53 protein-coding genes and 1 pseudogene (2 of these 54 only partly in view) are annotated in these 56,327 nt (G+C 68.9%); 31 read left to right on the top strand and 23 right to left on the bottom strand.

The window, feature by feature from the left end; all coding sequences use genetic code 11:
• From AB0C38_RS03065 to AB0C38_RS03050, 4 genes are all read right to left on the bottom strand, one after another.
• Window positions 1–377 carry the start of a bifunctional metallophosphatase/5'-nucleotidase gene (locus AB0C38_RS03065; protein WP_360665573.1) on the bottom strand. Its footprint begins 1,315 nt before the window's first position, so 377 of the gene's 1,692 nt are visible here — the first part of the coding sequence; it begins with the start codon at window positions 375–377; the stop codon falls past the left edge of the window.
• 113 nt (window positions 378–490) lie between these two features.
• A complete protein-coding gene (locus AB0C38_RS03060; RefSeq protein WP_360665570.1) occupies window positions 491–1,270 on the bottom strand; it encodes an alpha/beta fold hydrolase in 780 nt (259 codons plus the stop codon).
• A gap of 51 nt (window positions 1,271–1,321) precedes the next feature.
• Complete coding sequence (locus tag AB0C38_RS03055) at window positions 1,322–2,401, bottom strand: Gfo/Idh/MocA family oxidoreductase (RefSeq protein ID WP_360665567.1); 1,080 nt, start codon at window positions 2,399–2,401, stop codon at window positions 1,322–1,324.
• A 52-nt stretch (window positions 2,402–2,453) separates the two neighbouring features.
• Window positions 2,454–2,927 carry a GNAT family N-acetyltransferase gene (locus AB0C38_RS03050; protein WP_360665564.1) on the bottom strand — a complete coding sequence of 158 codons (474 nt, stop codon included), beginning with the start codon at window positions 2,925–2,927 and terminating at the stop codon, window positions 2,454–2,456.
• A gap of 290 nt (window positions 2,928–3,217) precedes the next feature.
• Between AB0C38_RS03050 and AB0C38_RS03045 the strand changes: the two genes are divergently transcribed.
• The gene (locus AB0C38_RS03045) at window positions 3,218–3,853 is read left to right on the top strand and encodes a VanZ family protein (protein ID WP_360665561.1); all 636 of its coding nucleotides are present in this window, start codon (window positions 3,218–3,220) and stop codon (window positions 3,851–3,853) included.
• On the opposite strand, the gene AB0C38_RS03040 is transcribed toward AB0C38_RS03045, so the two are convergent.
• Complete coding sequence (locus AB0C38_RS03040) at window positions 3,794–3,970, bottom strand: hypothetical protein (protein ID WP_360665558.1); 177 nt, start codon at window positions 3,968–3,970, stop codon at window positions 3,794–3,796. The two genes, AB0C38_RS03045 and AB0C38_RS03040, sit on opposite strands and share 60 nt — an antisense overlap.
• A 106-nt stretch (window positions 3,971–4,076) precedes the next feature.
• On the opposite strand from AB0C38_RS03040, the gene mug reads away from it, so the two are divergent.
• The 5 genes from mug (at window position 4,077) to AB0C38_RS03015 (ending at window position 8,538) form a co-directional block, all read left to right on the top strand.
• On the top strand, window positions 4,077–4,637 hold the full coding sequence (gene mug / locus AB0C38_RS03035) for a G/U mismatch-specific DNA glycosylase (protein ID WP_360665555.1): 561 nt from the start codon (window positions 4,077–4,079) through the stop codon (window positions 4,635–4,637).
• A gap of 285 nt (window positions 4,638–4,922) precedes the next feature.
• Entirely contained in the window at window positions 4,923–5,708 is a 786-nt protein-coding gene (locus AB0C38_RS03030) for a response regulator transcription factor (RefSeq protein ID WP_360665553.1), read from the top strand.
• Between the two features lie 139 nt (window positions 5,709–5,847).
• Entirely contained in the window at window positions 5,848–7,683 is a 1,836-nt protein-coding gene (locus AB0C38_RS03025; protein ID WP_360665551.1) for an acyl-CoA dehydrogenase, read from the top strand.
• Window positions 7,684–7,817: 134 nt separating this feature from the next.
• On the top strand, window positions 7,818–8,093 hold the full coding sequence (locus tag AB0C38_RS03020; RefSeq protein ID WP_360665548.1) for a GlsB/YeaQ/YmgE family stress response membrane protein: 276 nt from the start codon (window positions 7,818–7,820) through the stop codon (window positions 8,091–8,093).
• 151 nt (window positions 8,094–8,244) lie between these two features.
• Entirely contained in the window at window positions 8,245–8,538 is a 294-nt protein-coding gene (locus AB0C38_RS03015) for a GlsB/YeaQ/YmgE family stress response membrane protein (RefSeq protein ID WP_360665546.1), read from the top strand.
• Here AB0C38_RS03015 and AB0C38_RS03010 read toward each other — a convergent pair.
• A complete protein-coding gene (locus AB0C38_RS03010; RefSeq protein WP_360665543.1) occupies window positions 8,528–9,907 on the bottom strand; it encodes an MFS transporter in 1,380 nt (459 codons plus the stop codon). The two genes, AB0C38_RS03015 and AB0C38_RS03010, sit on opposite strands and share 11 nt — an antisense overlap.
• A gap of 111 nt (window positions 9,908–10,018) precedes the next feature.
• Between AB0C38_RS03010 and AB0C38_RS03005 the strand changes: the two genes are divergently transcribed.
• Both AB0C38_RS03005 and AB0C38_RS03000 read left to right on the top strand, forming a co-directional pair.
• Complete coding sequence (locus AB0C38_RS03005; RefSeq protein WP_360665539.1) at window positions 10,019–10,858, top strand: helix-turn-helix transcriptional regulator; 840 nt, start codon at window positions 10,019–10,021, stop codon at window positions 10,856–10,858.
• Window positions 10,855–11,562 carry a leucine-rich repeat domain-containing protein gene (locus tag AB0C38_RS03000; protein ID WP_360665537.1) on the top strand — a complete coding sequence of 236 codons (708 nt, stop codon included), beginning with the start codon at window positions 10,855–10,857 and terminating at the stop codon, window positions 11,560–11,562. Before AB0C38_RS03005 ends, AB0C38_RS03000 begins: the two co-directional genes overlap by 4 nt.
• 4 nt (window positions 11,563–11,566) lie before the next feature.
• Here AB0C38_RS03000 and AB0C38_RS02995 read toward each other — a convergent pair whose 3' ends face one another.
• The 3 genes from AB0C38_RS02995 to AB0C38_RS02985 form a co-directional block, all read right to left on the bottom strand.
• Window positions 11,567–13,234, bottom strand: coding sequence for a VanW family protein (locus AB0C38_RS02995; protein ID WP_360665535.1), 1,668 nt, complete (start codon window positions 13,232–13,234; stop codon window positions 11,567–11,569).
• Between the two features lie 495 nt (window positions 13,235–13,729).
• A complete protein-coding gene (locus tag AB0C38_RS02990) occupies window positions 13,730–14,062 on the bottom strand; it encodes a co-chaperone GroES (RefSeq protein ID WP_360665532.1) in 333 nt (110 codons plus the stop codon).
• Window position 14,063: 1 nt separating this feature from the next.
• Window positions 14,064–15,875 carry an NHL domain-containing thioredoxin family protein gene (locus AB0C38_RS02985; protein WP_360667457.1) on the bottom strand — a complete coding sequence of 604 codons (1,812 nt, stop codon included), beginning with the start codon at window positions 15,873–15,875 and terminating at the stop codon, window positions 14,064–14,066.
• Window positions 15,876–16,039: 164 nt separating this feature from the next.
• On the opposite strand from AB0C38_RS02985, the gene AB0C38_RS02980 reads away from it, so the two are divergent.
• Window positions 16,040–16,615 carry a hypothetical protein gene (locus AB0C38_RS02980; RefSeq protein WP_360665529.1) on the top strand — a complete coding sequence of 192 codons (576 nt, stop codon included), beginning with the start codon at window positions 16,040–16,042 and terminating at the stop codon, window positions 16,613–16,615.
• Here the strand turns inward: AB0C38_RS02980 and AB0C38_RS02975 are convergent.
• The 5 genes from AB0C38_RS02975 to AB0C38_RS02955 all read right to left on the bottom strand — a co-directional run bounded on the left by AB0C38_RS02975 (window position 16,605) and on the right by AB0C38_RS02955 (window position 22,181).
• Window positions 16,605–17,075 carry an SRPBCC family protein gene (locus AB0C38_RS02975; protein WP_360665526.1) on the bottom strand — a complete coding sequence of 157 codons (471 nt, stop codon included), beginning with the start codon at window positions 17,073–17,075 and terminating at the stop codon, window positions 16,605–16,607. The genes AB0C38_RS02980 and AB0C38_RS02975 overlap by 11 nt on opposite strands.
• A 124-nt stretch (window positions 17,076–17,199) precedes the next feature.
• Window positions 17,200–19,515 (bottom strand): oxidoreductase, encoded by a 2,316-nt coding sequence (locus AB0C38_RS02970; protein WP_360665523.1) that lies wholly within the window; start codon window positions 19,513–19,515, stop codon window positions 17,200–17,202.
• Window positions 19,516–19,713: 198 nt separating this feature from the next.
• Complete coding sequence (locus tag AB0C38_RS02965) at window positions 19,714–20,472, bottom strand: amino acid ABC transporter ATP-binding protein (RefSeq protein ID WP_360665520.1); 759 nt, start codon at window positions 20,470–20,472, stop codon at window positions 19,714–19,716.
• Window positions 20,469–21,275, bottom strand: coding sequence for an amino acid ABC transporter permease (locus AB0C38_RS02960; RefSeq protein ID WP_360665517.1), 807 nt, complete (start codon window positions 21,273–21,275; stop codon window positions 20,469–20,471). The genes AB0C38_RS02965 and AB0C38_RS02960 overlap by 4 nt, the downstream gene beginning before the upstream one ends.
• Window positions 21,276–21,356: 81 nt before the next feature.
• The gene (locus AB0C38_RS02955; RefSeq protein ID WP_360665514.1) at window positions 21,357–22,181 is read right to left on the bottom strand and encodes a transporter substrate-binding domain-containing protein; all 825 of its coding nucleotides are present in this window, start codon (window positions 22,179–22,181) and stop codon (window positions 21,357–21,359) included.
• Between the two features lie 148 nt (window positions 22,182–22,329).
• Here AB0C38_RS02955 and AB0C38_RS02950 point away from each other — a divergent pair, with 148 nt between their 5' ends.
• From AB0C38_RS02950 to AB0C38_RS02940, 3 genes are read left to right on the top strand one after another with little or no spacing between them, the layout of a single operon-like run.
• On the top strand, window positions 22,330–23,985 hold the full coding sequence (locus AB0C38_RS02950; RefSeq protein WP_360667455.1) for a circularly permuted type 2 ATP-grasp protein: 1,656 nt from the start codon (window positions 22,330–22,332) through the stop codon (window positions 23,983–23,985).
• A gap of 10 nt (window positions 23,986–23,995) precedes the next feature.
• A complete protein-coding gene (locus tag AB0C38_RS02945; RefSeq protein ID WP_360665511.1) occupies window positions 23,996–24,943 on the top strand; it encodes an alpha-E domain-containing protein in 948 nt (315 codons plus the stop codon).
• Window positions 24,940–25,782 (top strand): transglutaminase family protein, encoded by an 843-nt coding sequence (locus AB0C38_RS02940; RefSeq protein WP_360665507.1) that lies wholly within the window; start codon window positions 24,940–24,942, stop codon window positions 25,780–25,782. Before AB0C38_RS02945 ends, AB0C38_RS02940 begins: the two co-directional genes overlap by 4 nt.
• A gap of 89 nt (window positions 25,783–25,871) precedes the next feature.
• Here AB0C38_RS02940 and AB0C38_RS02935 read toward each other — a convergent pair whose 3' ends face one another.
• Window positions 25,872–27,293 carry a M20/M25/M40 family metallo-hydrolase gene (locus AB0C38_RS02935; protein WP_360665504.1) on the bottom strand — a complete coding sequence of 474 codons (1,422 nt, stop codon included), beginning with the start codon at window positions 27,291–27,293 and terminating at the stop codon, window positions 25,872–25,874.
• A 435-nt stretch (window positions 27,294–27,728) separates the two neighbouring features.
• Between AB0C38_RS02935 and pdhA the strand changes: the two genes are divergently transcribed.
• The 5 genes from pdhA (at window position 27,729) to AB0C38_RS02910 (ending at window position 33,937) form a co-directional block, all read left to right on the top strand.
• Window positions 27,729–28,934: a pyruvate dehydrogenase (acetyl-transferring) E1 component subunit alpha gene (gene pdhA / locus AB0C38_RS02930; protein ID WP_360665501.1), complete on the top strand. Its 1,206-nt coding sequence runs from the start codon at window positions 27,729–27,731 to the stop codon at window positions 28,932–28,934.
• Complete coding sequence (locus tag AB0C38_RS02925; RefSeq protein ID WP_360665499.1) at window positions 28,934–29,926, top strand: alpha-ketoacid dehydrogenase subunit beta; 993 nt, start codon at window positions 28,934–28,936, stop codon at window positions 29,924–29,926. The genes pdhA and AB0C38_RS02925 overlap by 1 nt, the downstream gene beginning before the upstream one ends.
• 16 nt (window positions 29,927–29,942) lie before the next feature.
• Complete coding sequence (locus AB0C38_RS02920; RefSeq protein ID WP_360665496.1) at window positions 29,943–31,256, top strand: dihydrolipoamide acetyltransferase family protein; 1,314 nt, start codon at window positions 29,943–29,945, stop codon at window positions 31,254–31,256.
• A 123-nt stretch (window positions 31,257–31,379) separates the two neighbouring features.
• On the top strand, window positions 31,380–31,970 hold the full coding sequence (locus AB0C38_RS02915; protein ID WP_360665493.1) for a TetR family transcriptional regulator: 591 nt from the start codon (window positions 31,380–31,382) through the stop codon (window positions 31,968–31,970).
• A 20-nt stretch (window positions 31,971–31,990) separates the two neighbouring features.
• On the top strand, window positions 31,991–33,937 hold the full coding sequence (locus AB0C38_RS02910; protein WP_360667452.1) for an ABC transporter ATP-binding protein: 1,947 nt from the start codon (window positions 31,991–31,993) through the stop codon (window positions 33,935–33,937).
• Here AB0C38_RS02910 and AB0C38_RS02905 read toward each other — a convergent pair.
• Window positions 33,934–35,232: a hypothetical protein gene (locus AB0C38_RS02905; protein ID WP_360665490.1), complete on the bottom strand. Its 1,299-nt coding sequence runs from the start codon at window positions 35,230–35,232 to the stop codon at window positions 33,934–33,936. The two genes, AB0C38_RS02910 and AB0C38_RS02905, sit on opposite strands and share 4 nt — an antisense overlap.
• 68 nt (window positions 35,233–35,300) lie before the next feature.
• On the opposite strand from AB0C38_RS02905, the gene AB0C38_RS02900 reads away from it, so the two are divergent.
• The 3 genes and pseudogenes from AB0C38_RS02900 (at window position 35,301) to AB0C38_RS02890 (ending at window position 37,353) form a co-directional block, all read left to right on the top strand.
• A complete protein-coding gene (locus AB0C38_RS02900) occupies window positions 35,301–35,768 on the top strand; it encodes an FxsA family protein (protein WP_360665487.1) in 468 nt (155 codons plus the stop codon).
• 119 nt (window positions 35,769–35,887) lie between these two features.
• Window positions 35,888–36,887, top strand: a pseudogene (locus AB0C38_RS02895) (IS481 family transposase).
• A gap of 82 nt (window positions 36,888–36,969) precedes the next feature.
• Entirely contained in the window at window positions 36,970–37,353 is a 384-nt protein-coding gene (locus AB0C38_RS02890; protein ID WP_360667449.1) for a very short patch repair endonuclease, read from the top strand.
• On the opposite strand, the gene AB0C38_RS02885 is transcribed toward AB0C38_RS02890, so the two are convergent.
• Window positions 37,350–38,444, bottom strand: a complete 1,095-nt coding sequence (locus AB0C38_RS02885; RefSeq protein WP_360665484.1) for a DNA cytosine methyltransferase — start codon at window positions 38,442–38,444, stop codon at window positions 37,350–37,352. The two genes, AB0C38_RS02890 and AB0C38_RS02885, sit on opposite strands and share 4 nt — an antisense overlap.
• A gap of 295 nt (window positions 38,445–38,739) precedes the next feature.
• Between AB0C38_RS02885 and AB0C38_RS02880 the strand changes: the two genes are divergently transcribed.
• Genes AB0C38_RS02880 through AB0C38_RS02860 form a run of 5 tightly spaced genes read left to right on the top strand, consistent with a single transcriptional unit; the run spans window position 38,740 to window position 45,929 of the window.
• Window positions 38,740–41,322: a Z1 domain-containing protein gene (locus AB0C38_RS02880; RefSeq protein ID WP_360665481.1), complete on the top strand. Its 2,583-nt coding sequence runs from the start codon at window positions 38,740–38,742 to the stop codon at window positions 41,320–41,322.
• Window positions 41,322–42,323: a PD-(D/E)XK motif protein gene (locus AB0C38_RS02875; RefSeq protein WP_360665478.1), complete on the top strand. Its 1,002-nt coding sequence runs from the start codon at window positions 41,322–41,324 to the stop codon at window positions 42,321–42,323. Before AB0C38_RS02880 ends, AB0C38_RS02875 begins: the two co-directional genes overlap by 1 nt.
• Window positions 42,320–44,245, top strand: coding sequence for a hypothetical protein (locus AB0C38_RS02870; RefSeq protein WP_360665475.1), 1,926 nt, complete (start codon window positions 42,320–42,322; stop codon window positions 44,243–44,245). The genes AB0C38_RS02875 and AB0C38_RS02870 overlap by 4 nt, the downstream gene beginning before the upstream one ends.
• Window positions 44,242–45,138, top strand: coding sequence for a hypothetical protein (locus AB0C38_RS02865; RefSeq protein WP_360665472.1), 897 nt, complete (start codon window positions 44,242–44,244; stop codon window positions 45,136–45,138). Before AB0C38_RS02870 ends, AB0C38_RS02865 begins: the two co-directional genes overlap by 4 nt.
• Window positions 45,138–45,929: a DUF6339 family protein gene (locus AB0C38_RS02860; protein WP_360665469.1), complete on the top strand. Its 792-nt coding sequence runs from the start codon at window positions 45,138–45,140 to the stop codon at window positions 45,927–45,929. Before AB0C38_RS02865 ends, AB0C38_RS02860 begins: the two co-directional genes overlap by 1 nt.
• Window positions 45,930–45,940: 11 nt before the next feature.
• On the opposite strand, the gene AB0C38_RS02855 is transcribed toward AB0C38_RS02860, so the two are convergent.
• Together AB0C38_RS02855 and AB0C38_RS02850 are read right to left on the bottom strand one after the other, a co-directional pair.
• Window positions 45,941–46,552, bottom strand: a complete 612-nt coding sequence (locus tag AB0C38_RS02855; protein ID WP_360665466.1) for an alkyl sulfatase C-terminal domain-containing protein — start codon at window positions 46,550–46,552, stop codon at window positions 45,941–45,943.
• Window positions 46,553–46,561: 9 nt separating this feature from the next.
• Complete coding sequence (locus tag AB0C38_RS02850; protein ID WP_360665463.1) at window positions 46,562–47,224, bottom strand: SCP2 sterol-binding domain-containing protein; 663 nt, start codon at window positions 47,222–47,224, stop codon at window positions 46,562–46,564.
• Between the two features lie 126 nt (window positions 47,225–47,350).
• Here AB0C38_RS02850 and AB0C38_RS02845 point away from each other — a divergent pair, with 126 nt between their 5' ends.
• Window positions 47,351–48,007 (top strand): TetR/AcrR family transcriptional regulator, encoded by a 657-nt coding sequence (locus AB0C38_RS02845; protein WP_285477575.1) that lies wholly within the window; start codon window positions 47,351–47,353, stop codon window positions 48,005–48,007.
• Here AB0C38_RS02845 and AB0C38_RS02840 read toward each other — a convergent pair.
• Together AB0C38_RS02840 and AB0C38_RS02835 are read right to left on the bottom strand one after the other, a co-directional pair.
• Complete coding sequence (locus AB0C38_RS02840; RefSeq protein ID WP_360665459.1) at window positions 47,999–48,841, bottom strand: MaoC/PaaZ C-terminal domain-containing protein; 843 nt, start codon at window positions 48,839–48,841, stop codon at window positions 47,999–48,001. The two genes, AB0C38_RS02845 and AB0C38_RS02840, sit on opposite strands and share 9 nt — an antisense overlap.
• 1 nt (window position 48,842) lies before the next feature.
• Window positions 48,843–50,177 (bottom strand): 3-oxoacyl-ACP reductase, encoded by a 1,335-nt coding sequence (locus AB0C38_RS02835; RefSeq protein ID WP_360665456.1) that lies wholly within the window; start codon window positions 50,175–50,177, stop codon window positions 48,843–48,845.
• A 93-nt stretch (window positions 50,178–50,270) separates the two neighbouring features.
• On the opposite strand from AB0C38_RS02835, the gene AB0C38_RS02830 reads away from it, so the two are divergent.
• A complete protein-coding gene (locus tag AB0C38_RS02830) occupies window positions 50,271–51,560 on the top strand; it encodes an acetyl-CoA C-acetyltransferase (RefSeq protein WP_360665453.1) in 1,290 nt (429 codons plus the stop codon).
• A gap of 51 nt (window positions 51,561–51,611) precedes the next feature.
• Here AB0C38_RS02830 and AB0C38_RS02825 read toward each other — a convergent pair whose 3' ends face one another.
• On the bottom strand, window positions 51,612–52,154 hold the full coding sequence (locus tag AB0C38_RS02825) for a DoxX family protein (protein WP_360665450.1): 543 nt from the start codon (window positions 52,152–52,154) through the stop codon (window positions 51,612–51,614).
• Window positions 52,155–52,331: 177 nt separating this feature from the next.
• Here AB0C38_RS02825 and AB0C38_RS02820 point away from each other — a divergent pair, with 177 nt between their 5' ends.
• The 4 genes from AB0C38_RS02820 to AB0C38_RS02805 all read left to right on the top strand — a co-directional run bounded on the left by AB0C38_RS02820 (window position 52,332) and on the right by AB0C38_RS02805 (window position 55,969).
• The gene (locus tag AB0C38_RS02820) at window positions 52,332–53,066 is read left to right on the top strand and encodes a MerR family transcriptional regulator (protein WP_360665447.1); all 735 of its coding nucleotides are present in this window, start codon (window positions 52,332–52,334) and stop codon (window positions 53,064–53,066) included.
• 153 nt (window positions 53,067–53,219) lie between these two features.
• Window positions 53,220–54,410, top strand: a complete 1,191-nt coding sequence (locus AB0C38_RS02815; protein ID WP_360665444.1) for an ATP-binding protein — start codon at window positions 53,220–53,222, stop codon at window positions 54,408–54,410.
• A gap of 261 nt (window positions 54,411–54,671) precedes the next feature.
• On the top strand, window positions 54,672–54,821 hold the full coding sequence (locus AB0C38_RS02810) for a hypothetical protein (RefSeq protein ID WP_196425803.1): 150 nt from the start codon (window positions 54,672–54,674) through the stop codon (window positions 54,819–54,821).
• Window positions 54,822–55,054: 233 nt separating this feature from the next.
• A complete protein-coding gene (locus AB0C38_RS02805) occupies window positions 55,055–55,969 on the top strand; it encodes a bifunctional helix-turn-helix transcriptional regulator/GNAT family N-acetyltransferase (RefSeq protein WP_360665441.1) in 915 nt (304 codons plus the stop codon).
• On the opposite strand, the gene AB0C38_RS02800 is transcribed toward AB0C38_RS02805, so the two are convergent.
• Window positions 55,966–56,327: the 3' portion of a peroxidase-related enzyme gene (locus tag AB0C38_RS02800; RefSeq protein ID WP_360665439.1), read on the bottom strand. It continues 214 nt past the right edge of the window; the window shows 362 of its 576 coding nt (coding positions 215–576); its start codon lies off the right edge, out of view; it ends in the stop codon at window positions 55,966–55,968. The genes AB0C38_RS02805 and AB0C38_RS02800 overlap by 4 nt on opposite strands.

Below are 56,327 nucleotides of genomic sequence, written 5' to 3'. Positions count from 1 at the left end.
ACGGACGCGTCGACACCGATCTGGTTCAGGAAGTCGATGGTCGGCTCGTCGTGGAACAGCGCGGAGATCACCGGCGACGCACCGACGTTGTCCCCGGCCGACAGCACGAGCGAGTTGCGCACCTGCGAGCGAAGCTGCTTCACGTGCGTCGCCAGGTAAGCGGCGCCACCGGCGTCCACAGTGGTCCCGTCGGACTGCGTCACCCGGCCGCTGGAGCCGGACGGCGGCTCCAGGTTCCCGTGGAAGTCGTTGAACGTGATGATCCGGACGTCGGTGGTGGGGTCCGGGCGCTGGCCCGCGGACGCGGGTGCGGTGGTCACCGCCGTCGTCGCCAGCGCGGCCGCGGCGAGCACCACGAGCCGGGTTGAAAGCCTCATGCGTGTTTCCTCCGATTCGCGCCCAAGTCCCCTTACGGGCGCACGGCGGAGGATTCTGCCTCGCTGGGCAGTCGGCTACCAGGGTCAAAAGACGGACGTAAAGCGAATGTCACCTAACGGCTTCCGTCGAGCAGCACGCGCGCGACGAGTTCGGGGTCGTCGTTCATCGGCACGTGCCCGCAGCCGGGCAGCAACCGGAACGTCCCGTCGGGAGCGACCTTCCGCAGGTCGGCGACGCGCGGGCGGGCGAGGATCCGGTCGTACTGGGCCCACGCGATGGTCACCGGGACGCCGGTGACCGGGCCGGTGAAGCGGAAGTCGCCGCGGGACTGCGCGGCGGTCGGCTCGAAACCCGGCGCGGTCGCGAGCGCGTGGGCGTCCTCGACGACGGCGTCCGGGGTCAGCAGCCCCGGCTTCCCGACGATCATCCCGGTCAGCGCCTTACGCCCGGCGGGAGTCGCGGCGATGCGGCGCACGACGTGCGGCGGCGTGCGCTGGGCGAGCGCGCGGTGGGCCTTGAGCGTGGCGATCGCGTACATCTTCTGCGTCCGGTTCCACAGCCCGGCCGGCGACAACGCCGTGACGCTGCGAACGAGCCCGGCCTGGCCGAGCGCGAGCGACAGCAGGCCGCCGAGCGAGTTGCCCGCGACGTGCGGCCGGTCGAGGCCCAGCTCGGTGAAGAGCTCCTTGAACATGACCAGCGCGGGTTCGACGCCGTACCCGCCGGACGGCTCGGGCGACTCGCCGAAGCCGGGCAGGTCGACGGCGATGACGTCTCGATGCGGCGTGAGCAGCGGAACCACCGGCGCCCACGCCTGACGGCGGTGGCCGATGCCGTGGATCAGCACCAGCGGTTCGCCGTGGCCTTCGCGGTCATAGACAACGTCGTCCATTACCCGAGAGTAAGTCCGGGCCGGAAGAAAATCTACAACCGCCGGTAACAGTTACTCTGCGTCCGGGTGAACCCGCGTCCCGCTGTCCGCCGACCGCTGGACGGCGCCCAGCACGCGGTGCACGCGCAACGCGTGCGCGAAGTCCGGCAGGTCGCCCTTCAGGTGCCGCGCGTAGGCGTGCGCGACGTTGTACGACGGCTCGGCACTGCGCCCGGCCAGCTGCGGCAGCTCGTACCGGGTCGGCACGGTCAGCTTCTCCAGCACGCCGGTCCGGCTGCCGCGCAGCGTCACCTTCGCGATCCAGAACAGCGGATCCGCGGCAGTGAGGACCAGAGTGCCCTCGGTGCCGTTGATCTCCCAGTGGAAGTCCGTGGCGGGCGACGACCCGCCGCGCAGGTGCAGCGACGCGACCGCGCCACCGTTCAGCACGCCGCTGACGGCGATCTGGTCCGGCGCCGTCATCGCGACGGACTCGCCGGTGACCTCGTCGCGCACCCGCGACCGGACGGTCGCCACCGTCGCCGACAGCTCGGAGAACCGGCCGAGCACCATGTCGAACGCATCGACGGTGTGTGCGAACGGGATCGTCAGCATGGTCGCCCCGCCGTCGGGGTGCAGTTGGTAGCCGCGCCCGGCCCGGACCGACGGACCCCAGTTGCCGCCCGAGCCGATCAACGACGTCGAGAGCACGCGGCCGACGTAACCGTCCTTGATGAGGTCACGCAGGTAGCGCAACGCGGGCGCGGACCGCCCCTGCAGGCCGACGGCCGTCTTGGCGTCCTTCGCGGCTTCGGCCAGCGCCTCCGTGTCGGCCAGGCTCGCGCCGAGCGGCCATTCGCTGAGCACTTGCTTGCCCGCGGCCAGCGCGGGCCCGATCAGCGCCCGGTGCTCGCTCGCCTTCACCGCGACGACGACCAGGTCGACCTCCGGGTGCCGCGCCAGCTCCCCGGCATCGCCGAAGGTCAGCGGCACGCCGTACTTCTCCCCGGCCACCCGCGCCGACTCGGCGCTGCTGCCGCTCAGCGCGCGGAGTTCGTAGCCTTCCACCGCGGCCAGCGCGGGCACGTGCGCGGTGGCGGCCCAGCCGCCGTTCGCGCTGAGCCCGACGATGCCGACCCGGACCGGTGCCATGAGCGTTCCTTTCGTTGCCCTGCACAAGACTTCGACGTGCCGAGCGTCGTGGTCATTCCCGGGTCAGCGCAAGCCGCATCCGGTTACGTCTCCCTTTGCCGCTGATGACTTCGAACTCGCCGGTGAGGACGAAGCCGAGCCGCTCGTAGACGCGTCGCGCGCGGTCGTTTCCCTCGAAGACGTGCAGACCGATCGCTTCCGCGCCGGCTTCCCCGGCCGCTTCGCGGACGGCGGCCATGAGGTCCGCGGCCACTCCGCGACCGCGCGCCTGTGGCGCAACCCACATCGAGAAGACCAGCCATTCCGGACTGTCCGGCCAGCCGCAGACGAGCGCGACAGCGTCTTCGCCGTCGAACGCGGCGAACCAGGCGCGGTCACGGAGCCAGGCGCGCCAGTCCTCATCGGGCTTGGCGCGTTCGACCGCGACGAGCGAACCGAAGTTCTCGGGCGTTTCCGCCAGCGCGCGGAGCCGGATTTCGCGCAGCACGGGGGCGTCGTCGGGAGTCAGCCGTCGCACGTGGACCATTCGGGCAGGCTCGCACGCACGGAGGGTTCGGTAACACCGAATAATGCGCGCGCGATGAGGCGATCGATCCGGCAACTGGGGGAAGTATGGGCATCGAGGTCGTACTCGTGGTGCTGGCCGTCGTCGTGCTGCTGATCGGCGGCACGGTGTTCAGCGCGTGGCGGGCCGAGCGCTCGGAGGAACGCGAAGACGACTGACCGATCGGCCGAGAGCCGCTTCGGCCGAGTGGCCGAGGGGGTCCGGCTCTTCGACCGAAGCGACCCCGGGTCATGATCCATAACGTCGATGGCATGACGAACGCACAGGTCACCGCCCTGCAGTACGGGTTCATCGGCTTCCTCGCGCTGTGGACCGTGGTCCTGGTGCCGCAGCTGATCACGCAGCTGGCCCGGCACGGCGGCCTGCGCCTGCGCGGCATCGTCACCACCGGCGCGGTGCTGCTGTACGGCTGCATGACCCTCGCGGTCGTCTTCCTGCCGCTGCCCGGACCCGGCACGCGCCGGCTGAGCCAGACGGTGCAGCTGCACCCGTTCCAGTGGATCACCGACATCCACACGGAGCTGCTTAAGCACGGCGAGCCGCTGTCGCAGTGGTTCATGACGCAGACGTTCCAGCAGGCCTGCATGAACGTGCTGCTGTTCGTCCCGCTGGGAGTGTTCGCCCGGATCCTGTGGCGCCGCGGCCTGACCGGCACCGTCCTGATCGGCTTCGCGGCGTCCCTGCTGATCGAGATCACGCAGGTCACGGCGAACTTCGGGACGGCGCCGTACGTCTACCGCATCTTCGACGTGGACGACCTCATGAACAACACGTTCGGCGCGGGAATCGGCTGGGTGTTCGGGGCGCTGCTGCTGGCGGTCCTGCGTTCACCGGTCGGCGCGCAGCCGGCCCGGCGCGAGCGGGTCCACTTCGCCGAGACGCGCTAACCGGGCTTTCCGCTGCAGGGCGGCCCGCTTGGCGGACCGGCGATCCTCGAGCACGACGACGAGGACGGCGACGGCCAGAACCAGCGCGACGAGCCCGAGGACGATCGCAAGCTGCACGAAATCCTCCTCGATACGGCGCTGTGCGGGAGATCACAACAGGTTACGCAGGTCCGTGGTGAATTCGCTACCCCCGGCGACGAGTCGCCGGCCGGACACTGGACGGGTGCGCACCCGACCCACGAAGGACCAGCTGGCCGCCGCGCAGGACACGACCATCCCGGACGTCCTCGCGCCCGGCCTCGACGTCCTCTTCTGCGGCATCAACCCCGGCCTCTACTCCGGCGCCCTCGGGCAGCACTTCGCCCGCCCGGGCAACCGCTTCTGGCCCGCGCTCCACAACGGCGGGTTCACCCCGCGCCTCTTCCGGCCCGAAGAGCAGGACCAGCTGCTCGACCTGAAGCTCGGCATCACGAACGTCGTCGCCAGGACCACCGCCCGTGCCGACGAGCTCACCGGCGACGAGCTGCGCGAAGGCGGGAAGCTGCTCGCCGCGAAGGTCCTCGAGTACCGGCCGCGGTGGCTCGCCGTCGTCGGGATCACCGCGTACCGGACCGCCTTCGGCTTCCCGAAGGCGCGCGTCGGCCGGCAGGAGCACCGGATCGGGGACACCCACGTGTGGGCGCTGCCGAACCCGAGCGGGCTCAACGCGCACTGGACGCCGGCCGGGCTCGCCGCGGAGTTCGCGGAGCTGCGGACCGCATCCCGGGGTCGTCGAAATCGTTGAATACGGAGCGGGCAACCCTCAGTAGCACCAACCGCCCCATCAGGTCCTTTCCAGCCCGGTCGAGCCGACTTCTCCCGACGGATTTCTACTCAAAGTTTGCTGTGACCGACGGATTGGGCCATGAGGGGGAGTTGGCGTCATGAGCTGCGCAATCGCGACTCGTACCAAGCAGGAGGAGTCACTTTTGGCCGGTCCCGGCAGGGGGAACCGGACGGTGCCGGACGCGTGAACCGAGGGGTCGCGTCAGGCGTCCCAAGAGCGACGGCGCAGAGACGGAGGCCCACGATGCACGGCATCGAGCCCACCCGCAGGCCCATCGGGCCGACCGGACCCGGCGGGCGAAGTCTCGGCGTGGCGGTCGTCGACCCCGTCCCGATCTTCCGCGACGGCCTGGCCGCGCTCGTCCACCGCAGCCAGGGGCTGCACTGGGCGGGCCAGGCGGCCAGCCACCACGCCGCGCTGCAGCTGTGCGAGCAGGTCAAACCGGACGTCGTCGTGCTCGACTCGGCACTCGACCCGAACTGCCACCTGACGAAGCTGCTCAACGCCGGCGACCCCGCGCTGATCCTGGTCACGCTCATCCGTGACACGAATCGCACGCAGCAGTACCTGGCGGCCGCGATCGGCGCGGGCGCGCACGCGATCGTGCCGCGGTCGATCGACTCACGACGGCTCGCCGAAGCGATCCGGCGCGCCCACACCGAGCGCCGGTACATCGACCCGGCGCTGGCCGCGCTCACCGCCCGGCCGAAGCGGTCGACCGTGCCGAAGGGCGACCTCGCCCACGACAGCCCGCCGGCGCCGCGCGTCGGGATGCCGCTGTCCCGGCGCGAGTACCAGGTGCTCCAGCTGGTCGCCGAAGGCCTGGAGAACTCCGCGATCGCGAAGCTGCTGTTCCTGTCCGTCGAGACGGTCCGGACCCACGTCAAGAGCATCCTGCGCAAGCTGTCCGCGCGGGACCGGACGCACGCCGTGACGATCGCCTTCCGGGGCGGGATACTGGTTGCCCGGGCGGAGGACGGCCACGTGCCGGTGACTGCCGACACAACGGCCCTTCCGGGGCAGCGCTGACCCCTGAAGAGGCCCGGATTTCCGTACTCGGAAGTGCGGATCTGCTTGCTCCAGTTACCCGCAGGTAATATCCTGAAGTTACCGGCGAGTAAGGCGACTGTGTGCCCGGCCGGGGAGCCGAACACATTGGAGTGACGACATGGGCCACTACAAGAGCAACGTCCGAGACCTGGAGTTCAACCTCTTCGAGGTCCTCGGCGTCCAGGAGCGCCTGGGCAAGGGTGTGCTCGCCGAGTCCGACGAGGAGACCGCCCGCGGTGTGCTGTCCGAGCTGAACAAGCTCGCGACCGGCCCGCTCGCCGAGTCCTTCGCCGACGCCGACCGCAACCCGCCCGTGTACGACCCGAAGACCTTCAGCGTCAAGATCCCCGAGTCGTTCAAGAAGAGCTACAAGCAGCTCCTTGACGGCGAGTGGTGGCGGCTCGGCCTCACCAACGACCTCGGCGGCTTCGGCCTGCCCCCGACCGTCCAGTGGGCCGCGTCGGAGCTCATCCTCGGCGCCAACGCCCCGCTGTTCATGTACCTCGCGGGCCCCAACTTCGCGATGATCGTGAACAAGAACGGCACCGAAGAGCAGAAGCACTGGGCTCAGCTGATGATCGACCGCGCCTGGGGCGCGACGATGGTGCTGACCGAGCCGGACGCCGGCTCCGACGTCGGCGCGGGCCGCACCAAGGCCGTCAAGCAGGAGGACGGCTCCTGGCACATCGACGGCGTGAAGCGGTTCATCACCTCCGCCGAGCACGACATGAGCGAAAACATCATGCACCTCGTGCTGGCCCGCCCCGAGGGTCCCGGCATCGAGACCAAGCCGGGCACCAAGGGCCTGTCGCTGTTCCTCGTGCCGAAGTTCCACTTCGACACCAAGACCGGCGAGCCGGGCGAGCGCAACGGCGCCTACGTCACCAACGTCGAGCACAAGATGGGCATCAAGGCCTCGACGACGTGCGAGCTGACCTTCGGCCAGCACGGCACCCCGGCCAAGGGCTGGCTGCTCGGCGAGGTGCACGACGGCATCGCGCAGATGTTCCAGGTCATCGAGTACGCCCGGATGATGGTCGGCACCAAGGCCATCGCGACGCTGTCGACGGGCTACCTCAACGCGCTCGAGTACGCCAAGGAGCGCGTCCAGGGCGCCGACCTGCCGAACATGCTGAACAAGGCCGCGCCGCGCGTCACCATCACGCACCACCCGGACGTCCGCCGCTCGCTGATGCTCCAGAAGGCGTACGCCGAGGGCCTCCGCGCGGTGTACCTGTACACGGCGTCGTTCCAGGACCAGCTGTGGACCGGCGAGGGTGACCAGAAGGTCGCGCACGGCGTCAACGACCTGCTGCTGCCGATCGTCAAGGGCGTCGGCTCCGAGCGCGCCACCGAGCAGCTCGTGCAGTCGCTGCAGACGCTGGGCGGTTCCGGCTTCCTGCAGGACTACCCGATCGAGCAGTACATCCGCGACGCCAAGATCGACTCGTTGTACGAAGGCACCACGGCGATCCAGTCGCTGGACTTCTTCTTCCGCAAGATCGTCCGCGACAAGGGTGCGTCCCTGGCCTTCGTCGCCGGCGAGATCACGAAGTTCATCGAGTCCGAGGCGGGCAACGGCCGGCTCAAGAACGAGCGCGGGCTGCTCAAGCAGGCCCTCGAAGACACCCAGGGCATGCTGGGCTCGCTGATCGGCTATCTGACGACGTCGCAGGAAGACCCGCAGAACATCAACAAGGTCGGCCAGCACACGGTCCGCCTGCTGATGTCGGTCGGCGACCTGCTCATCGGCTGGCAGCTGCTCAAGCACGCCGAGGTCGCCATCGCGAAGCTCGACGCGGGCGCGTCCGCCAAGGACGTCCCGTTCTACGAGGGCAAGATCGCCGTGGCCTCGTTCTTCTCGAAGCAGGTGCTGCCGGAGCTGACCTCCCGCCGCGCGATCGTCGAGGCCGCCGACAACGCGCTCATGGAGCTCGACGAAGCCGCCTTCTGATGGTCACGAAAAGGGCTCTCCTCACGTGAGGGGGGCCCTTTTCGCGTTTCGGGGCCACGCGGTGCGGGCATTCCGCTCACCGAGTCCGACGGACCCGAGTGGCCGGGTTCGCGGATCCTTGAGAGGAGCAAGTGATGACTGTTGCCGGCATCGTCAGCGCACTCATCGTCGGGCTGATCATCGGTGTTCTGGGCCGGCTGGTCGCACCCGGCAAGCAGGGCATCCCGATCTGGCTGACCATCGTGATCGGCATCATCGCCGCCTTCATCGGCACGGCCATCGCGCGGGGCATCGGGTACGCGGACACAGACGGCATCGACTGGCTGGAGATCCTCACCCAGGTCGTCCTCGCCGCGATCGGCGTCAGTTTGGCAGCGGGGCTCTACGGCCGCCGCGGCGTGACGAGGTAGCAGCTTTTAGAGACCCGGCCCGGGCCGGTCCGCTGTCGGGGGCGGACCGGGCCGGGTCTTTTCGTGTCTCACTCCATCGGGGGTCTGCGCGGGCGGTTCGCCGGGATCGGTGCCACCGTGGCGCTTATTGCGCTATCCGGAGGAGGCAGCTGTGCTCGGCGGACTTTGGGGCATCATCTCGACCATCATCGTGGGCCTGATCCTGGGCGTGCTCGGCCGGCTGTTCGCGCCGGGCGACCAGAAGATCCCGATCTGGCTGACCATCGTCGTGGGCATCGTGGCCGCGTTCATCGGCAACTGGCTCGCCGGGGTGTTCGGCGTCAAGGACACGAACGGCATCGACTGGATCCGGCACGTGTTCCAGATCGTCGCCGCCGTCGTCGGGGTCATCGCGGCTTCGGCGATCTACGCGAGGATCAAGGGCGGCAGCCGCACTAACGCCTGACGGCCAGGCCTGCGCCGGCGAGCAGCAGCACGGCGGCGCAGGTCATGGTCGTGGTGATCGCGGTCGCGGACGACGTCACGGCGAGAGTCAGGAACAGGCTGCCGAACGTGGCCACGCCGACGACCTGGCCCAGCTGCAGCGTGGTGGTCAGCAGACCGCTGACGTCCGCCGCGCGCTCGAGCGGGACGTGCGTCAGCGCGTTCACCATCAGGGAGCCGAACGCGGGCCCCATCGACAGCCCGAACAGCACCAGGGCCACGGAGAACAGCGCGCCGCCGTCCTGGCCCAGCCCGAGCAGCGCGTAGGCGATCGCGGATCCCACGTAACCGCACGGGGTCAGCCAGGCGTGCACCCGCCGCGGCAGCCGGTTCCAGAAGAACCCGCACAGGCCGAAGACGACGCCGCCCGGAGCCATCGCCAAGCCCGCGGCCATCGCCGTCTTGCCGAGGCCCGACTGCAGGTGCAGCGACACGCAGAAGAGGAAGCCGCCGTAGGACGCGACGCCCAACGCGAGCGTGGCCAGACCCGGCGCGACACCACGGATCTTGAGCACCGCGAGGTCGACGAGCGGGTCGCGCACGCGGCGTTCCACGACCACGAACAGCACAGCCAGCAGAATGCCCACGGCGATCGAGCCGTACGTCCAGGCCGGCCAGCCGGTTTCGTGCCCGAGCACCAGCGGCAGCACGACGAGCACCACGGCCGGCACGGCGATCGCGAGACCGGCGAGGTCGAGGCGCCGGCCGGCCTTCGCGGCACCACCGGGCACCAGTTTGATCGCGAGCAGGGCCACCAGCACGCCGATCGGCACGTTCACCAGGAAGACCGGCCGCCAGCCCGCCCCGAACAGGTCGGCGCCGACGAGCACCCCGCCGACGACCTGGCCCGCGACGAACGCGACCGAGATGACCGCGGTGTACGCGCTGAGCGCCTTCGCCCGCGCGGGCCCGGTGAACTGCGCCTGGATCACGCTGATGACCTGCGGCATCATCAACGCCGCCCCGGCGCCCTGCGCGATCCGCGCGGCGATGAGGATCTTTTCGTCCGGTGACAAGCCGCAGAGCAGCGAGAAGACCGTGAAGGCGATGGTGCCGGTGACGAACAGCCGTCGCCGTCCGAACAGCTCGCCGAGCCGGGCGCCGGTGATCAGCAGCATCGCGTAGCCCACGGTGTAGCCCGAAACGACGAGCTGCAGCGCGGCACCGGACGCGTGCAGGTCGGTGCGGATGTCGGTCATGGCGACGTTCACGACGGTGACGTCGAGCAGCGCCATGAACTGGCCGAGCAGCAGGACGGCCAGCATGAACCACGGCCGCCGGTCCGGCCGGGCTTCCCGGTCCGTGGCCGGGGCAGGGGTGGTCAGTGTCATGCTCCTGACCCTGCTTTTCCTGGTGGTCCGGCGGAGAGAGCCTGCCGGTGCTGGTGCTGGGAGTACCTCCTTCGGCCAAAACTGTCGTACCCCTCCGGCACCATGTCCCGTATGACCCAGACGCAGGTCCGCACGAACCGCCGAGAGGAACTCGGCGGGTTCCTCAAGGCGTGCCGGGCGCGGATCGGCCCGGCGGAGGTCGGGCTCGCGCCCGGCCCACGCCGTCGTCTCAGCGGGTTGCGCCGCGAGGAGGTGGCGCTGCTCGCCGGCGTCGGCGTCACCTGGTACACGTGGCTGGAGCAGGGGCGGCCGATCAACGCGAGCGCGCAGGTGCTCGACGCCGTGGCGCGCACGCTGCGGATGGACCACCCCGAGCGGGAGCACCTGTACCGGCTGGCGGAGCTGACGCCGTCACGGCTGCCTTCGTCGGTCGAAGCGGTGCCGGAAGCGGTGCGCGAGGTGCTGCGCGCGCTGGATCCGTTGCCCGCCTCGGTGGTCAACGGCCGGTTCGACGTGCTGGCGTCGAACGCGGCGCAGGAGGACCTGTTCTGGGAGTGGCACAGCCTGCCGTGCCTGCACAAGAACCTGCTGTGGTGCTGCGTGACCGAGCCGGCCGCGCGGGCGTTCCTACTGAACTACGACGAGGAGGTGCCGCACATGGTCGCGCGGATGCGGGCCGAGTACGGCAGGCACCTCGGTGACCCGTGCTGGGAAGAGGACATCCGGCGCCTGTCCGCGCTGAGTCCCGAGTTCGTCGAGCTGTGGGAACGCCACGAGGTGGCCGAACCGCGGGCGCGGCTGCGCCGGCTGGAGCACCCGCAGGCCGGGCGGCTGAACTTCCGGCTGACCGAGCTGGCGGTGTCGGAGGTGCCGGGCCTGCGGATCCAGGTGTCCACTCCGGACGACGCGGCCACCTGGGCGTTGCTGCCTTCGACGCGGCGGTCGTCATGACGGCACTCGACCTGAGCAGCCAGGGGCTGACGTCGTTTCCCTCGCTTCCACCCAGCGTGACCCGGCTCGATCTCTACTCGAACTCGCTCGCGTCGGTGCCTGCCTCGTTGTGGGAGCACACCGGGCTGGAGGTGCTCAACCTCGCGACGAACCGGCTTTCTTCACTGCCCCCGGGGATCTCGGCGCTGCAGTCGGTGCACACGCTCGACCTGGCGCACAACCGGTTCGAGTCGCTGCCGGAGGAGCTGGGTGAGCTGGCCGGGCTCACGGAGTACCTGTACCTCAGCGACAACCGGCTGACGGCGTTCCCTTCGGCGTGGTGCCGGTTGGGCCGGTTGCGGTACCTGGGCTGCACGGACAACCTGATTTCTTCGCTGCCTCCGGACCTCTCCGGGTTCTCTTCGCTGCGCGAACTCCGGTTGTACCGCAACGGGTTGACCGCGCTACCGGAGTCGATCGGGTCGCTCGGCGCGTTGCGGGAGCTGCACCTGCGGGGGAACCGGTTGACTTCGCTGCCCGAGTCGATCGGGTCGCTGGGTGAGCTGCGTCAGCTCGACCTGCGGGAGAACCTGCTGGTCTCCCTGCCGCCGTCGATCGCTCGGCTGTCCAAACTGGACAAGCTGGATCTGCGGTGGAACAAGCACTTCCGGGAGCCGGCGTGGCTGCGCGACTTCGAGGAGGCGGGGTGCATGGTCCTTCGCTGACAACTCAACAGAGGATGGTCGGGCGCGGACCGTAGGTCGCGGTGTGCGACGTCCGGCGGACTTCGGCGCCGCTCGCGAGGTCGTAGAGCACGCGCGTGTCGGTGACGCTGAAGCCAGGCGTCCCGATCGACGGCTGGCACGGGCTGGTCCCCCCGAACTGGACCGGCGGCGGGTCTCCGGGGGTCTGCGCACCGGTCTGGCTGTCGACGCGGTAGTGGCGGGTGCCCCAGATCCGGACCGTCACGGAGTCGCCGGAAACGATGGCTTGGACGGCGATCCCGGTCGGCGAGTCGTTGGTCAGCTTGAGCTCGACGGGGCTGCCGTCGGCGTTGACGGCCTTGGCGTCGCGACCGGCGGGGTAGCGGTCGAGGTAGTGGTCGTGCTCGAGGTGGCCGCCGTCGGTCAGGCCGGCGAGGTAGCCCGCGTTGTACAACGTGGACGCGAGCTGCGAGACGCCGCCGCCGATGACGCTCGCGCCGGTGCCGTCTTCGTCGGCCGGGGCGGGCACGTAGCCGTTGTCGGCGGTGCGCGGGCCGGAGCGGGCGCCGAGGCTGAACGTCTCGCCGGGCTTGATGATCGTGCCGGACACGCGGTCGGCGAGCGTCCGATTGTTCGTCGCGGCCGGGCCGGTCAGGCCGCCGGTGGTGAACTCGCCGACGACTTCCTTGATGCCGAGCGCGCTGGCGGCGTCGGTGGTCACGCCGGGCTTCGTCGCGCTGTAGACGACGGGGAGGTCCCGGCCGTCGGTCTTCTTGAGCACGTCGATGAGCGGCAGGAAGGTCTTCTCCCAGTTGACCTTCCGGGCGTCCTCGGACGGATCGACGGATGGTTGGTCGCCGGTGAAGACGATTTGGGCGTCCTTGCCGTCGGTCTCGGTGCTGGCAAGCCCGTCCTTGAGCGCGGCCTGCAGCTTGCCCTGGTCGATGCGGACCTCGACGGCCCCACCCTCGACAGCGGCGAACTGAAACGACGACGCGATCGTCGCGGGCGTGAGCGGAACGTCCTTGCCCTGCCCGTGCACGACGACGGGCTTCGCAACGGCGGGCACGACGATCTGCTGGTAGGCGGCCTGAACGCCGGCCGCGGTCGCCTTGACGGGCGTGATCGCCATGCCGAGCTTGACGCCACCGGGGTCGAGCCAGTGGTCGGTGACGGTCCGCACGGCGCCGCCGAGATCGGTCAGCTGCTGGCCCTGCCGCGGCAGGATCGGGTAGGCCGTGACTCCACCGTCCCCGACCGCCATGAACCCGACCGCGCCTTCGGTGGCGGGGTGGTCCAGCCTGCCCTCGGCGAGCTCGCGCACGGCCTGGCTGATCTGATCCGGATCGGTCCGCGTCGCGACACCGACCTCGCGGCTGCTGAAGAAGGACATGATCCGCGTGATCGGACTCAGCGGCTGATGCCCGGCGAGCCCGAGGGTGTTCGGCCAGTCGAGCCCGAGCCCGGACCGCGAGGGCACGAGCTCGGCCTGGACATCACCCCCGTGAATGACAACGGGCCGGGTGAGCCGAGGCTCGAGTTCCTGCCGCAGCTTGGCTTCCGCCTCGGCATGGGTCATCCCCCCGACCTCGACGCCGGCAACGGTCACCCCGCGCGGAACATCGCCGGCGCTGGCGACGAGGTCGATGGCGTAGAGGATGACGAAGAGCCCCAGCGCGATCCCAACGGACATCATGGTCCGGGCAAGGCCTTTGCGAAGCTTCCGCGCGGGACTTTCGGGGGCGGGCGGTGGAGTGGGGGTCTCGAGGAGTTCGCCGAGAAGATCATCGGCGAAGAGATCGGTGGTAACGGCGGGAGGATCCGCGGCCCCGGCCAGCGGTTCATCCGGCTCGGCTGTAGGTGGCAGCTCCGCGGCTGGGGTCTCGGCGACCGGCACCGCAGCTGTTTCGGCCGCGGCGGGCAGATCCGCGGGCGCTGCTTCGAGTTCTGCGCCCGATTCGGCGGGTTCGGCGGCGGGCGGCTCCGCCGCTGCCACTTCGACCGCGGGAGGAGTCTCCGCGGCCGCGGGCTCAGTCGCACTTTCGGCCACGACCGGCGATTCCGCGGGCGTGACCCCAGCGGTCGACTCCACCACGACCTCAACCGCGGCAGGCGACTCCGCGGTCACAGGCTCGAGCTCCCGCACCTCGGCGGGCTCCCGCGCCTTGTCTTCTGCCACGCCCCCGCCCTACAGGTAGAGGCCCGTTCCGTGTTCGGTTCGCTCGGTCGCTACCGCGTGGATGTCGCGCTCGCGCATCACCAGGTGCCCCGCGCCCCGGATTTCGACCTCGAACTGGTCGTCCGGGTTGAAGAGCACGCGGTCGCCGATCTTGACGTTGCGCACGCTGTTCCCGACGCCCAGCACGTCACCCCACGCGAGCCGGCGCGCGACCTGCGCCGTCGCCGGGATCACGATGCCGCCGCTGCTGCGGCGCTCGCCCTCTTCCGGGGACAGCCGCACGAGCACGCGGTCGTGCAGCATCTGGATCTCGAGTTTCGCCCCGTCAGACACGCCTCGCATGCTACTCGGCGGGCTCACCCGCCATGACCAGGCTCAGCTCCCGCGCCCCGTCCGCCTGCAGCCGCACCGGGACGCCCCAGTCCTGCCGGGTGATCCGGCACGCCGGGTGCTCGCCGCCGTCATCGCAGCTCGCGGCCTGCGCGACGATCTGCAGCACACCTTCGGTGACGCCGGCCGCGAGCCGGATCTTGCGTTTCAGATCGGTGCCGGTGCCGACACCGTCGGCCAGCAGTGAAGGCGGCGACGCGCTGATCTCCAGCCGCGTCGACGGGCCGAAACGGTCGTCCAGCTTCTCGCCCGGCGGTGCCGTGAACACCACCGAAAAGTCGATCTCGCCTGGTGCGAGCACTGTCGGCGGCCTGCGTACAGCGTGCGCGCCACCCGCGACGAGCGTCGGTTCGCCCGCGGGCAGCGGGCCGATCCGGTTGCCCGCCGACTCGACGACCAGCAGTTCGCCGTCGTGCAGCAGCAGTCCCTGTGGCTCCGAAAGCCCGGTGGCGATCGTGGTCACTTCGCGTGTGAAGACGTCGAAGCGGCGTACGGCGCCGTTGTAGGTGTCCGCGATCGCGATCTTGTCGCCGGGCAGCACGGCGAGGCCGAGCGGGTGCTGCAGCAGCGCTTTGTCGGCCGGGCCGTCGGTGTGACCGAAGGAGAAGAGGTCGACCCCGATCGCCGTGTGCACGGTGAACGACTCGCCGTCGGGTTCGATCCAGCGCAGCGCCGACGTCTCCGCGTCGGCGAGCCACAGCTTGTCGCCGTCGGCGGCGAGACCTGACGTCTGCGCGAAGAACGCTTCGCCGACGTCGCCGTCTCGGAGGCCTTCGACGGTCGTTCCGGCGAAGCGGCGGATGGTGCCGGAGACCGGGTCGAACACGCTCAGCGTGTGATTGCCCGCCATCGCGACGACGATCCCGCCGACCGGGCCGTACCAGGCGACGTCCCACGGGCTCGTGAGGTCGACCCCGACGCCCTTGCCGGAGTCCGGTCCGGTGCGCCACTGCGCGCCGGTGCCGGCGACCGTGGTCACCTCGCCGGTGATCAGGTCGAGGCCGCGCAGCCGGTGACCGGCGGTATCGGCGACCACGGCGTGGTAACCGGCGCGCTCGGCGACGTCGTAGGGCAGCAGCGCGATACCGGAGGGCTCGGCGAACGTCGCGACGTCGAACGGCCCGTCCTGCCCACCGCGCTCCCCGCTGCCGAAGCGCCGGATGACCGTCTCGCCGTCCGAAGCGAACTCGACGACGGAGTGGTGCCCGGTGTCCGCGACGAGGACGCGCCCCTCGGCCGTCGCGACGGCCTTGCTCGGGAACCGCAGCTCGCTGACCTGCTCCTCGACCGGGACGTACGGGCTGCCGCCGCGACGAAGCGTCCCCTTCGCTTCGTGCTTCTTCACGAGCTCCGCGATGACGCGGCGAAGCGCCTCTGCGTGCCCTTCGCCCGCGGCGACGTGCACGACGTACCCCTCGGGGTCGACGACCGCCAGCGTCGGCCACGCGCGGACCGCGTACTGCGACCACAGCTCCATCTTCGGGTCGTTGACTATCGCGTGGTGCACCTCGTAGCGCCGGACCGCGGCTTCGATCGACGCGCGCTCGCCCTCGTGCAGGAACTTCGGCGAGTGGACGCCGATCGTGACGAGCACGTCCGCGAACTCGGCCTCGAGGGGACGCAGCTCGTCGAGCACGTGGAGGCAGTTGATGCAGCCGCTGGTCCAGAAGTCCAGCAGGACGATGCGCCCGCGCAGCTCGGCGAGGGTGAGCGGGCGTCCGCCGGTGTTCAGCCAGACGTCGCCGCGCAGCTCGGGGGCGCGCACGCGGGCCTGCGGTCGGGGTGAAGTCACGGCAAGAGTGAACTACACGCGCTCACGCTCTGTTCCGGAGTTCAGCCGATGAGAGAACAAACTCACCCCACGGGGGTGCCCGCAAAAACGGCGGAAAAGGACGCGCGGCGGGGTGAGCCGCCGCTTAGGCTCAGGACATGACCCCCGTCCAGCCGGCCGGCGCCCTCACCATCGAGGAGGCACGGCACCTGCAGGAGAACCTCCGGGAACCGGTGCGTCCCGGGCTGACCGGACCCGAGCTCGACGACGTCGAGCGCCGGTTCGGTTTCCGCTTCGCCGCGGACCACCGCACGTTCCTGTCCGCCGGCGTCCCGATCGGCGACCGCTGGCCGGACTGGCGCTGCGGAAATCCGGAGCAGCTGCGCAAACGGCTGGCCTGGCCGGTCGACGGCGTGCTCTACGACGTCGAGCACAACGGCTTCTGGCTGCCGGACTGGGGCACGCGCCCGGTCGGCCCGGAGGACGCGGTCCGCGAAGCCCGCCGGCGCCTGGCCGACGTCCCGCAGCTGGTGCCGGTCTGCGGGCACCGGTACCTGCCGGGCTTCCCGGAAACGGCGGGCTACCCGGTGCTGTCGGTGTACCAGACGGACATCATCGTGTACGGCTCCGACCTGCGGGATTACCTGAACCGCGAGTTCGCGACGGGCGGCATCAGCACGGCCCCACCGGACGGGCCGAGGTACATCCCGTTCTGGTCCCGCTTCATCGACTGACTTCGGCGGCCCGCTTCAGCCGGGCGAGCGTGGCGGCGATGTTCTCGGCGTTGGCCGCATCCCGGTCCCAGACCCCGGTGACGGTCGAGGTAGGCACCTTGAACCAGGCCGGCCGCCGCTCCCACATGCTTTCGACGACGACGCAGCCATCGCCGGCGGGCTCGAAGTCGTACTGCCAGCGCGAGACGGGCAACCCGGCCACCGAGGTCACTTCGAAGCCGAACCGCCGCCCGGGATCGGCGTCGGTGATGGTGGACAGGGTGCGCCAGCGCCGGAAGCCCCGCCGGTTGCGACCCCGGAACTTCGCGCCGACCGCGGGCCCGTCGGAACCGCCGACCCACCGATGCCCGGCGTACTCCTCGGCCACGTCCGCCAGCTTCCCAGGGTCGCTGACCAGGGCGTATACGACTTCGGGAGCGACACCGATCTCGATCCGGCCGGTGGCATTGGGCGCAGTCATGGGACCTCCACGTCGAGGGACATACCGAGGGTATGTCAGAGACCACGGTTAGGTGAAGTCAAGCTTGCTGTATCTGGCGCTATCTCAGACCAGCGCTAGAAAGCCGGATAAGCCCCGAGATCGCTCAGTTCTCCCGCCGCAGCATCCGGCTGACACCCGCCGCCACCGTGGTCGCCAGGATCCAGCCCGAAGCCGTGAACCCGGCCGCCACCCAGTTGTCCGGTCCGTGCATGTACCAGCGGGACTTGTTCCCGAAGTCCACGATCGGCACCAGCAAATCAGCCGTGTAGATCACCGGGTTCCACTGCAGCCCCGTGTCCTGCTGGTTCACCACGCAGCGCGGCCCGTTCGCGATGATCTGGTGCGCCTGGTCAGTCGACTGCCAATGAACGCAGTCGTCCGATCCCAAGCCGAACCACAGGCTTCCCAGCACCAGCAGCGTGAACAGCCAGCCCAGCGCGCGCACTGGGCGGTAGCCGTACCCGACCATCGACCTCTGCAGCCAGCTCCACAGCCGCACGCCCGGCCCGAAGAACTTGAAGCCCTGGGCCAGCGCTTCGTAGCGAAACTGCTGTTTGCGCAACGCCACCGTCGACGCGTGCTCTTCGTTGCCCGCCGCGCGGAGCATGTGGGCCAGCTGGTCGTACGGGCCCGGCCGGTAGCCGCGCATCGCTTTGCTCAGCAGGTCGATGCGGTGGTCCAGGGCCTTGTCGTCGGCCAGCGGGATGCCCTTGCCCAGGGCGTCGTAGCGGAAGTCCTCCAGCTCGATGCCGCCGGACGCGGCCCAGAACGCCTCGTTGTCGGTCAGCGTTCCGCAGTGCGCTCGGCGCAGCACCACCCGGCCGGTCGGGGGGACCGTCGGCGTCAGCGTGAACTCGTCCGCCGCGACGTCGCCCGCGTCGAGCGCCACCAGGAACGGGGACAGCGAACCCAGCTGGGATCCGCGCAGGTCCACGCGCCGGGCGACCTGTGCGCCGTCGAGGTTGACGCCGCCCTCCGCGACGAACGGGCGGCCGTTGTTGTCGCGCAGCGTCAGGTCGCGGCCGATCCGGCCGGTGCGGATGTCGAGCGAAAAGCTGCTGGTCGAGCGCATGCCCGGCTCCGTCAGCCGCGTCCCGGCGAGGTTGATCGAGCCGCCGACCTCGACGCCCTGCAGCCGCAGCGTGCCGTGGATCGTCGCGTCCGTGAGCTGGAAGTTGCCCGCGATCTTCGACCGGCGCGCCGAGAACACGTCCCGGCCCGGGTGGCGGAACATCGAGTTCCAGGCCAGGAAGTTGCCACCCACGGTGACGTCGGCCAGCCGCAGCTGGCCGGCCGGGACGCGCAGGCTCGTCGCCTCGATGTCGCCGCCGATCTCGGTGCCATCGAGGTGCAGCGCTCGGTCGTAGTACGGCTGCGACTTGCCGCGCACCACGCTGATCTCGGCGCCGGCCAGCCGCAGCGAGCCGCCGATCCGGGCGTTGACCATGCGCAACGTGCCGAGCGCCTGCAGGCCGTCCGACAGCTCGACGTTGCCGTCGACGCGCATCCGGTCGGCGACCAGCGCCGGGCGCGGGTCGAGGTACGGGTCGTTGGACTTCCACGCGTCGACGACGATCGGGCCCTGCTGGGACACGGTCAGCTTCGCCTCGCGCAGCACGATGTCGCTGTCCACCGTGGCGCTCGGCAGGTACATGATCCCGGTCGCGGAGAAGCGTTTCCGCTGGCTGGCGGGCCCGTAGTTGTCGACCTCGCAGAGCAGGCTGCCGCCGATGTGCAGGCCGTTGCCGTTGAGCGCGAAGCCGTCCGGGTTGTTCAGCGTGGCGCCCGAAAAGTTGACGTTACCGCCGGTCCGCAGGCCGGGGAGCCGGACTTCGCCGTTCGCGACCATCCGGTAGGCCAGCAGCGCGCCGGCGAGCACCAGCCGGTCGGCGTGGATCGCCTTGCCGTGCGGGTGGGCGATCACCGTGCGGGTCAGCACCAGCGACCCCTCGATCACGGCGTCGGTCAGGTTGACCGCGGCGTTCGGCATCCCCCGTTCGCGGTCGTCGCCGCGCTGGACCGTCGTCTCCTCGATCTCGCGGTCGGCGCCGTCGACCTGCACGACGCTGCGGATCAGCCGGACGTCGTTGCGGCTGCGCATGTTGCGGGCCTTGAGCCCGGGCAGCCAGCACTTGCGGAAGACCAGGCCGAGCAGGTTCGCCTCGCGCACGTCCGGCGGCTGCTCGAACCGGCAGCGCTCGAACCGGAAGAGGTACTTGAGGTCCGCGGCGCGCAGGTCCAGCGTGCCGGTGATGTAGGCGTCCTCGACGTAGACGATCGGTGCGTTCGTGGCCTGCCGGCGCCAGCGCAACAGCCCGCCGTTGCCGGGTTTCAGCAGCTCGGAGGCCTTGACCTCGTAGCGCTTGTCGGGGATCCCGGCGAAGGGGTCGAGCGGCGGCAGGACGCTCTCGGTCGTCATGGCCGGACCCGCCTCCCCGTTCGACGAATCACGGGGCCCGTTGCGTCGGAACCCCGGCATCGCTCCCCCTCAACCCGTGGTCTCCCCTTCAAGGTAGCCGAGGGTGAACGGTATTCGCAGGCGTTTCGCAGGTCGACGGCCGAATTCCCGCCAGACCGGCCGCGCGGTGCGTACCGCGCGGCCGGTTCGGGGACGAGGTCAGCCGTCCGACGACGCGGTCGGGTTGAGCACCCGGTCGAGGAACGACTTCGTGCGGTCGTGCTGCGGGTCGCCGATCACCTGGCTCGGCGGCCCCTGCTCGACGACGACGCCGCCGTCCATGAACAGCACGCTGTCCGCCACTTCGCGGGCGAACTGCATCTCGTGCGTGACGACCAGCATCGTCATGCCCTCTTCGGCGAGCTGGCGCATGACCGCGAGCACGTCGCCGACGAGCTCCGGGTCCAGTGCGGACGTCGGCTCGTCGAACAGCATGACGTCCGGGTTCATCGACAGCGCCCGCGCGATCGCGACGCGCTGCTGCTGCCCGCCGGAAAGCTGCCCGGGCAGCGCGGTCGCCTTCTCGCTCAGGCCGACCTTCTCGAGGTTCTCGCGCGCGATCCGCTCCGCCTCTTCCTTGCCCCGCTTGAGAACCTTCCGCTGGGCGACGGTGAGGTTCTCCAGGACCGACAGGTGCGCGAAGAGGTTGAAGCCCTGGAAGACCATGCCGATCTTGCGCCGGGCCGCGTCGATGTCGACGTCCTCGTGGGTGATCTCGTTGCCGTTCACCACGATCTTGCCCTGCTGCGGTTCCTCCAGGAGGTTCACGCAGCGCAGCAGCGTGGACTTCCCCGAGCCGGACGGCCCGATGATGCAGACCACCTGGCCGCGCTCGACCTGCAGGTCGATGCCCTTGAGCACCTCGAGCGAGCCGAACGCCTTGTGCAGCCCGGAGATTTCGACGATGACGTCGGTCATGTGGCACCTCCGCCGGACACCCCGGCGCCGTATTTCTTTTCCAGCCGCTGCTGCAGGATCGACAGCGGGATGGTGATGACGAGGTAGCAGAGCCCGGCGACGACGATGGGCGTCAGGCCCTTCGCCTCCAGCAGCGCCTGGCGGCTGAACTGCGCCAGTTCCTGCTGCGCCGGCGTGGTCCCGAGCAGGAAGGCCAGCGACGAGTCCTTCGTCAGCATGATCAGCTCGTTGGCCAGCGGCGGCAGCACGATCCGGAACGCCTGCGGGATGACGATCGTGATCATCGCCCGGGTCGGCGACATGCCGAGCGAGCGGGCGGCCTCGACCTGCCCGCGCGGCACGGCCTGGATGCCGGCCCGGATCGTCTCGGCCATGTAGGCCGAGGACACGATGCCCAGCGCGATCATGATGGACACGTTGCGCGGCAGGTGCGTGTCCGGGAAGGCGATCGGGACGCCGACCCCGACCGCGAGGAAGATCAGCAGCGCGGGCAGTCCGCGGAAGAACTCGATGTACCCGCGCGCGAACCACCGGTACGCGCCGACCGAGGACAGCCGCATCAGCGCGAACACGAGGCCCAGCCCCAAGCCCAGCGCGAAACCGAGCGCGGTGAAGATGATGGTGTTCTTGAGCGCGACGGTGACCACGTCGGGGAACTGCTGTGCCGCGACGTCGAGATCGAAGAACGCCCGCCCGATCTGACCCCAGTTGGCCAGGAACGCGAAGACCACCACGATCACGAGCAGCAGGACGTACTGTGCACCCCGGAACGCCGATCGTCGCTGGCGTCGGCCTAGTGCCATTTCACTCCTCAGGCAAGCCCGGAACGGGCATCGGAAACACCGCTGTGGCCGGTGCCGAAGCACCGGCCACAGGCGGGGGTCTTACTGAGTGGGGTTACCTGGCAGCCAGGTCGGGGCCTTGCCGAACCACTTCTGGTAGATCTGCGCGTAGGTGCCGTCCGTGACCGAGGTCTTGAGGGCGTCGTTGACGGCGGTGACCAGGGCGGTGTTGCCCTGCTTGATGCCGATCCCGTAGAACTCGTTCGTCTTGAACTCCTTCACCACCGCGGTGTCCGGGTTCGTCTTGACGAAGTCGTACAGGACGCCGTTGTCGTTGACGCCCGCGTCCACAGTGCCGTTCTTCACGGCCTGCTCTTCCAGGGCGAGGTCGTCGAACGTGACGATCTCGGCACCCTTCGCGTTCTCCTTGGCGTAGTCGGCGCCGGTCGTGGCCGACTGGACGCCGATCTTCTTGCCCGCGACGTTGCTGAAGTCCTTGATCGGGGACCCGGCCTTGACCAGCAGTGCCTGCGTGGCCTCGAAGTAGGGCTCCGAGAAGTCGAACTTCTGCTTGCGCTTGTCGGTGATCGTCATGCCCGCCGCCGCGAGGTCGCACTGGCCGGTGTTCATGGCCTCGCCCGACTCGATGTTCTCGAAGGCGATGTCGACGATGCTCTGCTGGACACTCAGCTTCTTCGCGACCAGGTCCACGAGGTCGACGTCGAAGCCGACGATCTTGTCGCCCTGCTTGACCTGGAACGGCTGGTACGGCAGGTGCGTGCAGGTCGTGAGCTTGCCGGCCGCGATGGTCTGGACACCGCCGGCCGCCGTGCCACCTTCGTCGCCCCCGCACGCGGTCAGGGCGGCGGCCGCCAGGGCGAGCGCCGGGATCAGGGCGAGCGCCTTGAGTTGGGGTCCTCGGGCCACGTCGTCACTCCTCGTAGTTCTCAGTTCGTGAGAGCACGCATATTGCCACTCATCCATACCAAAGCACAGCACTGTCGAGTTACGGCGACGTTTCGTACCGCACCCACCTATGCGGGAGTGTCGCGCACGAAGGGGCACGTGGGTGAGGATGTCGTTCATGAACGCGACCCCGCCCCGGCTGCCCCCGTCCGGTCGACGCGCGAGGAAGGCGACGACCCGCCGGATCACCCGGCCGGGGGCGCGGTTCGACGGGTACCTCTCGCCGGAACGCCCGCACGCCGGCGCGTACGACGAGATGTTCGCCGCCGACGGTACGGTCCGCGGCCCCTACCGCGCGCTCTACGAGTCGATCGCGGCGCTCGATGCGCACGACCTGAACTCGCGGTCGCTCGCGCTGGACCGGGCGATGGTCGACCAGGGCATCACGTTCTCGCTGTCCGGGCAGGAGCGCCCGTTCCCGCTGGACCTGGTGCCGCGGGTGATCCAGGCGACCGAGTGGTCGAAGCTCGAACGCGGCGTCGCGCAGCGGGTCCGCGCGCTCGAAGCGTTCCTCGCCGACATCTACGGCGACCGGCAGATCCTGCGCGACGGCGTGCTGCCGCGGCGGCTGATCACCTCGTGCGAGCACTTCCAGCGGGAGGCGTTCGGCATCAACCCGCCGAACGGTGTGCGCATCCACGTGTCCGGAGTGGACCTGGTGCGCGACGAGGAGGGCACGTTCCGGGTGCTGGAGGACAACCTCCGCAACCCGTCCGGGGTGTCGTACGTGATGGAGAACCGGCGGACGATGGCCCGGGTCTTCCCGGACCTGTTCGCCCAGCACCGCGTCCGGCCGGTCGGGGACTACGCGTCACACCTGCTCCGGGCGCTGCGCGCGGCGGCCGCGGCGAACGTCGCCGACCCGACGGTCGTCGTGCTCACCCCCGGCGTGCACAACTCGGCGTACTTCGAGCACTCGCTGCTGGCCCGGCTGATGGGTGTCGAACTGGTCGAAGGCCGTGACATGTTCTGCCGCGACAACGTCGTCTACCTGCGGACCACCGAGGGCGAACGCCCGGTCGACGTCATCTACCGGCGCATCGACGACGAGTTCCTCGATCCGGTGCACTACCGGCCGGACTCGGTGCTCGGCATCGCCGGCGTCCTCAACGCGGCGCGCGCGGGCAACGTCGTCGTCGCGAACGCGGTCGGCAACGGTGTCGGCGACGACAAGCTCGTCTACACCTACGTGCCCGAAATGGTGAAGTACTACCTGAACGAGAAGCCGCTGCTGCCCAACGTGGACACGTTCCGGTGCTGGCTGCCGGACGAGCACGACCACGTCATGGCGCACCTCGACGAGCTGGTCATCAAGCCGGTCGACGGCTCCGGCGGCTACGGGATCGTCTTCGGGCCCGAGGCGACCCCGGCGGAGCTGGCGACGCTGCGGCGGAAGGTGCGCGCGAACCGGCGCGGCTGGATCGCGCAGCCGGTCGTCCAGCTCTCGACCGTGCCGGCCAAGGTGGAGGACCGGCTCGCGCCGCGGCACGTCGACCTGCGGCCGTTCGCGGTGAACGACGGCAAGGACATCTTCGTCCTGCCCGGCGGCCTGACGCGGGTGGCGCTGCCGGAGGGCAGCCTGGTCGTCAACTCGTCGCAGGGCGGTGGCTCGAAGGACACCTGGGTGCTGGCGTCCCGGGCGTCGACCGTCGAGCGGGAACTGGAACAGCCCGCGCTCGGCACGATGTCCACTGTGGACGGGCTGGTCGCCGAACAGGGCCCCGAACTGACCTCGTCCCAACAGCAGCAGCAACAGCAGAGCTAGGGGGTCGGAGATGCTGGCACGCAACGCGGAGTCGCTGTACTGGATCGGCCGGTACGTCGAACGCGCCGACGACACCTCCCGGATCCTCAACGTCTCGGTCCACCAGCTGCTCGAGGACGCGACGGTCGACCCCGACCACGCGAGCCGTCAGCTCCTGGCCGTCCTGGGCATCGACACCCCCGACGGGGAGTCGCTCGACGTCTGGAAGCTGACCGAGCTGGTGGCGTACGCGAAGGACAACCCGGCGTCGATCGTCGGCTCGATCAACTCGGCGCGCGAGAACACGCGGGGCGCCCGCGAAGTCGTCTCGACCGAGCTGTGGGAATGCCTGAACGCGACGTGGAACGCGGTGCCCGACCGGCAGCGTTACGCGCGGCGCGCCGGGCCGCACGCGTTCCTGTCGTTCGTGGAGGAGCGCGCGGCGATGTTCGCCGGGCTCGCCGACTCGACGATGAGCCGCGACGACGGCTGGCTGTTCATGGTCCTCGGCCGCTCGATCGAACGCGCCGACATGCTGGTCCGGCTGCTGCTGTCGCGGGTCGCGGACCGTGCGTCCTCGCCGGGCTGGATCACGGTGCTGCGCTCGGCCGGCGCGCAAGACACCTACCTGCGGACGTACCGGGGCGCGCTGGACGCCGGCCGCGTCGTGCAGTTCCTGTTGCGGGACACGCTGTTCCCGCGCTCGGTGTTCCACGCGCTGCGGCAGGCGGAGGAGTGCCTGCAGCGGCTCGACCCGGGCGGCGGGGCGCGCAACAACGAGAAGTCCGAGGCCCTGCGTCAGCTCGGCCGGGCCCGCAGCGAGCTGGAGTTCCTCCGCCCGGCGGACCTGCTGGACGACCTGCCGCGGCGGCTCGGGGCGTTGCAGACGACGATCAAGGAGATCGGCGAAGCGGTGTCGTTGCAGTACTTCAGCACGTCGCCGTGGGTGGCGTGGAGCGGTGCGGAGGTTTCGCTGTGACGTGGCAGCTGCGGGTGGCGCACCGGACGGGGTACCGGTACGCGACGCCGGCGACGCAGTCGTACAACGAGGCGCGGCTGACCCCGCGCTCGGACCGGCGCCAGACGACGGTCGCGACGCGCATCGAGACGGCCCCGGCGACCCGCGCGTATCGATATACGGACTACTGGGGCACGGTCGTGACGTCGTTCGACCTGCATGCACCGCACACGGAGTTCACGGTGCTGGCGACGTCGGTGGTCGAGACCGCGGACGAAGCCGAGCCGATCCGCACGGCGTCGTGGAAGGACCTCCGCAGTGACACGGTCGTCGACCACCGCACGGAGTACCTGACCCCGACCGACTACACCCCGCGCGACGTCGCGTTGGCGCGCGAGGCCCGTTCACTGCGGACCGGCCTCGACCCGGCGGAGTCGGTGCTGGCGGTGTGCGAGTGGGTGAACAAGCAGCTGAAGTACCAGCCGGGCACGACCGGCGTCCACTCGACGGCGACGGACGCCTGGCAGGCCCGCGAAGGCGTCTGCCAGGACTTCGCCCACGTGACGCTGGTGATGCTGCGCGCGATCGGCGTCCCGGCCCGGTACGTGTCGGGCTACCTGCACACGAAGCCGGACGCGAAGCTCGGCGAGGTGGTCGAAGGCGAGTCGCACGCCTGGGTCGACGTCTGGACCGGCGGGTGGTGGGCGTACGACCCGACGAACGCGATCCCGGTGGGGCCGCGGCACGTGTGGGTGGCGATGGGGCGGGACTATGCCGATGTGGCGCCGCTGAAGGGGATCTTCACGGGCGGTGGGCAGTCCACTTTGGATGTCTCGGTCCACCTGACCCGCCTGGGCTAGAGCGCCCCAATGTGGCCTTCGGTGCGTCTGACGCACCCAAGGCGGCCTTCGGTGCGTTGAACGCAACCAAGGCCGCCTTGGGGCGTTCGTCAGCCGCGGGCGTGCGCGTCCAGGATGTGCGCGACGGCCTCGGTGACCCGCTGCGCGTAGTCCAGGTGGAGCCACTCGTCCGGCACGTGGATGTTCGAGTCGGCACCGCAGGCGCCGGTGACCAGGAACTGCGCCTCCGGGTACTTGCGCGAGAGCAGGCCCATGAACGGGATCGAGCCGCCCATGCCGGTCGCGCGGTGCGGCTGGCCGAAGACCTCGTCGCTGACCGTCTGCAGTGCCGCCGTCAGCCACGGCGACTCGGTTGGCGCGTTCCAGCCATCCTCCGCCTGCGGGTTGTGGCCGAAGGTGACCTTCGCGCCGTACGGGACGTCGGTGGTCAGGGCCTTCTTCACTGCTTCGAGCCCCTTCTCGGCGTCGGCCGTCGGCGGGAGGCGGAAGCTCAGGGTCAACGTCGTGCTCTCGCGCAGGACGTTGCCGGCGTCGGCGGGCTTCGGGAAGCCGTCGGCGCCGATGATCGACAGCGTCGGGCGCCACGCGTTGTTGAGCATCAGCTCCAGCGCGTCTTCGGTGATCACGCGACCGCCTTCGACCAGCGGGAACGCCGTCGTCAGCGCCTCGGGGAAGTCCTGCGAGACGGCCTTGATCTCCGCCAGCCGGTTCGCCGGGACGTCGACCTTGAGCTCGTCGAGCAGCAGTTCGCCGGTCGCGCTGTCCTCGAGCCGCTCGATCAGCCGCCGCAGCACGCGGAACGAGCTGGCGACGACGCCGCTCGCGATGCCCGAGTGCTGGGCCGAGCCCAGCAGCTGCACCGTGACGTCGAGGTGCAGCATCCCGCGCAGGCTCGTGACCAGCCACAACCGCTCGTAGTCGCTGCCGCCGGCGTCGAGGCAGACCACCAGCGAGACCTCGCCGATCCGGTCGGCCAGGTGCTCGACGTACGCGGGCAGGTCGGGGCTGCCGGACTCCTCACCCGTCTCCAGGAGCACCACGATCCGGGCGTGCTCGCCGCCGGCCGCGTGGACGGCTTCGATCGCCGTCGTCGCCGCGTAGCCGGAGTAGCCGTCGTCGACGGACCCGCGGCCGTACAGCCGGCCGTCGCGGATCACCGGGGTCCACGGGCCGAGGCCCTCGGACCAGCCGCCGACCGGGGGCTGCTTGTCGAGGTGGCCGTACATCAGGACGGTGCCCGTGCCCGCCGCGCCCGGGGTCGCCGGGACGTCGACGAGCAACAGGGGAGTGCGGCCCTCGAGCTGCACGACGTCCAAGGTCGCCCCGGGCAGGTCGCGCGCGGCGATCCACTCGCGGACGTGGTCGACGGCGGCGGCCAGGTGGCCGGTCGTCGCCCACTCGGCGTCGAAGGCCGGGGACAAGGCGGGGATCGCCACCAGCCCGGACAGACTCGGGATGACGTCGTCGGTCCACGCGGACACGACGGATTCACGAACGGATTTCTGCTCCACGAGATCCATCGTGCCACGCAGGTGACAACTGGGGCTTCGCCCCAGGCCGGGGGCTCCGCCACCCGGAACCCCCGAAAAGCTGTGGCCCACCGTGCGGCACATCACAACGTCGTCCCCGGAATGGGTGATCACGCAGGCGCACGGCCGCGTGCGCGTGCGGCCACTCCTGGTGAGCACGCGGACCGGCGCCCTACTCTCGTAGGTCCGATGCTCGGGCTTCCTAACGTTTCGCCTGTTCAGGACCCCTTTCTCAGCAACAAATCAGCAACCGCGTCTGACCAAAGCGTGGACCTTCGTGCCAGGATGACGGCGTGAACCGTCAACGCCGACGGTGACCGAGCGCTTCGGAGACCCGATGCGCTGGTCCCCGCCGGTGCAGTCGCTGTGGTCGCCACAAGCGGCCGCCAGAGGCACCGACACCGAGGAGCAACGCCCATGCCGTCCGAACAGTGGACGCACCCGGAGCCCGGAGACGGGCCGGCCGCCGTCGCGGCCCAGCCTTCCCCCGAGCAGGTGATCGCCGGATTGCGAGCAACCAGCGAAGGTGGCGCTGAGCTGACTCAGCTGCTCACCCCCGAGGGCGAGCGGGTCCCGTCGCCCCAGTTCGACAAGTACGTCGACGACATCGACGACGACGCCCTGCGCCAGCTGTACCGCGACATGGTGCTCGTCCGCCGCGCGGACCGCGAAGCCAACGCGATGCAGCGCCAGGGCCAGCTCGGCATCTGGGTCCCGCTGCTCGGCCAGGAGGCCGCGCAGATCGGCTCGGGCCGCGCCCTGAAGAAGAACGACATGGCGTTCCCCAGCTACCGCGAGCACGGCGTCGCGTACGCGCGCGGGGTCGACATGAAGGACCTGCTCGGCATCTTCCGCTGCACCGACCACAGTGGCTGGGACTACAAGGAGCACGGCTTCCACCCGTACTGCATCGTCATCGGCAACCAGGTGCTCAACGCCGCCGGCTACGCGATGGGCCAGAAGTTCGAGGGCAAGGTCGGGGACGACGACGGCGAAGCCACGATCTGCTACTTCGGTGACGGCGCGACTTCGCAGGGCGACGTCCACGAAGGATTCGTCTGGGCTGCGGTCTACGACGCGCCGCTGGTGTTCTTCTGCCAGAACAACCAGTGGGCCATCTCCGAGCCGACCGAGCGCCAGTCGCGCTTGCCGCTCTACCAGCGCGCCCGCGGGTACGGCTTCCCCGGCATCCGCGTCGACGGCAACGACGTCCTGGCCTGTCTCGCGGTGTCCCGCTGGGCGCTCGACGAGTGCCGCCACGGCAACGGCCCGGTGCTGATCGAGGCGTTCACCTACCGGATGGACGCGCACACGACGACCGACGACCCGTCGCGCTACCGGCTGTCCGACGAACTCGAAGAGTGGAAGCTCAAGGACCCGATCGAGCGCGTCCGGGCGTTCCTGGCCCGCAAGGGCGGCGCCGACCACGACTTCTTCGACCAGGTCCAGGCCGAGGCCGACGCCTTCGCCGCGGACCTGCGCGAGTACACGTTCAACATGCCGGAGCCGCCGCCGGAGCGGATCTTCAGCAACGTCTACGCCGAGGGCAACCCGGTGCTGGACGCGCAGCGCGAAGAGTTCCTGTCCTACCTCGAGGGCTTCGTACCGGCGGGTGAGCACTGATGACCGACCTCCAGAAACTCACCATCGGCAAGGCGCTCAACCTCGGCCTGCGCCGGGCGATGGAAGAGGACCCCAAGGTCCTGATCATGGGCGAGGACGTCGGCAAGCTCGGCGGCGTCTTCCGGATCACCGACGGCCTGCAGAAGGACTTCGGCGAGCAGCGCGTGCTGGACACGCCGCTCGCGGAGTCCGGCATCATCGGCACCGCGGTCGGCCTGGCCGTGCGCGGCTTCCGGCCGGTCTGCGAGATCCAGTTCGAGGGCTTCATCTTCCCGGGCTTCGACCAGATCTCCTCCCAGCTGGCGAAGCTGCACTACCGGACGCAGGGCAAGATCAAGATGCCCGTCGTGATCCGGGTGCCGTTCGGCGGCGGGATCGGCGCGGTCGAGCACCACTCGGAGTCGCCGGAGTCGCTGTTCGCGCACATCCCGGGCCTCAAGGTCGTGTCCATTTCGAACGCCGTCGACGCCTACTGGGGCATCCAGCAGGCGATCAAGTCGGACGACCCGATCCTGTTCTTCGAGCCGAAGCGGCTGTACCACTCGGGTGCGCTGCGCGCGGAGATCGACGTCGCGGGCACGCCTCAGCAGATGTTCTCCTCCCACGTCGTCCGCGAAGGCACGACAGCGACGGTCGTCGCGTACGGGCCTTCGGTGAAGGTCGCGCTCGACGCGGCCGCCGCGGCGGAGGACGAGGGCAAGTCCCTTGAGGTCATCGACCTGCGCACGCTCTCGCCGCTGGACCTCGGCCCGGTGTTCGAGTCGGTGCGCAAGACCGGCCGGCTGATCGCGCTGTCCGAGGCGCCGTCGGAGTCGTCGCTGACGTCGGAGATCGCCGCGCGTGTCCAGCAGGAGTGCTTCTACTCGCTGGAAGCGCCCGTCCTCCGGGTGACCGGGTTCGACACGCCGTACCCGCCCGCCAAGCTCGAGGAGCACTACCTCCCCGACCTGGACCGGGTGCTGCACGCCGTCGACCGCTCACTCGCCTGGTAAGGGGGATTTCCGCGCAATGCCTACGTACAAACAGTTTCCCCTCGCCGACACCGCGGAGGGGCTGACCGAAGCCGACATCCTCTCCTGGCACGTGAAGCCGGGCGACACGGTGACGGTCAACCAGATCGTCGTCGAGATCGAGACCGCGAAGGCCGCCGTCGAGCTGCCGATCCCGTGGGCCGGGGTGGTCACGGAGCTGCACGTCGAGCCGGGGCAGACGGTGGAGGTCGGCACGCCGATCCTCACCATCGACGTCGACCCCGGCGGGGCTGCCGCTCCTGTCGCGGCCGCTGCTCCTCCCGCCGCGGCTCCGGCCGAGGAAGAGGAGATGAAGCCGCTGGTCGGCTACGGCTCCAAGGCCGTCGTCACGCAGCGGCGGGCCCGGAAGGGCGCTGCACCTGCTGCCCCCGCTCCGGCTGCCGCTGTCGTCGCTCCTCCCGCGCCGGCTCCCGCAGCTCCTCGGGGCGGTTACGTGCCACTGGCCAAGCCGCCGGTGCGGAAGCTGGCGAAGGACCTCGGCGTCGACCTGCACGCGCTGACCGGCACCGCTTCGGGTGGCGTGATCACCCGTGAGGACGTCGAGCGGGCGGCCAACGGAACTCCGGTCGTCACGTCCACTGTAGACAGCGGAACGCGCGAGCGGCGCGTGCCGATCAAGGGCGTCCGCAAGATGACCGCGGCGGCGATGGTGCAGAGCGCGTACACCGCTCCGCACGTCACGGAGTTCCTGACCATCGACGTCACGCCGATGATGGAGTTCCGCGAGAAGCTGAAGAAGTCGCGGGAGTTCGCCGGGGTGAAGGTCACGCCGCTCACGTTCGCGGCGAAGGCCGTGTGTCTGGCGGCGAAGCGCACTCCGGACATCAATGCGGTGTGGGACGAGGCGGCGCAGGAGATCGTCTACAAGGACTACGTCCACCTCGGGATCGCGGCGGCGACGCCGCGCGGCCTGATCGTGCCCAAGGTCCGCGACGCCGACTCTCTCTCACTGAAGGAGCTGGCCACCGCTCTGACGGCGCTGACCGATGTCGCCCGCGAGGGCAAGACGTCGCCGGCCGACATGGCGAACGGCACGATCACGATCACGAACGTGGGCGTGTTCGGCGTCGACACGGGCACGCCGATCATCAACCCGGGCGAGTCCGCGATCCTGTGCCTCGGCGCGATCAAGGACCAGCCGTGGGTGGTGGACGGCGAGATCAAGGTCCGCAAGGTGCTGCAGCTGTCGCTGAGCTTCGACCACCGCGTGGTCGACGGCCAGCAGGGCTCGGAGTTCCTGGCCGACGTCGGCGCCCTACTGGCCGACCCGGCCATGGCGATGACGTACTGAGTTTTGCCAGGTGAGGACCGCTTTCGGGCGGTCCTCACTTTTACCCGCTTGACGGAGTGAGTACTCACTCCGCACACTGGTTGCATGACACCAGCACCCGAAACCCGGCGGAGAGCGCCGGGCATGAGCGTCGAAGCCCGGCGCGCCATGATCGTGCACGCGGTGCTGCCGCTTCTGATGGAGCACGGCGCCAACGTCACGACCAGCCAGATCGCCCGCGCCGCCGGCATCGGCGAGGGCACCATCTTCCGCGCGTTCAAGGACAAGGACGAGCTGTTCGACGCCTGCACGGCCGAGGCGCTGCGCCCCGACCACGTGCTCGACTCGATCGCCGAAATCCCCCTCGACCAGCCCCTGGCGGACCGGCTCGTCGAAGCCGCCGACGCGCTCAGCGCGCACCTCGAGCGGATGGGTGCGCTGATGGGCGCCCTGCATGCCTCCGGCCGGCACAAGCACCGCGACCCCGAGCAGCGCCTCAAGGACCGGCGCGGCAGCTGGAAGGGCGGCCGCCGCGAGTCGATGGCCGTCATGCGCGGAGCGATGGTCGAGCTGTTCACGCCCGAGAAGGACCGGCTTCGGCTGCCGCCCGAGCAGCTCGCCGCGCTGTTCCTGGCCCTGCTGTTCGGCGGCCGCCCGATGGCGGCGGACGACGACGCACCCACCACGCGCCAGGTGGTCGACATCTTCCTGCACGGCGCCGTGGAGGCCAAATGATCCCGGGCGGTGGGGGCGGGATGGAGTTCATGATGGCGCGGCGCGGCCGCCGGCGGCACGCCTCGACGGTCCCGGAAAGCGGGCTCACCGGGCCGGTCGAAATCCCCGAGCCCAAGCCGGAAGACCAGCCGAAGGATTGGCGTTCCCGGCTGAAGCGCGCGAAGACGTCGGTTTCGGGCACGGTCCGTGGCCTGCCGAAGGTCGTGCGGCTGACCTGGCAGGCCAGCCCGATCTTGACGATCCTGCTGGCGCTGATCACGCTGCTGTCCGGCCTGCTGCCGACAGTGACCGCGTACATCGCGAAGCTGCTGCTCGACGCCGTCGTCGCGGCGATCCAGGGCAAGGGAACCACCGCCGACATCGTGGACGTCGCTTTGTTCCAGTTCGGCGTGCTCGCCGCGACCGCGATCAGCAGCGCGCTGACGTCGATCGCGCAGTCGCTGCTGCAGGAACGGATGACGCTGACCATCCGCCACCAGGTGATGGCGCACGCCAGTGAGCTGCACCTGGCGTACTTCGAGGGCTCGACGTCCTACGACATGCTGCGCCAGGCCGCGCAGGAGGCGCCGACGCGACCGCTGTCGATGATGAACTCCGCGCTGGGGCTCGTGCGGACGCTGATCACGTTCGGCAGCATGATCGCGCTGCTGGTGGCGGTCAGCCCGCTGCTGGCGCTGGTCGCGTTGCTCGCGCCGATCCCGGCGTTCATCTCGCAGTCGAAGTACGGCTCGCGCGCGTTCTGGCTGACCTTCCTGATGTCGCCGATCAAGCGCCGGATGGACTACCTGTCCTCTTTGGTCACGACGGACACGTACGCCAAGGAGACGAAGCTGTTCGGGCTCGGACCGTACTTCGTCGACCGGTTCCGCCGGCTCGGCGTCGTCTCCTACGAGCGGCAGCGGAAGCTGACGATCAACCGCAACATCAGCTCGACGTCCTGGGGGCTGCTGAGCACGTTCGCGGGCTCGGCGATCGCGCTTTACATCGCACTGCAGGCGGTCGGCGGCCATCTCACCCTCGGTGACCTGGCGCTGTACACGGCCGCGGCGACGTCCGTGCAGACGTCGGTGTCCGGGCTGTTCACGGCGTTTTCGGGGATGTACGAGAACAACCTGTACCTCGACACGCTGTACCGCTTCCTGGACACGAAACCGGAGATCACGGCGCCTTCGTCGCCGCGCGCCCTGCCGTCCACAGTGGAGGGACACATCGAGTTCGACTCGGTGACCTTCGCCTACCCGGGCGCGGACGAGGCGGCGCTCGACAACGTCAGCTTCGAGATCCGCCCGGGCGAGACGGTGGCGGTGGTGGGCCGCAACGGCGCGGGCAAGTCGACGCTGTTCAAGCTGCTCTGCCGGCTCTACGACCCGACGGCCGGCACGATCCGCCTCGACGGCGTCGACATCCGCGAGTACGACCCGGTCGAGCTGCGGACGCGGATCAGCGCGATGTTCCAGGACTACGTGACGTACCAGGGCACGGCGGCGGAGAACATCGGCCTCGGCGACCTGACCCGGCTGGAGGACCGTCCGCACATCGAGGACTCAGCCCGCCGGGCGGGCGCGGACGAGCGCGTCGAGCGCCTCCCGAGCGGCTACGACACCCCGCTCGGACGCTGGTTCGACCAGGGGGTGAGCCTGTCGGGCGGCGAGTGGCAGAAGATCGCGCTGGCCAGGGCGTTCCAACGCGAGGCGCCGCTGTTGATCCTCGACGAGCCGACGTCGGCGCTGGACGCGCGGGCCGAGCACGACCTGTTCTCGCGGCTGCGGGAGCTGTCCGAAGGCCGGACGACGCTGTACATCTCGCACCGGTTCTCGACGGTGCGGCAGGCGGAGCGGATCCTGTTGCTGGACCACGGAAAGGTGGCCGAGTACGGGACGCACGAGGAGCTGATGGCGGCGAAGGCCGGGTACGCGGAGCTGTTCACGCTTCAGGCGCAGGCGTACCTGGACGAGGTGCCGAGCTAGGCCGTCAGGTAGTGGCCGGGCAGCGAGGTGCCACCGCGCAGCTCGTTGTCCGGCCACGGGTGCCTCTGCGGGTGTTCACCGGTGTCGGCGACGGTCACGGTGTCGAGCACACAGTCCGCGAGCTTGACCCCTTGGCCGCCCCGGCCGAGCTCGATCCGGCACCGCTCGAACCGGCATTTCTCGGCGAGCAGCGGCACGAAGGAGAACGGCTGGTCGTCGAGGCCGATCGAGAGGTCGAGCTCGAGGTCCGCGAAGTCGCACCGGTCGAACACCACCCGGCCGAAGGTGAAGTCCAGCGCCGAGAAGTCGACCTGGGGCGCCGCGAACCGGCAGCGGAAGAAGGCCATCGACGAGGACTGCAGGTACCCGTCGGCGAAGTCGACCTTCTCCCCGGCGAACTCGGCACCGACGAATTCGGCCTTGCCGCCGGTGATGGTCATCCCGCCGAAGTTCGTTTCGGCCGCGGAGAACCGGGCGCCGTGGAAGCTGAGCAGCTTCCCGAACTCGACGCCGGCGAACGAAGCGACCCCGCCCACGAACTCGGCGCCGTCGAACAGGACCTCGCCGCTGAACTTGCGCCGCGCGAAATCGGCGTTCTCGAAGGTGACGCCGGTGAAGTCGAAGTCGAGCGCGGACCAGGACAGTTTCCCGCTCTGGCGAGTGCGGTCGCGGATCACGCGCAGGATCGCCTCGCGCACCTCGCCCTCGCCGTCGGCTTCACGGGTGATCCGGAGGTAGCCGCACAGGACGTCGACGCACACCTGCCGCTTGTCAGCCCAGTCGTCGGCGAGCCCGGCCATGGCGTAGACCCCGGCGAGCCGGACGGCCGGGCTGTCATGGGCGAGCTGCTCGGCGGCGCTGCCGAAGCGTTCGTTGAACTTCTGGACGACCTCGCGATCGGCTTTTTCCACTGCGAGGGCGTGCTCGTCTTCGGCCACCCGCTGCTTCCGGTAGGTGACGGCGAGCAGCACGACCCCACCGAACCCGGCGACGACCGAGAGCGCGATCTTGAGCAGGTCGAGCAGCTGAGCGACGTCGAACTGGCTGCTCGACGGGAGCCGCGGCCAGCCGAGGAACCAGAGCAAGCCCCCACCGGTCGCGCCGGCCACGAGCAGGGCGACGACCAGCCAGCCGAGAACGGAGCCGACCATCCCACGCCGGCCGCGCTCCCGCTTCGGCCGCGTCCAGGTGAGCCCGGGGAAGAACGTCCTCCGCTGCCGACGCCCGCGCGACAGGACGACCAATGCCACGACCAGGCACAACGCGATCAGGAGCCAGCGGAGCCAGTCGGACACGAAGGGTGAGACTAGCCGGTGCGTCCCGAGGCCGGGAGCAAATCGGACAGGTCGTTCGTTGAGCGGGTATGGCTGTCGCGTTCCTGCTTTACGTCTTCGCCGAGATCGCCGCGATCTGGGCGGTGGGCTCGGCCGTCGGCGTCCTCGGCACCCTGGGCCTCCTGCTGGCCGGCGCGTTCTTGGGCTCCTGGCTGGCCCGCCGCGAAGGCGCGAAGGCGATGAGGGCGTTCATGGACACGGCCCGCGCGGGACGCCCGGCGGAGAAGGAACTGACCGACGGGATGCTGGTCGGCCTCGGCGGGGTGTTGATCCTGGTGCCGGGGTTCGTCAGTGACGTCCTGGGGCTGTTGTTGATGCTGCCGCCGTCGCGCGCGGTGGCGCGGAAGCTGTGGCTTCGCCGGATGGAGAAGCGGGCGGTGCGGTTCGCCAACCAGCGCCGGGGGCCGGTGATGGTGGTGGACAGTGAGGTCGTGCCTCCGAAGGAACCGAGCCGCGACCAGCCGACGGTGATCGAAGGCCGGATCGTGGAGAACTAGTTGTATTGAGCACGGAGGTTGGGTACGGGGCGACACGTGATCGGATGATCTTGGCGTGAGGGAGGGCCTCCGGGTTCGGTGTGGATTGCGACATCTGCACCGGCGACCTGGAGGCCCTCGTGACCCACGCTAACGCACCCCTGACCCCGACCGGCAGGCTGCGCCTGGCCCGCTGCGTCGTCGAGGACCGGTGGCCGCTGCGACGAGCCGCGGAACGGTTCCAGGTCTCGGTCACCACCGCCGCCCGATGGGCCGGCCGCTACCGCGACCACGGCGAAGCCGGCATGACCGACCACTCGTCCCGGCCGGTCACCAGCCCGAACCGGACCCCCACCCGGACCGAGCGACGGATCATCAAAGTGCGGGTGATCCGCCGGTGGGGATCGGCTCGCATCGCCTACCTGCTCGGCCTGAACCCCTCCACGGTGCATCGGGTCCTGACCCGCTATCGGCTGGCCCGCCTGACCCACCTCGATCGCGCCACCGGCCGACCGGTCCGCCGCTACGAACACGACGCGCCCGGTGACTTGGTGCATGTGGACATCAAGAAGCTGGGCAACATCCCCGACGGCGGCGGCCACAAGATCCACGGCCGCGCGCTCGGCGGACACAACAGCGCCGCCCACCGCGACCCCGCCCGGCCCCGCACAGTCGGTGGCCGCGCGAACCTCGGCTACGGTTATCTGCACAACGCCGTCGACGATCACTCCCGCCTGGCTTACACCGAAATCCTGCCCGACGAGACGAAGGAAGCCGCGGCGGCGTTCTGGGTCCGGGCGCAGGCGTTCTTCACCGATGCCGGGATCACCGTCCTGCGGGTCCTGACCGACAACGGGTCCTGTTACCGCTCCCGGTTGTGGCGCGACACGCTGCGCGACGCGCAGGTCGTGCATAAACGCACTCGGCCTTACCGGCCGCAGACCAATGGGAAAGGTGGAGCGGTTCGACCGGACCCTGCTCGATGAGTGGGCCTACGCCCGGGCTTACCGCACCGAAACCGAACGGCGTGAGGCCCTTCCGGGCTGGTTGCACACCTACAATCACCACCGCGGCCACACCGCACTCGCCGGCAAACCACCCGCCAGCCGCGTCCCCAACCTCACGGGTCAATACAACTAGTCCACGCTCGGCTGGACAGCCCGAACCTTGCCACAATGAGCGCGTGGAGCGCTTGAAGACCACGTCCGCGGTACGCATCCGGATGAGTAAGCAGAAGTCCCGGAACACCGGGATCGAGATGGCCCTGCGCAAGATCCTCCACGGCGCCGGCTTTCGGTACCGAGTACACCGGCAACCGATCAAAGGGGTGCGTCGAGAGGCGGACCTGGTCTTCGGCCCGGCCCGCGTCGCGGTCTTCGTCGACGGGTGTTTCTGGCACGGGTGTCCGGAGCACGCAACATGGCCGAAGAACAACGCGGACTTCTGGCGCGAGAAGATCGAAACCAACCGCCGGCGCGACGCCGACACCGACACTCGACTCGACGACGCCGGATGGCTCGCCCTGCGGATCTGGGAGCACGAGACCGCCGAAACTGCCGCGGACCGGGTGATCACCACAGTCCGAGAACGCCGCGCGACGACCTAGTCGGCACCTTTGGCGAGGCCTTCGACGCCGTTCCGGGTTTCCTGCCAACTCTGTTTGACACACTGGTCCAGCATGGCGTCGTCGAGTTCCATGCCCAGCGCTGCGGCGAGAACGTGCGCGCCCAGCCGCGGCGGGATCGCGTTGCCTATCTGCTGCGCGATGCCTCGACCCGACCAGGGGTAATCGTGCGGGAAGGTCTGGAGCTTGCCTGCCTCGTGGTCAGTGAACCGCTCGGGCAGCCCCTTCCCCCGACCGACGAGACGGTTGCGAGACACCTTGCCGGTCACCGTGAACGCAGGCTGCGTGGAATCCCTCACCCCACGCACCTTCGGATCACCGCCCGTGCCGTAGTTGGACACCACGGTGAACCGCTCCGACCAGCCGAGTGCTTCGCCCATCGTCTTCCAGGGGCGAAGGCACGGATCGCCGTCGCCTCGGGCTTGCCCCTTGCGGTAGCGACGATGAGTCGGAGTGGGCAATTTCGCTTCGCCGCGGAGCCGAGCGATCAAGATCGCCCGCCGACGTGTTTGTGGAACGCCGAAGTCTTCGGTGTGGAGGATTCCGCAGTCGACACTGTAACCCCGGGCCCGGAGGACGCGACCGAATGCCATCCACACCGGGAGAACAGCCGGAACCTGCTCCAGCAGGATCGCCTCGTACGGGACACCTCGGTCAGCCGCGTCGAGGGCCCACCTCAAGGGCTCCAAGACAAGACCGGTTCGTTCGTCCTTCAGCCTCCTGAGAGCGGGAACCACGTCCTCGCCCTCTTCCATGGCCTCGACGAAACCCAGCACCCGATCGAGTGCTTTGCGTCCTTCGCCCTTCCCCGCGACCGTGTACGTCTGGCAAGGCGGCCCTCCGGTGAGGATTCGGGCCTCGGGGTATTCGAGAGGCTTGGAATGGCGAACGTCGCCGTGTTCGGTGCGCAGACCGGCTTTCTTGCGGGTCTCGCAGGCGTCGTCGTCCCACTCGATGCCCTCGACGGACACACCGAGCCAGTGGGCTGCGACGTCGAGACCACCAGGACCGGCGAAGAGGTCCACCATCTCGACCCGCGCAGACGAAGGCGAAGGCGGCTGTCCGTCGGTCATGAGGCGGAAGTCTATAAGCCGGGTACGACGCTCCGAGCGGGTCCCGAATCCGACACGCCGGCGAGTGCCTCACTCGGCACTCAGACCGATGTGACGCGCCCGTGACCACATGGAGTAACAAACGAGGCCAACCGTGCGACGTGATCGATCACGGAGCGAGTTGTGTTTCAGGGGATGCGACAAAGGCTAGAGGTCACCCGTCCGAGGCACCTGACGGCGAGGCCAGGAGGTCTTACCGTGGATCGTCGGCATGACTCGCCCCGTCGATGCGCCCGGACATGCAGTTGGAGGATCGGTGACCGACAAGTTCGACCAGCAGTACGCCGCGTTCCTCGACTTGGTGGACACCGGCACTCCGGAAACCGCCATCAAGAGGATGGAGTTGTTCGGGGCCGAGGACGAACTCCTCCAGCGAATCGCCGAGCGGCACGAGCGCGAGACCATCAGGATCAGAGAACGCGAGGAGCCACGAAGCGTCATCCTCGACAACCGCTACACCTGGTACACCGGGCCCCGACCACGCGACAAGTACTGGCCGGCGCTCGAGGAGCTGCTGCGAAAGTCGGGCTGGTCAGAGAAAAGCCTCGACGACCTCGACGGTGCATCCACCAAGGTCGTCTCCTTGCTGAGTCATCCGCAGGTGCCGAATTTCTCGACGAAGGGCCTCGTCGTCGGATACGTCCAGTCCGGCAAAACCACCAACTTCACGGCAGTGGCCGCGAAGGCGGCGGACCGCGGCTACAAGCTGTTCATCGTACTAGCCGGTATCCACAACGGCCTGCGACGGCAAACCCAGCTCCGCCTTGTCGACCAGCTGGTCAAGCCGAACCCGTCGCGGTGGCTTCAGCTCACCGATCCGGACAAGGACTTCACACCGCCTGCCAACGCCGCCGCCTACCTGGCCAAGAACAACAAGCAGCATGTCCTGTGCGTGATCAAGAAGAACCCTCGGGTCCTCGAGAAGTTCTCGGCGTGGCTCGAGACGGCTTCGGAGTACTTGGTGGACTGCCCGGCACTGATCATCGACGACGAGGCCGACCAGGCGACCGTCGCCACCGACAAAATCAATCCGCTGATCATCGACATCCTCGACCGGCTGCCGAAGTCCGCATACGTGGGATACACGGCGACGCCGTTCGCAAACCTGCTGATCGACCCGTCGGTCAAGGACCTGTATCCCGAGCACTTCATCGTCAATTTGCCCAAGCCGCAGGGGCACTTCGGGACCGAGGTGCTGTTCGGTCGGGACGTCGTCGACGGCGAAGACCCCGAAGACGTGTTCGACGGCTACGACATGATCCGTCAGGTCCCCACTTCCGACGTGGACCTGGTTCGGCCGAGCTCACGCGCCGACGTCGACGGTTTCCACCCGGCGATGACGAACTCCCTCCTCGCTGCGATTCGGTATTTCTGGCTCAGCACGGCCGCGCGGCGCGTTCGGCAAACGGGGAACCCTCACTCGACGATGCTGGTACACACCAGCGTCAACACCTCCGTGCACAACAGCTTCGAACAGCCACTGAGGAAGCTGCGTGACGAGAGCGAAGCATCGCTGCGCAGGGGCGATCCCGAACTCTTGGCCGAACTGCGTGACGTCTGGGAACGCGAGACCGCACGAGTTCCTGCCGAGCTGTTCGGCGAGCAGAAGGTCTCGTTCGAAGAGTTGGCTCCATTGCTCCCAGGAGTGCTGCACGACTGCCGGATCATCATGGACAACTCCGGCAGCAAGGATCGCCTCGACTACGAAAAAGGCCCGGTTGTCGCGATTGCGGTCGGCGGCAACACCCTGTCCCGTGGCCTCACGCTCGAAGGCTTGACCGTGAGCTTCTTTGTGCGTTCGGTGTCCGCCTACGACACGCTCCTGCAGATGGGGCGGTGGTTCGGCTTCCGCAACGGTTATGCCGACCTGCCACGGATCTGGATGACCGACGAGTTGCGCGACTGGTTCCGCCACATCGCGACCGTCGAGAGCGAGATGCGCCGCGACATCGACGTCTACATGATCGAAGACAAGACGCCGATGACGTTCGCGGTCAGACTCCGCACGCACCCGTCCCTTCGCGTAACAGCAGCGGCCAAAATGACCAACGCCGTACCATCCGCGTCGGCTTACGGCGGCCAGCGCGTCCAGACGCGTTACTTCCGCACCGACCATGAGTGGCTCACCACCAACCAGGACGCCGCGCGCACGCTCGTCGGGAACGCCGTGCTCGAAGGTCGACCGGACACGGGGAGGACCGACGGCAACAGGCTGATCCGCGACGTCCCGCACAACCTCGTCACGGACTTCCTACGCGAGTACCGGTTCCACGAGAAGTCACAGGAGTGCGACTCGAAGCTGTTGACCGACTACATCGCGAGGCGCATTGCCAAGTCCGGCGCCTTGCGCGGGTGGAACGTCGCGTTGATCGGCGGTTCGGCCGGCCGGGGCACTCCGAAGATGTTTTCCTTCGCCGACGGGTTCACTGTTCGCATGGTCACTCGTTCGGCGTTGGACGGCGACGACCCGACCTTTGTCGACATCAAAACTCTCATGAGCCGCCGGGACGCGGCGATAGACCTCGACGTGTCGTCGGTCAAGGGCGAACTCGCCGAAGATCTGATCAAGGCTTTGCGACTTGAGCAGAGTCCGGACACCGCACTTCTGACGCTCTACGCGATCGACAAGGACTCGAAGCCCAAGGAGCCGAACCCTGAGAAACCGGGCGTACCGCGTCGACCGTTGAACGCGGCAGACGACGTGATCGGGATCGGTCTCGTCTTCCCTGCGCCTTCGTCCCTCGATTCGACGGTCGAGTGGCAGTACGTGGCGACGAACCTCGCGAAGGTCCGGATCGAAGAAGAAGATCTGAGCGCCCTCGAAATGGTCGACGATTGATGTCTGCCCTACTCCGAAAAGTCATCGACGAACATTGGGCACGTCTCGATGAAGAGCACGTGTCCGGACCTGAGCACGTGCGCACGTCGGACCTCCCGGTGGCGACGCCGGTCGGCCCATTGCTCGCAGCCGTGGACCACGGCGGAAACCGGCATCTGCTGGTGCCGCTGACTGCTCACCAGCACGTCCGGGTCGACCGCGGCGGCGCAGCCTTGACGGTCCGCGAACGTCCACTCGAGAACGACCACGTCTACGAGCGGTACGCCGACCTCGGTTGCCTCCGCAGAGATCTCGACGAGGTCTTCACCGGGCTCGTCGCCGACATCCTGGCCGCAGTCGAAGAGGGTCCCGATCGGCCACTGAAGGCGCTTTACACGGTCCTGAGTCGCTGGCGTGCGCTGTTTCAGCACTCAGCCGCACCACTGACCAGCGACCGGTTGGCAGGCTTGTTCGGCGAGCTGGTGGTCCTGAACGAGCTGCTCGCGAGCGAGAGCACGGCCGTCGACTTCTGGACGGGTCCCTCCGGACACCGCCACGACTTCATCGTCGGCACGCGAGGCATCGAGGTGAAGACGTCCGCCGCCACGACCGGGCGAAGAGTCCGCATCCACGGCGTCGAGCAGCTCCAGCCTCCACCACACGGCACCCTCGACCTGGTCTGGATTCGTCTGGAACGGGTCACAGGGCAAGGCGGCACAGTCGCCGATCTGGTCGACCGCGCACGACAAGTCGGCGACGACGAGACCGGGTTGCTCTTCAAACTCGCCGAAGCCGGATACCGACCTGCCGATGCGGCCCTGTACCAGGACGTGCGCTTCACCGTTCGCGAGCAATGGTGGTACGACGTGGGCGACGATTTTCCCCGCATCGCTCCTTCGTCGGTCCCGCCGGGGATCTCCGACCTCGACTACACCGTCGACCTGGATCAAGAACAGCCACAAGTCACCGACGCCCCCGAAATCCGCGCTCGGATCGCTCGGATCACCCAGGAGAACATGTGACCGCAGCAGCATGGCACTCACAGATGTTCCCGCCCGAAGGGGCGAGCGCGGCCGAGGGGATCCGAAACCAACTCGGCAGACCCGAGCTGGACCTGCTGACGATCCTGGTGCGCGAATCGGCCCAGAACAGCTGGGACGCGCGAACCGGCGACACTGCCGTCGACTACCACCTCGACTTGAGGGTTGTCGGTCCGGCACACGCGCCGGCATGGCGAGAGCTGCTCACTCGCGAGGTGCCCGCCCACGAGCAATTGCCACTGCGGAAGTCAATCTCAGGGCCGTCCATCCGGATCCTGACTGTTTCGGACCGCGGGGCGACCGGTCTGGGTGGGCCGACCCGCGCTGACAACGCGGTGGTCGAGAACCACGACTTCGTCTCCTTCATCAGGAATATCGGCGAGCCGAGGGACACTGAACTCGGCGGCGGCACGTATGGCTTCGGCAAGGGGATCTTCTACCTGTTGAGCCGACCTGGGACGGTGCTCGTGCACACGCGGTGTCGAGTCCAGGGCGGATTCGAGACCCGGCTGATGGGCTGCGCGCTGTGGAAGAGCTACGCCGAAGGTGAAGGCCTTTCCGGTCGGCGCTACACCGGACGCCACTGGTGGGGCGTTACTTCCTCGGATGGTGTGGTCGAACCGCTGATCGGAGCTGACGCCGACGCCGCCGCCGAACGTCTGGGCCTGCGGGGCTTCGGCCACGATGAGACCGGCACGACGGTCGTCGTCATCGATCCTGACCTCGGCGAGCGAGAAATCCAAGAAGCCGGAAGCTACCTGGCGGAGACGATCACCTGGAACCTCTGGCCGAAGATGCTGGCCGACCCCGACGACGGAGCTCCTCCGATGAGGTTCTCCGTGCAGTGCAACGGCATCACCGTCCCCGTTCCGGACCCGCGTGAGACGACTCCGTTGGACATGTTCGTCGCGGCGTACCAGACGATTCGATCGGAGGATGATCACAACAACCTCTGGTATTTGGGTAATCCCAGGACAAAGCTCGGGGCGCTCGGCCTCGAGAAGCAGTTTCTCCCACCATTCGCCGAGACTCCCGCAGGCGAAGCGGCGGGCATCTCCGGCACTGTTCACCACGTCTGTCTGATGCGGACGGCCGAACTGGTGGTCACCTATCACGCCGGACCGAAGCCGGCCGCAGAGTACGTGTCCTACGCAGGCGTCTTCCGTGCGGATGTTGCACTCGACAGTACTTTCGCGTCATCCGAACCGCCCACTCACGACGCTTGGAACTGGCAATCGCTCGATGGCCTGGACAAGCGATTCGTCAAGATGGCATTCACGCGAATCAAGGAATCGATCGAAAAATTGATCGAGATCGACGGTCGGATTCGTGCCACGTCGTCGGAGATTTCGTTGGGTGCTGCAAGCCGCTCGTTCTCCGATCTCGTCGCAGGCGCCTGGGGCAACGGCGGCGCGTCCGACTACCGACGAGCATTCAAACCTGCGGCTCCTGCTGCACCGACCGGCACAGTCCAGCTTTCCGGGGACCTTTACGACGCCGGCGACGGCCTCGGCTCCCCGCCGGGCAGTGGGGACGCCCCCGAGCCCGGTCCCTCGAACGGACGTCGTCCACGGGTCGAGTACCTGGATGCGCCGTACTACGAGATCCACTCCGATGATGTCTTGCTGGTCCAGGCGTTTCGAGTCACCGCGCTCGGCCTGTACCACTGCGCGGCGGATCTCGGCGTTGCGCTGGCCGGGACCAGCAGCCGGGAAACCGACCCTCCGAGAGGAGCCTCCGAACCGCGGCTCGTCGGCTGGAAAGGCCCGGATGGCACGCTCCACACCGAACTGACGCAAGCTCTGGAAGGCGGCGAAGACGTTTGGCGCGTTCTCGTCCGCCCGGCGCCTGACACGACGACCGAGATCGCGGTGTCCGCACGACGTGAGGAGGCACCGCGATGAGCACACAGGCACCTCCCTACCGAGCGGCCCCATCGGAATCCGTGGTCGCCGGTCCGTGGCAGTGGCTCCTCGACGACGTCCCGAGCGAACTGCCGGACGTTTTGAGCGACTGGGACTACCGCATGGACTTGTCCTTGCGGCAACAAGTGACCGTCGACGTCGATCTCGTACGGGAGTCCACCGGGCTGCCGCCCTCGGCAAAGCTGACACTCGCCATGATCTGGACCGCAACCGGTTCGGGTTTGAAGGCCGCCGGCGACCGCGTATCTCTCCCCGAGTCGGGCATCACGACCGTCGAGCTGAGCACGGTGCTGTCCGGCAGCCAACTCGGCGGCGTTCTGGGCTTGGAAACCACGTTGGTGCTCGCCGAGTACTCCGAGACCGGAGCCTTGGCCTCGCCTCGCCGGGCCGGGTCGATCCTCTGGACCGACAAGTACGAGACCCGACTTCAGGGTGACGCGCCACTCTTCCCGATCGCTGTGGTCGACTTCTCCAAGACTCAGTACCCCGAAGAGGCGGGCTGGCACGTAGAGATCGGGGGCGACCTCGAGACGGCCACCATGGGCGCGTTGCTCCTCCTGGTGAACGAGCGCAAGCAAGTGCTGGTCGATGCCATGCGCAACGCAGCCAAGCCTCGAGCTGTCGACCGTGTGGTGTTGTCGACTGTGCACGCGGACGTCGCCCGCACCCTGGTGGAGTACGCGCTGCACGACCAGGACTTCACCCTGGAAGTCGACTATGGGGACGAGAGCATCGGCAGCACGCTCCAGGCTCTCGTCTCGCGGCTCTTCCCCGGTCAGAGCCTGGTCCACCTGCGCCGACGGCAAGAGCAGTCGTCGACCGCATTCGTGACCGAGCTACAGCACGCTGTTCGGATCTTCGAGGAGTCCTGATGAGCGTCTTGTTCCCGCGGCTGCTGCCTCGGCAAGCCGACAAGCTGTACGAGCAGTACAAGTCCCTCACGATCGAAGAGCTCGAACAGCACGCCGCGCTGCGTCACGACTCGGCTGTTTACGCCGCGACGGGCGGCGATCGAGCCCGAGAGAAGGATCTCGACGAGCTGCGTCAGTCGATCGTCGCCGTAGCTCGCGAAGCGGGCTTCCCGAACCGGATGACGCCCAGTGCCCAAAACTCCTTCGACCGGAAGATTGCCGAGCTGCTCCATCGGACGACGGGGTTGACCCCTGCCGAGGCAGCTGCTCGCGACATCTGGGTGTTCCTCGCGCTCGTCGTACTGCCGGACGTCTCATTCTGGAGGTTCGAGAAGCGGACGAGTGAACGCTTCCTCGCCAAGGACCTCACCCGGCACGTGTTCGGTCGACTCTGGTGGCGGGCACACCTGGTCCACGAACCGGACAGTACTGATCCCTACGCCGCGCTCAATATTCTCGGCGAAGGTGCGTTCGACCAGATCTACGCACGTCGACGGGCACTTGGCGGCAGCCCCCAGCTGGTCCGCTCGATCCTGCACATTTGGCACGAGATCGACGCCGGCGGACTGAACGAGACCGACCTGCTGAAAGATTTCCTGAAGCGTCTGCTCCGACTCGGCGCCTTCATGTCCTTCGAAACCCTCCACGACGAGCAACTCGATGCCGAGGTTCGCCGTGCAGCCCACGATTCGCTGCGTGCGTTCACCGCGGAACGCCGACCTCGACATTCGCTCGAACACGCCCATGGGTGACGGATGAACAGCTAGTCCACGCTTGGCTTAGGGATGTCGAAGTAGCTGGAGAACCGGACCGCCGGGGCGTACTCGCCCTTCACCTTCACCCGGCCTGTCACGAACATCGCCGCCACCGCTGCGTTGCCCGTGGCCATCCGGATGAAGTCGTCCACCGACAGGGTGATCGTTGTGTCCGGTGTCCTGGACAGGTCCGTCGAAGAAACGCACACTCCGTCCTCGATCACTGTCTGGAAACGGTCGTACCCATCCTCGCCGACGCCGTCGGAAAAGCGCCACGAAACCACGAAATCCACGTGACGTGCGCGCTCGGGGAGGAAATGCTCGGACATTCGGCGGAATATCTCGTCGAGGAACACCGCGCGCAGCTCGTCGTGGTCTGCGATCGCCTTCAGTTGGTCGCGGGAGGCTCGGCGAACCACGTCCACCAGGACGTCCGTCGACAGGGAGCTCAGCTCGATGCCTGCGCCTGACTCGCCCAGCATGTGGAGGGTTTCCAGGACCTGGATGAACTGGCCGGGGGTCAGGTTGGCGATGACCAGCTTGTCCGCGAACGCGTTGACCGCGTGACCGGCGCGAACACCGCGGGGCCGGGAAAGGCGCCACTTCGCTTTTCGGGGCACGGGGACGGACTATACGGGGTGCGGGAGGTCGAAGAATCCGATCAGGCCCGCCGCGAAGGCCAAATCGCCCTTGACCTTGATTCTTCCCGTGACGAACAACACTGCCGGCGTCGCCTGGTGGGTAATGAGCCTGAAGAAGTCGGCCGGGGCGATCGTGATAGTGACCCGCGGCGAGGAGTGCATCTCGCGGCTCACCGTGCACGAGCCGTGCGAAATCACCGTCTCGTAGCGGTCGTAGCCGCCTTCGCCGATGCCTCCCGACATCCGCCAGTGGACCACCGCGTGCAGGTCGCGGGCTCGGTCGGGGCGGATGTGCGCGCCCATGCGGGCGAAGATCTCGTCCAGTACTCGCTCGCGCAGGGGCCGCTCCGCGACGACGCTCTCGAGCTGCGCGCGGGACGCGGACGACACCAGGGACGCGAAGCGCGCCGGTTCGACCTTGCTCAGGTCGAACGCGGGGGCGCGCTCCGCCAGGCGAAGCAGCGCTGCCAGCAATCTTCGGAAGTCGTCCTTGCCGAGGTCGCGGGGGTTGACCGCGTCGGCGAGGGTGTTGACGTCGAGGGCGTGCGCCTCCGGGCCGAGCGGGTCGAGCCGCTCCAGGGCGTTCAGCAGCGCCGCTCCACGGAGCTCCGCGACCTGATCTGCGCTGGTCATCCCGGCGTTGTCGGCCATGGTCACTCCCTCTCAAGTTACTCACACGTAGGCTACCCGCCAGTAGGTAGGCGGGCAAGCGTGCCGAAATCACCCTCCCGGGGCAACGCCCGGTACCGTCTCCGGGCAGCAACAGGGAGGTCCAGCGTGTCAGAGGATGATCAGCGTCCGCCCGAACGGGCTCGGCGACTGCCGCGCGCGGTGCGCGAGCGGCAGATCCTGGACGCCGCCGTCCAGGTGTTCTCGCGCCACGGCTACCACGCGGCCTCGATGGACGAGATCTCCGACGTCGCCGGGGTCTCGAAGCCGATGATCTACACCTACCTCGGGTCCAAGGAGGACCTGTTCGGTGCGTGCATCCGCCGCGAAGCGACGCGGCTGCTCGAAGCCATCCAGGCCGGCGTGAAGCCCGACTTGCCGCCGGACATGCAGCTCTGGCACGGCCTGCGATCGTTCTACCGGTTCGTCGCCGAGTACCGCGAGTCGTGGACGGTCCTGCACCGCCAGGCGCTGACCGTCGGCGGCGCGTTCGCCGCGGAGATCACCGACATGCGGGCGCGCGCGATCCAGCTGGTCGCCGCGCTCGTGGTGTCCGCGGGTACCCGCAAGGGCGTCGGCGAGCAGGCCGAGTTCTCCGGCGAAGGGCTGTCCGCGGCGCTGGTCGGGGCGGCCGAGTCGCTGGCCGACTGGGCCCTCGACCACCCCGACATCTCCGACGGCGTCCTCGCGTCGTGGCTGATGAACCTCGTCTGGCTCGGCTTCAACGACCTCATCGAGGGCGAGGTCTGGAAGCCCTCAGAGTGAGGTGATCGTGCCGTCCAGGTGAGGCTTCGACGCACTCCACAGCTCGAACGCCCAGCCGTCGCCATCCGGCCACGACGTGAAGCCCGCCCTGGCCGGCAGCAGTACCGGCTGCTTGAAGCGGACGTCCACCGTGAACGCCTCCGGCAGCCGGCCTTCGAACGCGGCCAGGGCGTGGGCCTTCGTCCACATCCCGTGGGCGATCGCGCGAGGGAAGCCGAACAGCTTCGCCGTCAGCGGGTGCAGGTGGATCGGGTTGCGGTCGCCCGAGACCTCCGCATACCGCCGGCCGATGTCGGCCGGGACTCGCCAGATCGCGTCCGGGGTCGGGGGCGCCAGCTGCTCGCGGCGGACGGAAGAGCCTGAAGAGCCGCCGCGACGCAGGTACGTGCTCACGTCGACCCACACCAGGTCGTCGCCGGCCCAGGCTTCGCTGACCACGTCGAACTGACGGCCCTTCTCGTGCGGGCGCAGGTTCTCCGCGCGCACCCGGATCGTCAGCGGCTCGCCCAGGCGCAGCGCGCGGTGTTGGGTGATCCGGTTCGCCACGTGCACCATGCCGAGCAGCGGGAACGGGAAGCCCGGCTCGGTCATCAGCGCCATCTGCAGCGGGAACGCCAGCATGTGCGGGTACGTCGCCGGCAGCTCGTCGCTCAGCCGGAAGCCGCACACCGTGTTGTACGCCGCCAGGTGCGCCGGGTCGACGACGACACCCGTGCGCACCAGCTCCGTGTCCGGCAACGAGGACCCCGACGCCTCGCGCAGGACGCCGCCGAGCAGCGCCTTCGGGTACAGCGTCGCCAGGCTCGGCGTGCTGTCGAGTTCGCGGATCGCCACCTCACGCCCCCAGCAGGGCCTGGCCGCAGACGCGGACCACGTTGCCGTTCACCGCGGCCGACGCCGGGTTCGCGTACCAGGCGATCGTCTCGGCGACGTCGACCGGCAGGCCGCCCTGGCCGAGGCTGGACAGCCGGCGGCCGGCCTCGCGGATGAACAGCGGGACCGCCGCCGTCATCTTCGTCTCGATGAACCCGGGCGCGACGGCGTTGATCGTGCCGCCGTACGCCGCGAGCTGCGGGGCGCCGACGTTCACCATGCCGATCACGCCCGCCTTCGACGTCGCGTAGTTCGTCTGGCCGACGTTGCCGGCGATGCCCGCGATCGACGAGACGCCGATGATCCGGCCGTTCTCGTTCAGCACGCGGTCGCCGAGCAGCTTGTCGTTCACCGCGAGCTGGGCCGCGAGGTTCACCGCGATCACCGAGTCCCACGCGCTCTCGCTCATGTTGCCCAGCGTCTTGTCGCGCGTGATGCCCGCGTTGTGCACGACGACGTCTACGCCGCCGTGACGCTCCTTCAGGTACTCCGCGAGCTTCGCGGGCGCGCTCGGCGAAGTGATGTCGAGCTGCAGCGACGACCCGCCGATCTTGTTCGCCACCTTCGACAGGTCACCGCCCTGAGCGGGGATGTCGAGCGCGACGACGTGCGCGCCGTCGCGGGCCAGCACCTCGGCGATCGCCGCGCCGATGCCGCGGGACGCGCCGGTGACCAGCGCGACCTTCCCGTCGAGGGGCTTCTCCCAGTTCGTGGGCGCGACAGCCGTCTTGCCTTCGGCGCCGACCCGGATGACCTGCGCGTCGACGAACGCGGACTTCGCGGAGAGCAGGAAGCGCAGCGTCGACTCCATCGCTTCTTCAGCGCCTTCGGCGACGTACACGAGCTGAGCCGTCGCGCCGCGCTTCAGCTCCTTACCCACGGAGCGCACGAAGCCTTCGAGAGCGCGCTGAGCGATCCGCTCGCGGCCCTCGACCTGCTCCGGCGGCGTGCCCAGGATGACGACCCGGCCGGACGGCCCGACGCTGCGGATCACCGGGTGGAAGAAGTGGTAGACCTCGCGAAGGCGCGAAGGGTCGGTGACGCCGGTGGCGTCGAAAACCAGCGCCGCGTGCCGGTCGGCCGCCGTGGCGACGACGTCGAGGCCCGCGTCGGCAAGTTGATCCTTAAGGGTCTTCTCGAGGCGGCCACCAGGCGCGGCGCCGAGAAGTGCGGGACCCTCGAGGGCGGGTTGCCCGGGCTGGTACCGGCGCAGCGTGGCGGGGCTGGGCAGGCCGAGCTTCGGCACCACGAACTTCCCCAACGGGGTTTTCGTGAACTGCTGGTACCTGTCAGCCATCGAATGCCTCCCGTGCAGTCTGCGTCACGTCGCAGTCTAACCTACTCCTGAGTAGGTTACAGTGTGAGAGAGCCGACCAGAGAGGTGGAGTTCATGCCGCCGAAGAAAGCCCCCGCCGTGCGCAAGGTCGCGATCATCGGTGGCAACCGGATCCCCTTCGCGCGGTCCAACGGCCCGTACGCGAAGGCGTCGAACCAGGACATGTTCACCGCCGCCCTCGACGGCCTGGTCAGCCGCTTCTCGCTGCAGGGCGAGGTCATCGGCGAGGTCGCCGCCGGCGCCGTGCTGAAGCACTCGAAGGACTTCAACCTGGCCCGCGAGAGCGTGCTCGGCAGCAAGCTCTCGCCCGCGACGCCCGCGTCCGACGTGCAGATGGCGTGCGGCACCGGCCTCCAGGCCATCGTCAACGTCGCCAACAAGATCGCGCTCGGCCAGATCGACTCGGCCATCGCGGGCGGCGTCGACACCACGAGCGACGCGCCGCTGGCCGTCAACGAGGACCTGCGGCAGATCCTCATCCAGCTCAACTCCGCCAAGACGCTCGGCGACCGCCTCAAGCTCGTCGCGAAGATCCGGCCCGGGCACATCGTCCCGGCGATCCCGCGCAACGAGGAGCCGCGCACCGGACTGTCGATGGGCGAGCACGCGGCGCTCACGGCGAAGATCTGGGAGATCACCCGCGAGGCGCAGGACGAGCTGGCCGCGGCCAGCCACCAGCACCTCGCCGCCGCGTACGACCGCGGATTCTTCGACGACCTCGTGACGCCGTTCCTCAAGCTCGCGCGCGACCAGAACCTGCGCGCCGACTCGACCGCGGAGAAGCTCGCCAAGCTCAAGCCGGCCTTCGGCGGGCCGGACGGCACGATGACCGCGGGCAACTCGACGCCGCTGACCGACGGCGCGTCGACCGTCCTGCTGGCCACCGACGAGTGGGCCAAGGCGCACAAGCTGCCAGTGCTGGCGTACCTGACGTTCTCGCAGACCGCCGCCGTCGACTACGTCCATGGCGAAGAGGGCCTGCTCATGGCGCCCGCGTACGCCGTGCCGCGGATGCTCGCGCGGGCCGGGCTTTCGCTGCAGGACTTCGACTTCTACGAGATCCACGAGGCGTTCGCGTCGCAGGTCCTGGCCACGCTCAAGGCGTGGGAGGACCCCGCGTTCGCCAAGGAGAAGCTGGAGCTGGACACGCCGCTCGGCTCGATCGACCGGACGAAGCTCAACGTCAACGGCTCGTCGCTGGCGGCCGGGCACCCGTTCGCGGCGACCGGCGGCCGGATCGTCGCGACGCTGGCGAAGCTGCTGCACGAGAAGGGGTCGGGCCGCGGCCTGATCTCGATCTGCGCGGCCGGCGGCCAGGGCGTCACCGCGATCCTGGAGAAGTAGCGCTCACGCGAAAGGGCCGCCCCTCGCGAGGGGCGGCCCTTTTCGTGCGCATCAACTGGTGGGGAGGGCCTTGTTGGCCCGCTTCGCGAGCTTCTTGGCCCGCTTCTGCCCCTTGCGGGTCAGCTTCCCGGCGCTGGTGCCGACGTCCTTCGCGGCGTGCCGCGCGCGCCAGGCGGCCGACGGCTTCCCGTGCGTGTCGCTGACCGCGAGCAGCAGGCCACCGGCCACGCTCGCGTTCTTGAAGAACTGGATCTGCTGCTTCTGGCGCTCGCCCGGGTCCTTGATGGTCCAGAAGCTGTGCGCCGCCAGCGTCGTCGGCACCAGGCTGCCGAGCAGCAGCCCGGCCGCGAGCCGCGGCGCCTTGCCGGATGCGAGCGCGAGGCCGGCACCGATCTTCACGGCGGCGTCGATGCGGACGAGCGTCACCGGGTCGCGCGGAACCTGCTCCGGGACGACGTCGCCGACCTTCTCGAACGCGCTGTTGAGAAACGGTTCCGCCGCTTTCGCGTGCCCCTGGGCGTTCCTCAGGGCATTGATCCCGCCGGTCACGAAGATCGTGGCGAGCAGGGGACGTGCCACTCGACGGAGTATCACGGTCGTTGCCTTCCTCGTACGGGCCGCTGCCTGGTCGAACCTATCGCTTGGATGCCCGCTCCGCCCACGCTCGAACCCTCATCGGTGTTTCTGCGCGAATATCGCACCAACCCTAGAGAGAACTAGAAAGACTTAGCGGTTGACCTTGACGCGGCGTCAACTTCTATCGTCGAAGGCATGGAGTGGTCGATCCAGGACATCGCCCGCTCGGCCGGGACCACGAGCCGGACGCTGCGCCACTACGGCGCGGTCGGCCTGCTCGAGCCCTGCCGGATCGGCAGCAACGGCTACCGCTACTACGACGAGCAGGCGCTCGTCCGGCTGCAGCGGATCCTGTTGCTGCGCGAGCTCGGCCTCGGGCTCCCGGCCATCGCGGAGGTCCTGGACGGGCAACGCGACCGCGTCGTGGCGCTCGAGACCCACCTGGAGCTGCTCGAACAGGAGCGACGGCGGATCGGGCGGCAGATCGACTCGGTCCGGACCACGCTACGGAAACTGAAGGGAGGTGAACGACTGATGGCAGAGGAAGTTCTCGACGGCTTCGACCACACGAAGTACGAGAAGGAAGTGACCGAGCGCTGGGGCGCCGAGGCCTACCGGAAGGGCGACCAGTGGTGGAGCTCGCTGTCGGCCGAGGAGAAGCAGGCCCACCAGCAGGAGCAGCGGGACATCGCCGCGGCGTTCGGCGCGGCCCGGGAGGCCGGGTCGGCTCCGGACGCCGACGACGTCCAGGCGATCACGCGCCGGCTGCACGCGTGGCTCAAGCCGGCGGTGTCGTCGGTGTCCGCGGGGTACTTCGCGGGCTTGGGTCAGCTGTACGTCGACGACCCGCGCTACGGGTTGGAAGGCCCGGCCGCGGAATTCGTCCGCGACGCGATGAAGATCTACGCGGAACGGAACCTGAGCGACTAGCGCCACGTCGTAGTGCGCGCTGGGGGTAGGGACGAGCAGGGCTGCAGACCTGTTCGTCTCTATGTACGGCCATCCGGTCGAACCTCGGCGACACGCCTAGCTGTCTATGGCGGAATATCGGGCCCGCGCTAGATACGTCGATAGCTTGGCAGAGTGGACCCCATCCGCAACCCCTTCGCACCGGGCGCCGGCCAACGGCCGCCCGAGCTGGCCGGGCGCGAGCGTGAGCTCAAGGCGTTCGAAGTGGTGCTGGAGCGGGTCGCGCGGGGGAGACCCGAACGCAGTCTGGTGCTCACCGGGCTGCGCGGGGTCGGCAAGACCGTGCTCCTCGGCGAGCTGCGCGCGATGGCCGTCCGGCACAAGTGGGGCGCCGGGAAGATCGAGGCGCGGCCGGACGCCGACCTGCGGCGGCCGCTGTCCGCCGCGCTGCACCGGGCCATCCGGGACCTCGCCGTGCGGCACCGCGCGCCGGACCGGGTCGAAGAGGTGCTCGGCGTGCTGAAAGCGTTTGCGCTGCGCGCCAACAAGGCCGACGCGAAGCTGCGCGACCGCTGGCAACCGGGCATCGACGTGCCCGCCGCGCAGGGCCGCGCCGACTCCGGCGACATCGAAATCGACCTCGTCGAGCTCTTCACCGACGTGGCCGAGCTGGCCGCGGACGTCGGCACCGGCGTCGCGGTCTTCATCGACGAGATCCAGGACCTCCAGCCCGACGACGTCTCCGCACTCTGCGCCGCCTGCCACGAGCTGTCGCAGTCCGGTGCGCCGCTGGTCGTCGTCGGCGCCGGGCTGCCGCACGTGCCCGCCGTGCTCTCGGCGTCCAAGTCGTACTCCGAGCGGCTCTTCCGCTACGCGCGCATCGACCGGCTCGACCGCGAGGACGCGGACTTCGCCGTGATGGCGCCGATCGAGCGTGAGGACGCCGACATCGAGCCGGAAGCGCTCGACGCCCTCTTCGACGCCTCCGGCGGCTACCCGTACTTCATCCAGGCCTACGGCAAGGCGGCCTGGGACGCGGCGCCGTCCGACCCGATCACGGTCAAGGACGTCCAGGTCGCGGCGCCCGAGGCCGAGGCGGAGCTCGCCGTCGGGTTCTTCGGCTCGCGCTACGAGCGCGCGACGCCCGCCGAGCGGGAGTACCTCCAGGCGATGGCCGAGCTGACCCAGGGACGTGACGAGCCCGCCGGCACCGCCGACGTCGCCGTGTTCCTCGGGCGGAAGCCGTCGTCGCTGTCGCCGGCCCGCGACAGCCTGATGAAGAAGGGCCTCGTGTTCTCCGCCGAGCGGGGCCAGATCGCCTTCACCGTGCCGCACTTCGGGCACTACCTGCTCAAACGCGACTGACCTGGGCTTTTCCGGTCGTCCCGCGCTGTATGCGCGTCACTAAGTTTCTATTGGAAAATCACTATAGTTTTCTATAGAGCTGTAGCGGGTTGCTTCGCCGTGACGGCGGCCACCCTCGATCTCTCCGGCTCTTTCCCAAGTTTGCCGATGATTCATCGGCAGGTGTGCCAAGTCACCGGACATTCATTGGAATCCTTGTGAAAAAAGGTGCATACTAGAAGCACAAGCCACCAAGACCCTCCGAAGGGGATGCAGACACCGATGAACAACATCGCCGCCAAGCTCCGTGCTCGTCGCGCCGAGGCTCGCACTCGCCGGTCGCTGAACCGTGCGATCGACACCGCCGCCACCGCGACGGTCCGTCAGGAACTCATCGCGATCGCGCAGGCTCGCTCGGGCTACATGCGCTGACCTCCGCCTCGCCCCGGTGGCGGTCGCCCATTCGAGTGACCTATGCCACAAAGTGCTGAGGCTGTAACGCCACACAAAGTGGCGTCGATACCCCCTACGACCCCGTGATGCTGGCGGACCCCCGACCTGGCAGCATCGCGGGGTTTCCCATGTCCGGGGTCCGAAAATCTTCTTGCCCTCGCCGGCTTCCGCAGTATTCTTTGACTTCGTCAACCAACTTGTTGAGGTGGTCAATGAACACCGACCGGGTGGCTGCGGTCCGCGCCTTCAACCGGCTCTACACCGGCGTCATCGGCGTGCTCGACGAAGGGCCGGCGGACGCCGAGTACTCGCTGCCGGAAGCCCGCGTGCTCTTCGAGCTCGCGCAGGAGGACCCGCTGGCCGTCACCGACCTGCGGAAACGCCTCGACCTCGACGCCGGGTACGCCAGCAGGCTGCTCGCCCGCCTCGAGTCCCGCGGCCTGGTCTCCCGCGAACGGTCCGACGAGGACGCCCGCCGCCAGCTCGTGCGGCCGACGCAGGCGGGCCGTGACGCGTTCGCCCTGCTCAACCGCCGGTCCACCGACCGGATCGGCGGGCTGCTGAGCCGCTTCGACGAGGAAGGCCAGCAGCGGCTGCTGGCCGCCATGCGCACCATCGGCGACGTCGTCGGCGACCGGAAGCGCGATCCGGCGCTCGTGCTCCGCCCACCACGACCGGGCGACCTCGGATGGGTGGTGCAGCGGCACGGCGCCCTCTACGCCCGCGAGTACGGCTTCGACGTCCGCTTCGAAGGGCTCGTCGCCGGCATCGTCGCGGATTTCGCCGCTCGTGACGACTCGGGCCAGGCGTTCTGGATCGCCGAGCTCGACGGCGAGCGCGTCGGAAGCATCGCGTGCGCCCGCGCGCAGGGCGCGGACACCGCGAAGCTGCGGCTGTTGCTGCTGGAGCCGTCGGCCCGCGGCCACGGCGTGGGCAAGCGGCTGGTCACCGAGTGCGTCGAGTTCGCCCGGGCGCACGGCTACCGGACGATGGAGCTGTCGACGGTGTCCATCCTCGACGCCGCCCGCACGCTCTACCGCGCGGCCGGGTTCGCACTCGCCGGCGAAAAGGACTTCGACGACTGGGGTCCGAAGCTGACCGAGGAGACCTGGCGCCTCGAGTTCTAGCGGGGCACCCGGCCGAGCAGGAAGAACTCCGGGTTCGGGCGCAGCGCGGTCAGGTGCGCGAGGCGGTTCGACATCGCGAACAACGCCGTGATCGCGCCGACGTCCCAGATCTCGTCGTCGGTGAGGCCGGCGTTGCGCGCGGCCGCGAGATCGCCGTCGCCGAACAACGCGGAGTCCTGCGCCAGGGCGAGCGCGAGGTCGACGATCGCGCGGCCGCGCTCGTCCAGCTCCACCTGCCACGGGTTGCTCGACACGCGGTCGGCCAGCTCGGGGTCCTTGGCGCGGATGCGCAGGATGGCCCCGTGGGCGACGACGCAGTAGGTGCAGTGATTGGCCCCGGACGTCGCGACGACGATGA

This window comes from Amycolatopsis sp. NPDC048633, assembly GCF_040650695.1.
In the GTDB taxonomy this organism is placed as follows: Bacteria; Actinomycetota; Actinomycetes; order Mycobacteriales; family Pseudonocardiaceae; genus Amycolatopsis.
This window is presented reverse-complemented; position numbering and strand designations above follow the sequence as displayed.

Coding starts and splice junctions, on each gene's coding strand:
- AB0C38_RS03060 (WP_360665570.1), bottom strand. CDS start 1,270: ATGGACGACGTTGTCTATGACCGCGAAGGCCACGGCGAACCGCTGGTG.
- AB0C38_RS03055 (WP_360665567.1), bottom strand. CDS start 2,401: ATGGCACCGGTCCGGGTCGGCATCGTCGGGCTCAGCGCGAACGGCGGC.
- AB0C38_RS03050 (WP_360665564.1), bottom strand. CDS start 2,927: ATGGTCCACGTGCGACGGCTGACTCCCGACGACGCCCCCGTGCTGCGC.
- AB0C38_RS03045 (WP_360665561.1), top strand. CDS start 3,218: ATGACGAACGCACAGGTCACCGCCCTGCAGTACGGGTTCATCGGCTTC.
- AB0C38_RS03030 (WP_360665553.1), top strand. CDS start 4,923: ATGCACGGCATCGAGCCCACCCGCAGGCCCATCGGGCCGACCGGACCC.
- AB0C38_RS03025 (WP_360665551.1), top strand. CDS start 5,848: ATGGGCCACTACAAGAGCAACGTCCGAGACCTGGAGTTCAACCTCTTC.
- AB0C38_RS03020 (WP_360665548.1), top strand. CDS start 7,818: ATGACTGTTGCCGGCATCGTCAGCGCACTCATCGTCGGGCTGATCATC.
- AB0C38_RS03010 (WP_360665543.1), bottom strand. CDS start 9,907: ATGACACTGACCACCCCTGCCCCGGCCACGGACCGGGAAGCCCGGCCG.
- AB0C38_RS03005 (WP_360665539.1), top strand. CDS start 10,019: ATGACCCAGACGCAGGTCCGCACGAACCGCCGAGAGGAACTCGGCGGG.
- AB0C38_RS03000 (WP_360665537.1), top strand. CDS start 10,855: ATGACGGCACTCGACCTGAGCAGCCAGGGGCTGACGTCGTTTCCCTCG.
- AB0C38_RS02995 (WP_360665535.1), bottom strand. CDS start 13,234: ATGTCCGTTGGGATCGCGCTGGGGCTCTTCGTCATCCTCTACGCCATC.
- AB0C38_RS02990 (WP_360665532.1), bottom strand. CDS start 14,062: ATGCGAGGCGTGTCTGACGGGGCGAAACTCGAGATCCAGATGCTGCAC.
- AB0C38_RS02980 (WP_360665529.1), top strand. CDS start 16,040: ATGACCCCCGTCCAGCCGGCCGGCGCCCTCACCATCGAGGAGGCACGG.
- AB0C38_RS02975 (WP_360665526.1), bottom strand. CDS start 17,075: ATGACTGCGCCCAATGCCACCGGCCGGATCGAGATCGGTGTCGCTCCC.
- AB0C38_RS02970 (WP_360665523.1), bottom strand. CDS start 19,515: ATGACGACCGAGAGCGTCCTGCCGCCGCTCGACCCCTTCGCCGGGATC.
- AB0C38_RS02965 (WP_360665520.1), bottom strand. CDS start 20,472: ATGACCGACGTCATCGTCGAAATCTCCGGGCTGCACAAGGCGTTCGGC.
- AB0C38_RS02960 (WP_360665517.1), bottom strand. CDS start 21,275: ATGGCACTAGGCCGACGCCAGCGACGATCGGCGTTCCGGGGTGCACAG.
- AB0C38_RS02950 (WP_360667455.1), top strand. CDS start 22,330: ATGTCGTTCATGAACGCGACCCCGCCCCGGCTGCCCCCGTCCGGTCGA.
- AB0C38_RS02945 (WP_360665511.1), top strand. CDS start 23,996: ATGCTGGCACGCAACGCGGAGTCGCTGTACTGGATCGGCCGGTACGTC.
- pdhA (WP_360665501.1), top strand. CDS start 27,729: ATGCCGTCCGAACAGTGGACGCACCCGGAGCCCGGAGACGGGCCGGCC.
- AB0C38_RS02925 (WP_360665499.1), top strand. CDS start 28,934: ATGACCGACCTCCAGAAACTCACCATCGGCAAGGCGCTCAACCTCGGC.
- AB0C38_RS02920 (WP_360665496.1), top strand. CDS start 29,943: ATGCCTACGTACAAACAGTTTCCCCTCGCCGACACCGCGGAGGGGCTG.
- AB0C38_RS02915 (WP_360665493.1), top strand. CDS start 31,380: ATGAGCGTCGAAGCCCGGCGCGCCATGATCGTGCACGCGGTGCTGCCG.
- AB0C38_RS02910 (WP_360667452.1), top strand. CDS start 31,991: ATGGAGTTCATGATGGCGCGGCGCGGCCGCCGGCGGCACGCCTCGACG.
- AB0C38_RS02900 (WP_360665487.1), top strand. CDS start 35,301: ATGGCTGTCGCGTTCCTGCTTTACGTCTTCGCCGAGATCGCCGCGATC.
- AB0C38_RS02890 (WP_360667449.1), top strand. CDS start 36,970: ATGAGTAAGCAGAAGTCCCGGAACACCGGGATCGAGATGGCCCTGCGC.
- AB0C38_RS02885 (WP_360665484.1), bottom strand. CDS start 38,444: ATGACCGACGGACAGCCGCCTTCGCCTTCGTCTGCGCGGGTCGAGATG.
- AB0C38_RS02875 (WP_360665478.1), top strand. CDS start 41,322: ATGTCTGCCCTACTCCGAAAAGTCATCGACGAACATTGGGCACGTCTC.
- AB0C38_RS02865 (WP_360665472.1), top strand. CDS start 44,242: ATGAGCACACAGGCACCTCCCTACCGAGCGGCCCCATCGGAATCCGTG.
- AB0C38_RS02860 (WP_360665469.1), top strand. CDS start 45,138: ATGAGCGTCTTGTTCCCGCGGCTGCTGCCTCGGCAAGCCGACAAGCTG.
- AB0C38_RS02850 (WP_360665463.1), bottom strand. CDS start 47,224: ATGGCCGACAACGCCGGGATGACCAGCGCAGATCAGGTCGCGGAGCTC.
- AB0C38_RS02835 (WP_360665456.1), bottom strand. CDS start 50,177: ATGGCTGACAGGTACCAGCAGTTCACGAAAACCCCGTTGGGGAAGTTC.
- AB0C38_RS02830 (WP_360665453.1), top strand. CDS start 50,271: ATGCCGCCGAAGAAAGCCCCCGCCGTGCGCAAGGTCGCGATCATCGGT.
- AB0C38_RS02820 (WP_360665447.1), top strand. CDS start 52,332: ATGGAGTGGTCGATCCAGGACATCGCCCGCTCGGCCGGGACCACGAGC.
- AB0C38_RS02810 (WP_196425803.1), top strand. CDS start 54,672: ATGAACAACATCGCCGCCAAGCTCCGTGCTCGTCGCGCCGAGGCTCGC.
- AB0C38_RS02805 (WP_360665441.1), top strand. CDS start 55,055: ATGAACACCGACCGGGTGGCTGCGGTCCGCGCCTTCAACCGGCTCTAC.